Annotated in this window: 50 protein-coding genes (1 of these 50 cut by a window edge); 19 read left to right on the top strand and 31 right to left on the bottom strand. The window is 71.0% G+C overall.

Translation table 11 applies throughout. The features are described 5' to 3' along the window. Window positions 1-105: 105 nt before the first annotated feature. On the top strand, window positions 106-747 hold the full coding sequence (locus ABZ532_RS14455) for a cyclase (RefSeq protein WP_361282443.1): 642 nt from the start codon (window positions 106-108) through the stop codon (window positions 745-747). Between the two features lie 99 nt (window positions 748-846). On the opposite strand, the gene ABZ532_RS14450 is transcribed toward ABZ532_RS14455, so the two are convergent. Further along, window positions 847-1,017 carry a CsbD family protein gene (locus ABZ532_RS14450; RefSeq protein ID WP_361282441.1) on the bottom strand — a complete coding sequence of 57 codons (171 nt, stop codon included), beginning with the start codon at window positions 1,015-1,017 and terminating at the stop codon, window positions 847-849. A 281-nt stretch (window positions 1,018-1,298) separates the two neighbouring features. Between ABZ532_RS14450 and ABZ532_RS14445 the strand changes: the two genes are divergently transcribed. Both ABZ532_RS14445 and ABZ532_RS14440 read left to right on the top strand, forming a co-directional pair. Then, window positions 1,299-2,042 (top strand): VOC family protein, encoded by a 744-nt coding sequence (locus ABZ532_RS14445; protein WP_361282439.1) that lies wholly within the window; start codon window positions 1,299-1,301, stop codon window positions 2,040-2,042. A gap of 142 nt (window positions 2,043-2,184) precedes the next feature. Further along, complete coding sequence (locus tag ABZ532_RS14440) at window positions 2,185-4,251, top strand: SpoIIE family protein phosphatase (RefSeq protein WP_361282437.1); 2,067 nt, start codon at window positions 2,185-2,187, stop codon at window positions 4,249-4,251. Between the two features lie 207 nt (window positions 4,252-4,458). On the opposite strand, the gene ABZ532_RS14435 is transcribed toward ABZ532_RS14440, so the two are convergent. After that, window positions 4,459-5,571 carry a galactosyldiacylglycerol synthase gene (locus ABZ532_RS14435; protein WP_361282435.1) on the bottom strand — a complete coding sequence of 371 codons (1,113 nt, stop codon included), beginning with the start codon at window positions 5,569-5,571 and terminating at the stop codon, window positions 4,459-4,461. Between the two features lie 200 nt (window positions 5,572-5,771). Between ABZ532_RS14435 and ABZ532_RS14430 the strand changes: the two genes are divergently transcribed. From ABZ532_RS14430 to ABZ532_RS14400, 7 genes are all read left to right on the top strand, one after another. Then, complete coding sequence (locus tag ABZ532_RS14430) at window positions 5,772-6,569, top strand: SDR family NAD(P)-dependent oxidoreductase (RefSeq protein WP_361282433.1); 798 nt, start codon at window positions 5,772-5,774, stop codon at window positions 6,567-6,569. A 13-nt stretch (window positions 6,570-6,582) separates the two neighbouring features. Next, complete coding sequence (locus ABZ532_RS14425) at window positions 6,583-6,738, top strand: hypothetical protein (RefSeq protein WP_361282431.1); 156 nt, start codon at window positions 6,583-6,585, stop codon at window positions 6,736-6,738. After that, window positions 6,732-7,544, top strand: coding sequence for a polysaccharide deacetylase family protein (locus tag ABZ532_RS14420; RefSeq protein WP_361282429.1), 813 nt, complete (start codon window positions 6,732-6,734; stop codon window positions 7,542-7,544). Before ABZ532_RS14425 ends, ABZ532_RS14420 begins: the two co-directional genes overlap by 7 nt. After that, window positions 7,541-8,305 (top strand): DUF2071 domain-containing protein, encoded by a 765-nt coding sequence (locus ABZ532_RS14415; RefSeq protein ID WP_361282427.1) that lies wholly within the window; start codon window positions 7,541-7,543, stop codon window positions 8,303-8,305. The genes ABZ532_RS14420 and ABZ532_RS14415 overlap by 4 nt, the downstream gene beginning before the upstream one ends. Before the next feature lie 161 nt (window positions 8,306-8,466). Next, a complete protein-coding gene (locus ABZ532_RS14410; protein ID WP_361282425.1) occupies window positions 8,467-9,027 on the top strand; it encodes a hypothetical protein in 561 nt (186 codons plus the stop codon). 95 nt (window positions 9,028-9,122) lie between these two features. Next, entirely contained in the window at window positions 9,123-10,898 is a 1,776-nt protein-coding gene (locus tag ABZ532_RS14405; protein ID WP_361282423.1) for a serine/threonine-protein kinase, read from the top strand. Window positions 10,899-11,044: 146 nt separating this feature from the next. After that, window positions 11,045-11,344, top strand: a complete 300-nt coding sequence (locus ABZ532_RS14400) for a hypothetical protein (RefSeq protein ID WP_361282421.1) — start codon at window positions 11,045-11,047, stop codon at window positions 11,342-11,344. Here ABZ532_RS14400 and ABZ532_RS14395 read toward each other — a convergent pair. From ABZ532_RS14395 to ABZ532_RS14380, 4 genes are read right to left on the bottom strand one after another with little or no spacing between them, the layout of a single operon-like run. Then, window positions 11,334-12,584: a type III PLP-dependent enzyme gene (locus ABZ532_RS14395; RefSeq protein WP_361282419.1), complete on the bottom strand. Its 1,251-nt coding sequence runs from the start codon at window positions 12,582-12,584 to the stop codon at window positions 11,334-11,336. The genes ABZ532_RS14400 and ABZ532_RS14395 overlap by 11 nt on opposite strands. Beyond that, window positions 12,581-14,380 (bottom strand): IucA/IucC family protein, encoded by a 1,800-nt coding sequence (locus tag ABZ532_RS14390; protein ID WP_361282417.1) that lies wholly within the window; start codon window positions 14,378-14,380, stop codon window positions 12,581-12,583. Before ABZ532_RS14390 ends, ABZ532_RS14395 begins: the two co-directional genes overlap by 4 nt. 5 nt (window positions 14,381-14,385) lie before the next feature. Beyond that, window positions 14,386-16,149 (bottom strand): IucA/IucC family protein, encoded by a 1,764-nt coding sequence (locus ABZ532_RS14385; RefSeq protein ID WP_361282559.1) that lies wholly within the window; start codon window positions 16,147-16,149, stop codon window positions 14,386-14,388. A 26-nt stretch (window positions 16,150-16,175) separates the two neighbouring features. Next, window positions 16,176-17,369 (bottom strand): ATP-grasp domain-containing protein, encoded by a 1,194-nt coding sequence (locus tag ABZ532_RS14380; RefSeq protein ID WP_361282415.1) that lies wholly within the window; start codon window positions 17,367-17,369, stop codon window positions 16,176-16,178. Window positions 17,370-17,595: 226 nt separating this feature from the next. Here ABZ532_RS14380 and ABZ532_RS14375 point away from each other — a divergent pair, with 226 nt between their 5' ends. After that, entirely contained in the window at window positions 17,596-18,462 is an 867-nt protein-coding gene (locus ABZ532_RS14375; protein WP_361282413.1) for a (2Fe-2S)-binding protein, read from the top strand. Between the two features lie 22 nt (window positions 18,463-18,484). On the opposite strand, the gene ABZ532_RS14370 is transcribed toward ABZ532_RS14375, so the two are convergent. From ABZ532_RS14370 to ABZ532_RS14360, 3 genes are read right to left on the bottom strand one after another with little or no spacing between them, the layout of a single operon-like run. Next, complete coding sequence (locus ABZ532_RS14370; RefSeq protein ID WP_361282411.1) at window positions 18,485-19,885, bottom strand: MFS transporter; 1,401 nt, start codon at window positions 19,883-19,885, stop codon at window positions 18,485-18,487. Then, on the bottom strand, window positions 19,882-20,499 hold the full coding sequence (locus tag ABZ532_RS14365; protein WP_361282409.1) for a TetR/AcrR family transcriptional regulator: 618 nt from the start codon (window positions 20,497-20,499) through the stop codon (window positions 19,882-19,884). Before ABZ532_RS14365 ends, ABZ532_RS14370 begins: the two co-directional genes overlap by 4 nt. A gap of 33 nt (window positions 20,500-20,532) precedes the next feature. Beyond that, a complete protein-coding gene (locus ABZ532_RS14360; RefSeq protein ID WP_361282407.1) occupies window positions 20,533-23,037 on the bottom strand; it encodes a SpoIIE family protein phosphatase in 2,505 nt (834 codons plus the stop codon). 196 nt (window positions 23,038-23,233) lie between these two features. Here ABZ532_RS14360 and ABZ532_RS14355 point away from each other — a divergent pair, with 196 nt between their 5' ends. Then, window positions 23,234-23,518 carry a hypothetical protein gene (locus ABZ532_RS14355; RefSeq protein WP_361282405.1) on the top strand — a complete coding sequence of 95 codons (285 nt, stop codon included), beginning with the start codon at window positions 23,234-23,236 and terminating at the stop codon, window positions 23,516-23,518. A 77-nt stretch (window positions 23,519-23,595) separates the two neighbouring features. On the opposite strand, the gene ABZ532_RS14350 is transcribed toward ABZ532_RS14355, so the two are convergent. Genes ABZ532_RS14350 through ABZ532_RS14340 form a run of 3 tightly spaced genes read right to left on the bottom strand, consistent with a single transcriptional unit; the run spans window position 23,596 to window position 28,218 of the window. Further along, complete coding sequence (locus ABZ532_RS14350; RefSeq protein ID WP_361282403.1) at window positions 23,596-25,155, bottom strand: GMC family oxidoreductase N-terminal domain-containing protein; 1,560 nt, start codon at window positions 25,153-25,155, stop codon at window positions 23,596-23,598. A 31-nt stretch (window positions 25,156-25,186) separates the two neighbouring features. Further along, complete coding sequence (locus ABZ532_RS14345) at window positions 25,187-26,752, bottom strand: amino acid permease (protein WP_361282401.1); 1,566 nt, start codon at window positions 26,750-26,752, stop codon at window positions 25,187-25,189. Further along, window positions 26,749-28,218, bottom strand: coding sequence for an aldehyde dehydrogenase family protein (locus ABZ532_RS14340; protein ID WP_361282399.1), 1,470 nt, complete (start codon window positions 28,216-28,218; stop codon window positions 26,749-26,751). Before ABZ532_RS14340 ends, ABZ532_RS14345 begins: the two co-directional genes overlap by 4 nt. A gap of 355 nt (window positions 28,219-28,573) precedes the next feature. Here ABZ532_RS14340 and ABZ532_RS14335 point away from each other — a divergent pair, with 355 nt between their 5' ends. Continuing rightward, complete coding sequence (locus ABZ532_RS14335) at window positions 28,574-29,632, top strand: right-handed parallel beta-helix repeat-containing protein (RefSeq protein WP_361282397.1); 1,059 nt, start codon at window positions 28,574-28,576, stop codon at window positions 29,630-29,632. A 48-nt stretch (window positions 29,633-29,680) separates the two neighbouring features. After that, the gene (locus ABZ532_RS14330) at window positions 29,681-30,727 is read left to right on the top strand and encodes a methyltransferase (protein ID WP_361282395.1); all 1,047 of its coding nucleotides are present in this window, start codon (window positions 29,681-29,683) and stop codon (window positions 30,725-30,727) included. Window positions 30,728-30,806: 79 nt separating this feature from the next. Here ABZ532_RS14330 and ABZ532_RS14325 read toward each other — a convergent pair whose 3' ends face one another. From ABZ532_RS14325 to ABZ532_RS14295, 7 genes are all read right to left on the bottom strand, one after another. After that, window positions 30,807-31,133 carry a TcmI family type II polyketide cyclase gene (locus ABZ532_RS14325; RefSeq protein ID WP_361282393.1) on the bottom strand — a complete coding sequence of 109 codons (327 nt, stop codon included), beginning with the start codon at window positions 31,131-31,133 and terminating at the stop codon, window positions 30,807-30,809. 34 nt (window positions 31,134-31,167) lie between these two features. After that, window positions 31,168-31,647: an SRPBCC family protein gene (locus ABZ532_RS14320; RefSeq protein ID WP_361282391.1), complete on the bottom strand. Its 480-nt coding sequence runs from the start codon at window positions 31,645-31,647 to the stop codon at window positions 31,168-31,170. Between the two features lies 1 nt (window position 31,648). After that, window positions 31,649-31,915: an acyl carrier protein gene (locus tag ABZ532_RS14315; protein WP_361282389.1), complete on the bottom strand. Its 267-nt coding sequence runs from the start codon at window positions 31,913-31,915 to the stop codon at window positions 31,649-31,651. A 16-nt stretch (window positions 31,916-31,931) separates the two neighbouring features. Beyond that, window positions 31,932-33,182: a ketosynthase chain-length factor gene (locus ABZ532_RS14310; RefSeq protein ID WP_361282387.1), complete on the bottom strand. Its 1,251-nt coding sequence runs from the start codon at window positions 33,180-33,182 to the stop codon at window positions 31,932-31,934. Next, window positions 33,179-34,447, bottom strand: coding sequence for a beta-ketoacyl-[acyl-carrier-protein] synthase family protein (locus ABZ532_RS14305; RefSeq protein WP_361282385.1), 1,269 nt, complete (start codon window positions 34,445-34,447; stop codon window positions 33,179-33,181). Before ABZ532_RS14305 ends, ABZ532_RS14310 begins: the two co-directional genes overlap by 4 nt. Further along, a complete protein-coding gene (locus ABZ532_RS14300; RefSeq protein ID WP_361282383.1) occupies window positions 34,444-34,884 on the bottom strand; it encodes a cupin domain-containing protein in 441 nt (146 codons plus the stop codon). Before ABZ532_RS14300 ends, ABZ532_RS14305 begins: the two co-directional genes overlap by 4 nt. A 94-nt stretch (window positions 34,885-34,978) precedes the next feature. Further along, window positions 34,979-36,109 carry a SchA/CurD-like domain-containing protein gene (locus ABZ532_RS14295; RefSeq protein WP_361282381.1) on the bottom strand — a complete coding sequence of 377 codons (1,131 nt, stop codon included), beginning with the start codon at window positions 36,107-36,109 and terminating at the stop codon, window positions 34,979-34,981. 260 nt (window positions 36,110-36,369) lie between these two features. On the opposite strand from ABZ532_RS14295, the gene ABZ532_RS14290 reads away from it, so the two are divergent. Continuing rightward, window positions 36,370-38,163: an FAD-dependent monooxygenase gene (locus ABZ532_RS14290; protein WP_361282379.1), complete on the top strand. Its 1,794-nt coding sequence runs from the start codon at window positions 36,370-36,372 to the stop codon at window positions 38,161-38,163. 139 nt (window positions 38,164-38,302) lie between these two features. On the opposite strand, the gene ABZ532_RS14285 is transcribed toward ABZ532_RS14290, so the two are convergent. The 5 genes from ABZ532_RS14285 to ABZ532_RS14265 form a co-directional block, all read right to left on the bottom strand. Then, window positions 38,303-39,217: a carbohydrate ABC transporter permease gene (locus ABZ532_RS14285; RefSeq protein ID WP_361282377.1), complete on the bottom strand. Its 915-nt coding sequence runs from the start codon at window positions 39,215-39,217 to the stop codon at window positions 38,303-38,305. Beyond that, on the bottom strand, window positions 39,214-40,611 hold the full coding sequence (locus ABZ532_RS14280) for an ABC transporter permease subunit (protein WP_361282375.1): 1,398 nt from the start codon (window positions 40,609-40,611) through the stop codon (window positions 39,214-39,216). The genes ABZ532_RS14285 and ABZ532_RS14280 overlap by 4 nt, the downstream gene beginning before the upstream one ends. A 5-nt stretch (window positions 40,612-40,616) precedes the next feature. Next, window positions 40,617-41,939 (bottom strand): ABC transporter substrate-binding protein, encoded by a 1,323-nt coding sequence (locus ABZ532_RS14275; RefSeq protein WP_361282373.1) that lies wholly within the window; start codon window positions 41,937-41,939, stop codon window positions 40,617-40,619. Between the two features lie 89 nt (window positions 41,940-42,028). Next, on the bottom strand, window positions 42,029-43,711 hold the full coding sequence (locus tag ABZ532_RS14270; protein WP_361282371.1) for a glycoside hydrolase family 13 protein: 1,683 nt from the start codon (window positions 43,709-43,711) through the stop codon (window positions 42,029-42,031). Between the two features lie 231 nt (window positions 43,712-43,942). Then, window positions 43,943-45,226 carry an ABC transporter substrate-binding protein gene (locus tag ABZ532_RS14265; protein ID WP_361282369.1) on the bottom strand — a complete coding sequence of 428 codons (1,284 nt, stop codon included), beginning with the start codon at window positions 45,224-45,226 and terminating at the stop codon, window positions 43,943-43,945. A 161-nt stretch (window positions 45,227-45,387) separates the two neighbouring features. Between ABZ532_RS14265 and ABZ532_RS14260 the strand changes: the two genes are divergently transcribed. The 3 genes from ABZ532_RS14260 to ABZ532_RS14250 are packed head-to-tail and all read left to right on the top strand — an operon-like array spanning window position 45,388 to window position 48,973. Further along, window positions 45,388-45,903, top strand: coding sequence for a PadR family transcriptional regulator (locus ABZ532_RS14260; protein ID WP_361282367.1), 516 nt, complete (start codon window positions 45,388-45,390; stop codon window positions 45,901-45,903). Further along, complete coding sequence (locus ABZ532_RS14255) at window positions 45,900-46,664, top strand: ABC transporter ATP-binding protein (RefSeq protein ID WP_361282365.1); 765 nt, start codon at window positions 45,900-45,902, stop codon at window positions 46,662-46,664. The genes ABZ532_RS14260 and ABZ532_RS14255 overlap by 4 nt, the downstream gene beginning before the upstream one ends. A 2-nt stretch (window positions 46,665-46,666) precedes the next feature. Continuing rightward, window positions 46,667-48,973, top strand: a complete 2,307-nt coding sequence (locus ABZ532_RS14250) for an FtsX-like permease family protein (protein ID WP_361282363.1) — start codon at window positions 46,667-46,669, stop codon at window positions 48,971-48,973. Between the two features lie 52 nt (window positions 48,974-49,025). Here the strand turns inward: ABZ532_RS14250 and ABZ532_RS14245 are convergent, their stop codons facing one another. Together ABZ532_RS14245 and ABZ532_RS14240 are read right to left on the bottom strand one after the other, a co-directional pair. Beyond that, on the bottom strand, window positions 49,026-50,003 hold the full coding sequence (locus tag ABZ532_RS14245; protein WP_361282361.1) for an alpha/beta hydrolase: 978 nt from the start codon (window positions 50,001-50,003) through the stop codon (window positions 49,026-49,028). A 97-nt stretch (window positions 50,004-50,100) separates the two neighbouring features. Next, a complete protein-coding gene (locus ABZ532_RS14240; RefSeq protein WP_361282359.1) occupies window positions 50,101-50,856 on the bottom strand; it encodes a class E sortase in 756 nt (251 codons plus the stop codon). A 110-nt stretch (window positions 50,857-50,966) separates the two neighbouring features. On the opposite strand from ABZ532_RS14240, the gene polX reads away from it, so the two are divergent. Beyond that, the gene (gene polX / locus ABZ532_RS14235) at window positions 50,967-52,688 is read left to right on the top strand and encodes a DNA polymerase/3'-5' exonuclease PolX (protein WP_361282357.1); all 1,722 of its coding nucleotides are present in this window, start codon (window positions 50,967-50,969) and stop codon (window positions 52,686-52,688) included. A 22-nt stretch (window positions 52,689-52,710) separates the two neighbouring features. On the opposite strand, the gene ABZ532_RS14230 is transcribed toward polX, so the two are convergent. The 5 genes from ABZ532_RS14230 to ABZ532_RS14210 form a co-directional block, all read right to left on the bottom strand. Then, a complete protein-coding gene (locus ABZ532_RS14230) occupies window positions 52,711-53,535 on the bottom strand; it encodes an endo alpha-1,4 polygalactosaminidase (RefSeq protein WP_361282557.1) in 825 nt (274 codons plus the stop codon). After that, entirely contained in the window at window positions 53,526-54,188 is a 663-nt protein-coding gene (locus ABZ532_RS14225; RefSeq protein WP_361282355.1) for a spherulation-specific family 4 protein, read from the bottom strand. Before ABZ532_RS14225 ends, ABZ532_RS14230 begins: the two co-directional genes overlap by 10 nt. Then, a complete protein-coding gene (locus tag ABZ532_RS14220; RefSeq protein WP_361282353.1) occupies window positions 54,185-55,102 on the bottom strand; it encodes an NAD(P)-dependent oxidoreductase in 918 nt (305 codons plus the stop codon). Before ABZ532_RS14220 ends, ABZ532_RS14225 begins: the two co-directional genes overlap by 4 nt. A gap of 7 nt (window positions 55,103-55,109) precedes the next feature. Next, window positions 55,110-55,823 (bottom strand): sugar phosphate nucleotidyltransferase, encoded by a 714-nt coding sequence (locus ABZ532_RS14215; RefSeq protein ID WP_361282351.1) that lies wholly within the window; start codon window positions 55,821-55,823, stop codon window positions 55,110-55,112. A 93-nt stretch (window positions 55,824-55,916) separates the two neighbouring features. After that, window positions 55,917-56,391, bottom strand: the 3' end of a protein-coding gene (locus ABZ532_RS14210) for an SDR family NAD(P)-dependent oxidoreductase (RefSeq protein WP_361282349.1). 533 nt of this gene lie beyond the right edge of the window; the window shows 475 of its 1,008 coding nt (coding positions 534-1,008); its start codon lies beyond the right edge, outside the window; the stop codon is at window positions 55,917-55,919.

The following is a 56,391-nucleotide window of genomic DNA, read 5'->3' as shown; positions in this document are numbered from 1 at the left end:
GCAGCCCGGTACGTTCCGCCCGTTCCGCCCGAGCGTTCCCCACGCCGTGCCCCGCCGCACGGCATCCCCGCACCTCACCTCATGACTCCATCAGGAGGATGAACGATGAGACCTGCCCCCACGCTCAAGCGCTTACCGGTGGCCCTGGCCGCCGGCGCGGCGCTCGTCGGCATCGCCGTGGCTCCCGCCTCCGCCGCCACCACGCCGTTGGCCTTCGCATGCCAGGCGACCCCGCCCATCGGCGGGGCGCAGACCTTCGAGGTCGCGAGCGGCGTCGACGCCACCGCTCCGGCTTCGGTCGCGGCCGGCAGTGCCTTCCGGGTGTCACTGGCACCCACGACCATGACCGTCCCCGGCTCCGTCAGCGGGTACACCGTCAAGAACATCAACAACATCAAACTGAGCATGCCGGTGCCCGCCAACTCCACCCTGACGGGTCAGTCCCTCTCCGGCGGCTCCGGTCTCGGCTCGGGCACGCCGAGCGTCGCCGTCAGCGGTGGCGCCGTCACCATGACCGTGCCCGGACCGATCAACGGCGGTGCCACCTTCACCCTGCCCACGGTCAACCTGGACCTGCAGGCCGGGGCGGCGGGCACCAGCATCACGACCCAGCTCGCCGGTACCAGTTACGCGAGCCCGGGTCTCACCTTCACCGCGAAGGTGCCGGTCGTCTTCGTCACCATCAATGTGCCGACGTCCTGCTACCCGGCACCGAACCCGGTGCTGAGCACCACGACCGTCAGCTGACCGAACCACCGCACGAAGCCGGTGGGGTGCCGTTCACGGCACCCCACCGGTCCCGTCGCCCGTGCCGCGACCGGGTCAGCCGCTTCGGCACGGAGCCCCTCAGTGCCTGGTCCTCTTGCGGATGTGGTCGGCCGCCTTCTCCGCCATCTCCTGCGCCCTGCCGAGCAGCTGGTCGCTGCGCCCCTCCCGCTGCAGGGAACGGTGGCCCATGGTCTTGCCGAGGGTTTCCTTGACCTTGCCCTTGATCTGTTTCGTCTTCCCCTTGTGCATGGGATCGCCGTCCTCTCGGGCTCTGAAGGGTCGGTCCGGCGGGACCCAGCCCTGTTCACCGTGCGCCAGGGCGGTGGTAGCCGCAACCGGCGGCGGTTCGTGAGCCCTCCGGGTACCCGCGGGTGGTGCGGCGGAAACGCCGTGTTTCCCGCCCGCCTCTCCGGCGCGGGAGCGAGTAGCGTGATTTGGTTGCAGTCACGCAGTGTGCGGCGAAATGGGGTTGGCAAGTCGTGTCGACGTCAAGTCATGCGGTGTTCGGCGCTCCGTGCTGGGTCAGCCTCATGGCCCGCGACCTGCATGCCGCGCAGCACTTCTACGGCGCCGTGCTCGGCTGGGAGTTCCGGCCCACCCGGCTGGGAGAGGAGTTCTCCGTCGCGTTCTCCGGCGGAGCACCGGTCGCGGGAATCGGCGCCCTCGCCCGCAGTCTCGCGGTCGCTGTCGACTGGGTCCCGTACTTCGCCGTCGACGACGCGGATGCGACCGCCGCCCGCATCAGGGAGCGCAGTGCCACCGTCGCCGTGGGCCCGCTCAGCTTCGGCACCGGCCGGGCCGCCCTCGCCGCGGACCGTGACGGTGCCGTCTTCGGCTTCTGGCAGGGCAGGGTCATCCCCGACTGGAGCGTGGGACAGGGCCGCGCCCCCGCCTGGCTGGAGCTGCGTACCCGGGACGCCTTCGAGGCGGCCATCTTCTACGCCGAGGTCTTCGAGTGGGGCTGCGAACGTCCCGGCTGCGTCCAGGTGTCCTACGAGGACGAGCACGTCGTGCTGCGCCACGGGGCGGACAAGGTCGCACGGCTCACCGGCGGCGCGGTCGAGGCGGCCCCGGACCCGCGGATCCGGCCGCGCTGGCACGTGTACTTCTACGTGCCCGACATCGGCGCCGCCATCAGCGCGGCCACCCGCCTCGGGGGCGGCGCCGTCACGGAGCCCGAAACCGACGAGGCCGGTAGCCGCGTCATGCTCCGGGACCCGGACGGCGGGATCTTCACGGTCATCACGCGCGCCCGGGATAGTCACCTTCCGTAGCGAACCACCCGACCTGTCTCGTTTGCCCATGCGAGCGCCTTGGATAAGGTGATCTAGGGAGATCCCGAGACAGCACGAGAGGACCGCCGGGGACCACGCGGCACCCACACCATGCCCGCTGCCCCCGGAGTGAGGTCGTTGCGTGGCCGCAGACGAGCGCGCGAAGAACGTGCCGGACCAGCCCCTCACGGCGGTCGGGTACGCGGGTGTGCTCCGCGATCTCCTCCCGGTCGCCCTCTGGAAGACCGACACGGAGGGCGTCCTCATCGAGTGGTCGCTCGCCGCCCGGGACCTGCTCGGCTACACCCCGGAGCAGCTGCTGGGCCGGAACGGGATCCCGATCCTGGTGCCGGAGGCGAACTGGGAGCTCGCCGAGCAGCTCAACGAGAAGGTCATCGCGGGCGACACGATCATCGGAGCGCTCCCCGTACGCCACCGCGACGGGCACATCGTGCCCATGGAGATGTGGATCTGTCCCTCCTCCGCCCCCGGAGGGGGCGTGGGCATCCTGGTCGTCGCCGTGGAGACGTCGGCCGTGCTGAGGATGCGTGACGCTCTGGCGGCGATGGAGGGCCTCTTCACCCAGTCGCCCATCGGCCTGGCCATGCTGGCGCCCGATCTGCGCTACGTACGGGTCAACGACGCGCTCGCGCGGATGAACGGCGTCCCCTCCGCCGAGCACCTCGGCAAACGGCCTTCCGATGTGGCTCCGGGCGCGGTGACCCGGGCGCTCGAGCGGGTGATGCGGCAGGCACTCGCCAAGGGTGAGCCCGTGGTCGACGTGCGCGGCACGGGCCGCACCCGCGCCGATCCCGACCATGACCGCACCTGGTCCTGCTCCTGCGCACCGCTGCTCGACACCACCGGCCAGGGACTCGGGCTGATCGCCTCCCTGATCGACATCACCGAAGGGCAGCGGGCCCAGGCCGAGGCGGAACGGGCCCGCCGGCGCTTCGCGCTGCTGGCCGAGGCGGGCACACGTGTCGGGACCACACTGGACCTGCGACAGACCGCCGAGGAAGTGGTGCGGCTGCTGGTGCCGCAGGTGTGCGACTCCGCCGACGTGCAGTTGTTCGAGGAGGTCATCGACCCCGAAGAGGCCGCCTCCTCCAGCCACGGCGTGCTCCGCAGGGTCGCCGTCACCTTCCCCGATCCCGAAGCCCCCACGGCGAAACTGGTCGTCGGCATGACCTTCCAGGTCCCCGCCGGCTCGGCGTACGAACAGGCCATCGCCGGGGGACGCCCGATGAACCTCTACGAGTCGGACCTCCCGACCCTGATGTCCTGTCCGCACGGCGACCGGCTGCGCACCTACTTCGCGGGCCGGATGTGCTGCGCGCGACTGGTCCCGCTGGTCGCACGTGGCAAGGTGCTCGGGGCGGTCGTACTCACCCGGACACGCGACCGCGAGCCGTTCGACGACCAGGACCGCGTGCTCATCGACGAACTCGTCGCCCGGGCGGCGCTCAGCATCGACAACGCCCGCATGTACACCGCCCAGCGGGCCGCGTCGCTCGCCCTGCGGCGCAGCCTCGCGCACAGTTCACTGCCCCGGGTGGCCGGCCTGGAACTCACCGGCCGCTACCTGCCCGCGAGCGACCACGCCGTGGGCGGCGACTGGTTCGACGCCATCGCCCTGCCCGACGGCAGCACCGGCCTGGTCATCGGCGATGTCATGGGCCACGGCGTCCACGCGGCGGCGGTCATGGGCCAACTGCGCACGGCGGTACGCACACTGGCCCGCCATGGCGTCCCTCCGGACCGCATCCTGTGCTCGCTGGACGCGGCCGTGGCCGAACTCGGTGAGAACGAGATGGCGACCTGTGTCTACGCCGTCCACGACCCGGCCACGGAGAGCTGCGTGATCGCCAGGGCCGGACATCCGCCGCCGGCGATCGTCGATCCCCGGGGAGCGGTCACCTTCCTCAACGGCCCGCCGGGCCTTCCGCTGGGCACCTGCGGTCCGGGCTTCCAGACCGAGCGCGTCGAGCTCCCGCCCGGGAGCCTGCTGGTGCTGTACACGGACGGCCTGATCGAGACCCGCGAACGGGACATCGACCAGGGCATGCGCGAGCTCGCCGGTGCGCTGCGACAGCTCGACCGCCCGCTGGACGAGATCAGCGACCGGATCCTCGACCAGCTGCTGACCTCCGAGGTCCAGGACGACGTGGCCGTGCTCCTCGCCCGGACCCTGCCGTACACGCCCTGAGGTTTCCCGTGGCCCCGGGGGGATCGGCGTGCGGCGACAGACGCGACCGGCCCTCCGGGGCCGGGGCGTGGGGTCTCCCCACCGAAGGTTGGGGGACCTCGTACCGGGCGTCTTCGGATGACCCGGCACCGGGTGGGTACCCCCCCCGCGAAGCCGGGGGGTGCCGCAGCCGGCGTCGTGCGCCCGCCGGGGATCACGGAACACCCCTCAGTGCCGCCCGGCACCGAACAAGGAGTCCGCGATGAGCTCCGCCGCGTCCGCCCCGAACACGGCCGATCCACGGGCCACTTGCCGGTCGCGGTCGGGGCCGGACCGGGCCAGCAGGCCGGTCGCGGCCACCAGGCCGGCCGCGCCCCGGGCACGGAGCGACAGACCCGCGGCCGCCATCCGCCGGACACCTTCGGCGCCATGGCCGGGAATGGGGCGGTAGCCGACTACCGGTAGGCCCGCCGCCAGAGCCTGCACCGCCGTCTGCCCCGCCGCGTTGTCGACCAGCACCCGGGCCGACGCCATCAGCGACGCCATGTCCGGCACCCAGCCCAGGGCGAGCGCACCCGGAAGCCCGGACGCACGCCGCAGCAGTCCGCGGTCACGGCCGCAGAGCAGCACGGGCAGCAGGCCGTGGTGCGTCAGCGAGCGGACCGTACCGGTGAGCGCCGAACCCGCACCCCACGCCCCCGCGGACACCAGAACCGGCGGACGGCCCGCGCCACGCCCCGCGAAGACCGCATCCCAGACGGAGCCGGGCGGTGCGGACCCGGCAGCAGCGTGGAACTCCGGTGCCACGACGGGACCCGAGACCGCCGCCCGCCGCCCGGTCGCTTCGCGGGCCGCCGCCGCGACCTCGCCGGTGACACAGACATAGAGGTCGTTTCCCGGGTGCAGCCAGCCGCGGTGCGCTGCGAAGTCGGTGACGTACACGGCGGCCGGTACGGAAAGGACCCCGCGGCCACGCAGCCGGCCGGTGATCTGGCCGGCCAGATGGAAGGTGGCCACCACCGCGTCCGGACGCCACCGGCCGACCAGGGCCATCAGCGCCCGCTCGGCGGTCGCAGCGAGCGGTGTGCTGCTGGGCGCGGGGCCGCGCGCGGGGGACAGGAACAGCGCGTAGATCCCCGAGTACAGCCAGGGAGCATGACGGACCATCACCCGGTAGGAGCTGCGCAGGGCGCGCCCCGTACCCGGGGGCAGCAGCGTCAGCACGTCCCTGACGAGCACGTCGGCATCCTGTGTGCGCAGCCGTCGTGCCAGCTCCCCGGCCACGGCGTCGTGACCGGCGCCCATGCTCGCGCTGAGCACCAGGAACCGCCGCCTCGCCATGACCCCTCCCGGGTGTGAAGGGAAAGTCCTCCTGTCGCGGCGCCAACGGCACCAGAGGCTGGATGCCGTGCGTGACCGATGGCGAATCGGCCCGTTCGGGTGGCTCGGTGGGTGCGCCGCCCCCGGTGGGCGGGCTGTTCGCGGTCCCAGCACGGAAGCTGGCAGAGGCCGGTGAGTCGAGGAGATCCGGAGGACCGACCATGCTCGAGACAGCGCCCGGCTTGTCCCCGCGCACCACCGGACGCTGCGCGGGGCGGCCCGTGGCGCTCATCACCGGAGCGTCATCGGGCATCGGCGAGGCGATCGCGGAACTGCTCGGTGCCGAGGCCCGGTGGCTGCTGTTGCTCAACGGCCGTGACGAGGCCCGCCTGGCCCGGGTCGCGCACCGTACCGATGGCATCGCACTGCCCGGCGACCTCTCCACCGCCGCCGGTCACGAACAACTGATCCACGAGGCGCTGGAGCGCGCGGGCCGGGTCGACGCACTGGTCGCGGGGGCGGGCATCGGCTGGTCCGGCCCCCTGGCGAGCATGCCGGCCGAGGCCGTCGACCGGCTGCTCACGGTCAACCTGGCCGCTGCCGTGCACCTGGTGCGTCTGGTGCTGCCCCAGATGCTCGACCGGGGCTCGGGACGGATCGTGCTCATCGGATCCATGGCCGGCTCTGTGGGGGTCGCCAACGAGGCGGTCTACGCGGCGACCAAGGGAGCGCTCCAGAGCTTCGCGGACAGCCTGCGATACGAGCTCACGGGCACCCGCGTCAAGGTGTGCCTGGTGTCACCGGGCGCCGTGGACACTCCGTTCTTCGCGCACAGAGGAGCCCCGTACCACCGCGAGCGGCCCCGCCCCGTGTCCGCCGAGCGCGTGGCGAGGGCCGTCCGGCGTGCCCTCGTGCGGGGCCGTGAGGAGGCCTTCGTACCGGGCTGGCTCGGGCTGCCGGCCCGGCTGCACGGGGCCGCACCCGGCGTCTTCAGGTCACTCGCCAGACGAGTCGGCTGAGCCGGGGCCGCCGATGACCGCGCTCTCGGCCGCACCGGCGCCGCTGGCCGTGCCGGGGAACACCGTGCCGGGGAACACCGAGCCGGGGAACCCGGCCGCAGCCGTGCTCCGGCGCCGGGCCGCGCTCCGGGAGCGCGACAGATCCCATGAGACGGAGGCGTCATGGTGAGACCGGTACACCTGCCGCGGCCCCCGGTCCGCTCCGCGGCCGCCCTCGCCGCGCTGGCCGTGGCGGGATGGCATATCGGTCCGGCCGCGACCTGGCTCCCACAGGTCCGCGCCGCGCTCGGAACACGACCCGGCTTCGCACCCGGGGCCCGGCCCGGAGTCGGGCTCGACGGCCGCGGACACGCCGGCCGGGTGGCCCTGACCTTCGACGACGGACCTGACCCCGCGACCACCCCGCACTTCCTGCTCGCCCTCGAGCAGCTCTCGGTGCGCGCCACCTTCTTCGTCCTGGGCGAGCGGCTGGCGCGGTATCCCGGCCTCGGGCTGCGGATCGTCGCCGAAGGACATGAACTCGCGGTCCACGGCTGGCGGCACGACAAACCCTGGACGCCCCGCCCCGGTCGCGACGCCCGGGATGTGCTGCGCGCCGCCACACTGGTCCACCGCGTCTCGGGCACCTACCCCCGGTGGTACCGGCCGCCCTACGGGATCCTCACCGGTGGGCGGCTCGCCGCCGCCCGGCGGGCCGGTCTCTCGACGGTTCTCTGGTCCGGCTGGGGGCGCGACTGGACGGCGCGGGCCACCCCCGGCAGTGTGTTCGCCGAAGCCACCCGGGGGTTGCGGGGCGGAGCGACCCTGCTGCTGCACGACACCGACGCCTGCGGCGCCCCGGGCTGCTGGCGAGCGGCGCTGGGCGCACTCCCCGCCCTCGTCGCGGTGTGCCGGGCGCGCGGTCTGGCGGTCGGCCGGCTCGCGGACCACGGGCGGCCAGCGCCGGGCGGGGACGCTGGCACACTGGCCCGGTGACGCTCACCCCCCGCGCCCCGGAGGCCATCACCCCGGACCCGCCCGGCGACACCGCCCGGCCGCTGCTCACCCAGTCATGGCTCGACCTCGCCTTCCTCCACTGGGCGGCCGAACCGGACGAGGTGGCGAGGCTGCTGCCCGCGGGGACCGTGCCCGACACCCTGAACGGCATCACCTACGTCGGGCTCGTCGCCTTCCGCATGCATCGCGTGGGGTGGTTCCGGCTCCCCGGCATCCCCTATCTCGGGACCTTCCCGGAGACCAACGTCCGCCTCTACTCGGTCGACGAACACGGCCGCAGGGGCGTGGTCTTCCGTTCACTCGACGCCTCCCGGCTGATCCCGGTGGCGGTGGCCCGCGCAGCGTTCCGGCTGCCGTACCTGTGGTCCCGGATGTCCATCGAGCGCGACGGCGACACCCTCACATACACCAGTGCGCGGCGTTGGCCCGGCCCACGCGGGGCGCGTAGCCGGATCGAGATACGGGTCGGGGAACGCGTCGACGAGCCGAACGAGCTGGAGCACTTCCTCACCGCACGCTGGGGCATGCACAACGCCTTCTTCGACCGTCCGGTGTACCTGCCGAACACCCACCCCCGCTGGCCACTGCACCGCGCCGAACTGCTCGCCTGTGACGAGGAGCTGATACGGGCGGCGGGCCTGACGGCGCCGACCGGCGCACCGGCGAGCGTGCTGTACTCCCCGGGAGTGCCGGTCCGCTTCGGCCGCCCGGCACGGCCCGCTGGAATCCCCACTCCTTGAGGCCCGCCCGCGGTGGGGCGTCCGCCCCTGCCGCATCCGCTCGGCTACGGTGAGTCACCGAAGGTGTGCGTCGGCACGGCGGTGCCCGCCGCGGAAGGGTGCACGAGTATGACCCCGATCCTTGCCGGTGCCCGAGCCGGTCTGTCCGATCTCGCGCCGTCATGACGGAGCCCGAGCCGACGTCCGGGCCCGATCCCGCATCCGCCCCGACGGGCAGTACCGCGGCCACGGCCGCCCGGGCCGGTGACACCGCCGCCGCACGGCTCAAGGAGCGGATCTACGCCACCCTCACCCTGACCGCCGTCGTGGTGGCGCTCGCCGAGACGGCGGTGCCCGACCACCTCGAGGCCGCGCTCACCGTGGCCGTGACGGCGCTCGGGGTCTGGCTGGCCACCGTGGTCGCCGACGAACAGTCGCACCGCGCGGTGACAAAGCGCGGCGCGAGCCGGCTCGAACTGCGCACCACGCTCTACGTGTCCGCACCTCTGCTGCTCACCGCGGTCGGCCCGCTGGTGCTGATCGGGGCCTCCGCGCTCGGTGTACTGGGCCTGGTGCCCGCCCTGCTGATCAGTGCCTGTGTGGAGGTAGGCACCCTGTTCTTCTGGGGCTGGCGCACCGGTCTGAGGATGGGCAACGGGCCGTTGAACGCGATGGTCTCCGGACTCATCGACATGGGGATCGGTGTGGCGGTCATCGCCGTGAAGCTCCTCGCGGGCCACTGAACCGTTCCGGTCGCGGTGACGACCACGGGCGCGACTCCCGCCCGGGCCGGGTCCGCTGTGCGAGTGCCGGCGACTTCCTCGTAAGCTGACCTGCCATGGACAACAGGGGGAGTGGCAGACGGCTCGTCGACGGCCGGTTCGAGCTGCTCGGCAGGCTGGGCAGCGGCGGCATGGGCAATGTGTGGCGGGCCCGCGACGTCGTGCTGCACCGCGAAGTCGCACTGAAGGAAGTACGCCCTCCGGACGCCGCGCTCCATGACACGGATCCCGCGCGGGCGCGCATGCTCAGCGAGCGTGTGCTGCGTGAGGCCCAGGCGCTCGCCCGGCTCACCCATCCGCATGTGGTCACGATCTACCACATCGTCGACAACCCGGAGGGTGGCACGGCCGGTTCCGACCACGCCTACCCGTGGATCGTGATGGAGCTGGTCCGCGGCGAGTCGCTGCACGAACGCCTTGCCCGGGGCCCGTTGACCTTCCCCGAGGCGCTGCGGGTCGGGCAGGGTGTGCTGTCCGCCCTGCGGGCCGCCCATGCCGAAGGCATCCAGCACCGGGACGTGAAACCCGCGAACGTGCTGCTGCGTCCCGACGGCAGTCCCGTGCTGACGGACTTCGGCATCGCCGCCCTGCACGCGTCGACCAGCCTGACGGCCACCGGAGACCTCATCGGATCCCCCGAGTACATCGCCCCCGAGCGCATCCGCGGCGAGGAGGGCAATCCCGCGTCCGACCTGTGGTCGCTCGGCATGCTGCTCTACGTCGCGCTCGAGGGCGGCCACCCGCTGCGCCGCGAAAGCAGCCTCTCCACGCTTGCCGCCGTCCTTGACGAGCCGATTCCCGCGCCGGTGCGCTCCGGGCCCTTCGCTCCCGTGCTGAACGCCCTTCTGGTACGGGACACCACGGCCCGTCCGGACGCGGAGGCGCTGGAACGGATGCTCGCCGAGGCCGGACGTGACTCCCAGAACGCCACGGCCGCGCCGCACCCGATGGCGACGACGTCGTATCCGCTGCCGGCGCCCTCGGCCACTCCGTCCCCGGTGGCGCCTGCCGTGGCGCCGCCCTACGGCCCCCCGCCCGCGAATCCCTACGCGACGTCGCCCGCCCACACCCCGGCAGCCGGGAACCCGTACCTGACGCCGTCCCTTGGCACCACAGCGATGGATCCGTTCGGCCCTCCGCCCGCCGTCGGACGCCCGGGCAGGCGCTGGAAGGCACCGGTGGCGGCACTCGGCGCCGCCGCGGCCGTGACCGTCGTGTCGATGATCGCGCTCAAGATCGCGCCGTTCGACGACGACGGCAGGGCCCAGGGCCGCTCCCAGCAGCCCGGTGCCTCCTCGTCCGCGGCCACGGACACCGGCGACAGCACCGCGGGCAGCAGCGGCGACAAGGCATCCGAGGTGGCGCTGCCGCCGTCCAAGGAGACCAAGAACCTGCTCACCCCGGACGCGGTGCGCACCGTGATCAAGGCGCTGAAGGCCAAGACCCACACCACCAGGTTCATCGAGCTCACCGTGTACGAGGAGTACGCGATCGCCGAGATCCCCGTCGCCGGCAGCAAGAAGAAGTACGACAGATACGAATACCGCAACGGCTATGCGACGAAGCAGGGCCCGGGCGGCACGATCGGCTTCGGGGACACCGGGCCCGTCGACGTCAGCAAGGTCAAGTGGGACCGGCTCCCGGCGCTGCTCCAGAAGGCCGACAAGGAACTTGGCATCGAGAAGCCGACGATGCGCTACGTCATCGTCCGCGGTCCCGTCTTCGAAAGCGTGTCGACGGTCAACATCTATCTGTCGGACGAGTACTACGCGTCCGGCTACCTCGCTGCCGACTTCGACGGAGCCGTGGTGCGGACCGTCAAGGCCGACTGAGCCGTCCGGGACACGGCCCGGCGGGCGGGGCCGTCGCGCGGTACAGCCGCGCGACGGCGTGAATTGCGGCCTGCGGTCCGCCGGGGCACCCTGGTCCAGGGACCGTCGGCTGCCCGGTCGCCGGTCGTCGAGGAAAGGGTGCCGCGATGTTCGCGAGACTGAGCACCTATCAAGGATCACCCGTTCCCGAGGACGGAGACCTGTCGGCGACATCGGAAGCCGTCGTCAAGCAGGTCCAGGACGCGCACGGGTTCGTGGGCGTCTACTACCTCGTCGACCGGTCGTCGGGGAAGGCGGTGTCGCTGACCCTGTGGGAGGACGAACAGGCGATGCACGACAGCGAGCAGAGGGCCGCCCGGATCCGCGAGGAGACCGCGCGCAGGGAAGGCCAGCGCGTCCTCTCCGTCGAACGCTACGAGGTGGGGTTCAGCCACTTCAACCGCTGACCGAGCCCCCGGCGTCCTCGGCACCGTCAGCCCGCGCGCCGTCCAGGAAGTGGAATCCGGGCCGGGGATGCATCAGGAAGTCGTGGTGGGAGATGTTCCAGGCGTACGCACCCGCGAGCGCGAACACCACGCGGTCCCCGGCGCGCAGACCGGAATCCGGTACCAGTACACGCCGTGCCAGCACGTCCTTGGGCGTGCAGAGCTGACCGGCCACGGTGATCCGGTCCAGCCGCGCGGCGGCCCGTGGCCAGGGATGGGGCCAGTCGCTCACCGGCAGCACCGCGCAGGGCTGGTCGTGGCCCTTCGTCGCCGGGGTGCGCAGATGGTGGGTGCCCCCGCGCACCACCGCGAACTCCTCACCATGGCTGCTCTTCACGTCCAGCACCTCGGTGGCGTACCAGCCGCAGTAGGCGGTCAGGGCACGGCCGGGCTCGACCCGCAACCGCAGACCGGGGTGCGCGGCGCTGAGCCGGGCCAGCCCCGCACCATACGCCGGCCAGTCGAACCGTGCCTGTGGATGGTCGTAGTCCACCGCCATCCCACCGCCGACATTCACCTCGCGCAGGACGATGTCATGACGTCCGGCGAGGCCTACCGCCCAGGTGACGACGGACTCGGCGACGGCGAGCTGCGCCGTTGCGCCGAGACCGCTGGCGAGATGGGCGTGTATCCCCCACAGCTCCAGGTGCGGATACTCGCCTCCGGAGAGCGCACGGACCAGCTCGTCCGCCTCGGACGGGTCGATGCCGAAGGGGGTCGGCCGACCGCCCATGGAGAGCGCGCTTCCCCGCAACGACTCCTCGGCCAGGGGCAGGTTGAAGCGCAGCAGTACGCCCACCCGCCGCCCGGGTACCGCCGTCCTCTCGGCGAGGTGGGCCAGCATCCGCAGTTCCCGGGCGCTTTCGACATGGAAGCGCGCCACGCCGGCCGCCAGTGCCTCCGTGAGTTCCTCAGGGGTCTTCCCGGGCCCGCCGAAGGCGAGCGGCAGGTCGGGAACGGCCATGGCGACATGGGCCAGTTCACCGCCCGAGGCGACCTCGATACCGTCCAGGTACGGGGTGAGCGCGCTGAGTATCTCCGGTTCGGGGTTGGCCTTGGCGGCGTAGTACAGCTCGACGCGGTCCGGCAGCGCGGCCCTGACGGCAGCCGCGTGCTCCCGCAGTGCCGCCAGGTCGTAGAGATAGGAGGGGAGTTCGCCGGACGTCAGCGACAGTGCCCGCTCGTACACCGCAGGGGTCAACGGGTGCTCCAGATGTCGTCGGCGGCGATCGCTCCGGACAGCACGTCCTCAGCGAATGGGGAGGGCAGGCGGACGTAGCCTGCCTCACGGTCCGCTCTGCGGGCCCAGCGGGTCAGCAGGTTTGCCTTGGCGGGCAGCGGTCCGCCCGCGAGGAGCGCGGCCAGCCGGGGCGGGCAGCCATGGCGGTCGGCGTAGCCGCGCAGGGTCCGCTGCACCTGGAGCCACAGCGCGACCTCCGCACCGGGGTGCAGATCGGCGATGGCGGCAAGCAGCTCCGCGATGTGGTTCACCATCAGGCAGTAGACCACCCGGTCCCAGCCGCGGTCGGCGTCATAGGTCAGCGGACCCGCGACCGCCGGATCCAGGGAGGCGAGCGACCGCGCGTGATGCTCGGGCAGCAGCTTGGTGCCCTCCAGATCACGGAACAGCATCTGTGCGGGTCTGCCGTCCCGGTCGACACCGACGACGACGTTCTGCAGATGGGGTTCGAGCACCACACCGTGGTCGAAGTACGCGGCCAGCACGGGTGGGACGAGCAGTCCCAGATAGGCGCGCCACCAGGACAGGGCCGCAGTGGGACCCGCGTCGGCGAGCAGCCGGGAGACATGCCCGGGTCCGGTCGGGTACTCGTCGGCGACCGCGGCCGCCAGCAGCGGGATGACCCCGGGGCGCAGCCGGCGGTCGAGCCCTTCCCGCACGATCACGCCGAAGCCCTCCAGCAGGGCGAGCACGGGTCTGCCGCCCGCGCCGGGGAGGGCGAGACTGCGGTAGCCGGGCTCGCGCAGCAGCCCGCTGTCCGGGAAACGCGCGGCCAGGTCGTCGAGGGCGGGACCGAGCAGCCGGGTGAGGGCGACCGCCCCCGCGAGCTCGTAGCGGGCGTTCTTGCGCAGGCAGTTGGTGATTCGGATGTTCAGGCTGAACTTCAGGAACGCCTGTCCGTCATAGACGGTTCGGACGGAGGCCGTGGCTGTGAACGGGGTGCGCCCCGGCCCGAGGTCGAGGACATCGCCGCGCTCCAGGGCCGCGCGCAGGGCCGGATGGTCCCGCAGCAGGGCGTACTGCCAGGGGTGTGCGGGGAGCAGCCGGTAGCCGTCGGGCGCCGTCCCGAGCCGGTCCAGCCCGCCCAGCGTGTCGCCGGCGACGGCGTCCTCGACGAGCAGCTCCTCACGCACGGCGAGCAGGCGCAGCGGGAAGGATGCGGCCGCCTCCGGAGCGTACGCCGCCCACACGGTGGGATCGCCTCCCCGGGCCTTGGGCGTCGGGTGGAAGCGGTGGCCCAGCGCCAGTGACTGCTCGGAGGCGAGATAGGCGGCGAGCGGCTGAGCGCTCGTGAGCGGACGCCTGGCCGCGACGGCGGCCAGGGCTGCGGACACCCCCTGGTGGCTCGACACGACCTGGGCGAGGAACTCGTCGTTGTCGCTGCCCGTGCGCAGCGACAGCTCCGCGTGGATGTGTTCGGCGAGCCGGGGCCAGTCGGTTCGGGTCCAGCCATCGTCGCCGCGTCCCTCGTCCCGCTCGGTGACCGGTCCGGTGAAGCGGTGAGCCCCCAGCAACGACGTGCGACGCAGTGCGACCCGCAGCAGCACTCCGCGGCGCGGCAGCCGTACCAGCAGCCTGCCGTCGATGACGGCGGTCTGGTGCTCGGGCCCGGACACTTCGCGCAGCAGGCAGTTGAGCAGAGTGTGGGCCACGGCCTCATCGGCGGTGGGCAGCCCGGCCGGTCCGCGGCGGTGCCCAGGGTGGTGCGGGGCATGGCCGGACGCAGGGATGTGGGCGGAGGAGCGCGCGGGCGTCATCGGGGTCACACTCCCCGTAGCAGGTAGTTGGGGCCTGTCGTGTAGTGCTTGTTGATGTCGGAAGCTCCCGATCGTTGCTTGGTGAGCAGAGTGCCCGCGGTGACCATCGCCTTGACGGGCAACATCGCGGCGTCCAGGACATGTTCGCGCAGTACGGCGCCGGCCTCACCCGGCCGGGTGCCGAGCCGTTCCGCCGCCTCGGCGAGCCGGGTGCGTATGAGCCCCAGCAGTGTGTCAAGCGGGGCACGGCCGAGCCGGGCGAGCTCGAAGGCGTAGGCAGCCGCGCACAGATGGACGGTGATGGTGGTGAACAGCTCGACCACCGGAAGGTCGCTGTCGCAGACGATCCTGGCATCGTCGAACGCCGACGGGTCCGGAGCCTGTTCCCCGAGCACCCTGCTGAGGCGCACAAGATTGATGCGCGGTCCGTCGTTGTCCTTGAACAGCAGCCTGATCCGTGGGCGTCCGGCCCGCTCGTCCAGGGCCAGCGACACGTTCTGCTGATGGGACTCCAGGGCGATCCCGTAGCCGAGGAGCGTGGTCGCCCAGTCGATGACCAGTGACAGCGCGGCGTCCAGCAGCGCGAGCGGGGCACCGCCGTAGAAGCGCCCGGCGAGATGGTCGAGCACCGGTCGGCCGCCGGGCGCCGGGCTCAGCAGCGCGGCCAGCGGTACGACGACCGCGCCGTCGAGACCGGTCGGCCAGCGGCGGACCAGCACGGCGAGGAGCTCATGGCCCGCATGGGCGAAGCTGCCCTCGTCGGCATGCAGCACGCTGCCCTGGAAGCGCGGCTCACGGGCGATGACCGACTGGAGCAGACGCTGGACCGCGGCGCCGTCGGTGAGGGTGCCCGGCTTGATGGTCCGCCGGTTGAGCCTGCCCAGGGACGAGGTCGCCAGCGGGAGCTTGAGATGCACCCCGGGCTCGCCGGCGAGTGCCACGGTGCGCATGGACAGGGTGGGCACCACGTCCAGGTGCGGCTGCCGGGCGAGTACGGCGCGCCCGTCGAGGCCGGCCGCGCGCAGCACGTCCCTGAGGGGGCCCTCGGCCGTCAGCGGATGGACCGGGATCGCGAGATGCCCGGTGTCCGCGAGCCCGGTCAGGCCGAGCGACGAGGGTGTGGGGAAGGGCAGCCGCCCCCGGACGGTGACCAGATCACGGGGCAGGGCGAGCCAGCGCAGGGCGAACCTGGGGTGGAACTCGGGGGCGTACGACATGAGCGCCCCGGTACGCAGCCCGGACCTGCCGCGGCCGGTCGGGTAGACGGGGTGGTCACGCCGGGCGGCGAGGGTGTCATGGGCGAGAGTGCCGTCGAGCCCCGTCCAGCGCGCCGGGTCGGCGCCATGGCGCGCCACCAGCGTCTCGAACACCTGATCCTGCGAACGGGATTGCAGACGTACCGTGATGAGTGTCTGGCGGCACTCGTCGGCGAAGAGGTCGAAACCGGGGCGGTCCTCATCGGCCGCGAGAGCCCGCAACGCGGCCAGGATGTCATCGCAGGTCGACAGGACCGTCCCGGTGGACTCCCGGCTCAGCGCCGGTTGCCGTGCCGCCCAGTCGCACTGGAACCCGTCGCCCTCCACCGGCAGCAGCAGCGCGTCAGGACCGGGGGTCTCAAGACGCAGCCAGGTGCCGTCCGGTCGGTCGACCACCGTGCTGCGACTGCGCAGGCCCAGCACGTCCTCGCGCAGCAGGGCGCTCAGGACGCGCAGGACCAGTTCGTCCTCGATGTGCTGCTCTGCGCGCTGTTCCGTGTGCCGCTGCGTCAGGGCCGGGTCGCCGGACGCCCGGATGGTCACGGCGTGATCTCCCAGTGCTGTGCGGACAGGAACGCGGTCACGGCACGGTCCACCCGCTCCCGGTCGGCTCCGGTGGCCCGGACGACTCCCAGGAAGTCGCGGTTGGTGCCATGGAGTTCATGCCGCTCCCCGACCTCCCGGAGCGGCCGGTACGTCAGCCTGACGCCGCCGTCGCGCACGTCCGCGGCGGCGGGAGCCGCCACCAGCGTGCCCGCACGGTCCGCACACGGGTAGTCGAGCCGGGCGGCGCCGTCCGTCCGCACCCCCAGGTCATCGGGCAGCGGCTCACCGAGATGCGTCCGCAGGATGTGCTCGAAGAGCGGGATGTCCAGCAGCTCGGCGAGGAGCAGATCGCACTGGTCGCCGACGGCGCGGTAGTTGACCTCCACGATGCGCGCCCGACCCTCGTGCACCACGAACTCCGTGTGGCAGGCACCGAAGCCGACACCGAGCGCGTCGAGCTGGGCGAGCACCTGGTCGCGTATCGGCCGCGGGTGCTCGGGGACGTACGTCATCCGCTCCTCGATGAAGTACGGCGGCTTGGACACCTGGGTGTGGAACCCGCCCAGCACATGACGGACCCGACCGTCGCCCAGCGTCTCCAGGGTGTACAGCTCGCCCGGCAGGAATTCCTCGACGACCAGCGCGGCACCCGGACGCCGGGCCTGGATCTCCCGGCAGCGCCGCACCAGCTCAGCCCGGTCCCCGACGAGTACGACGTCTTCACTGGCGACACCCTCGCGGGGCTTCATCACACACGGGTACGGCAGTCCGGGCGCGGCGAACGCCACCTCCGGGTCCTGCCCCGCGGACAGCTCGGCCGAGCGGACGGTGTCCACAGCCCGGGCGTCGAGATGGCGCCGCATCTCGGCCTTGTCCTTGGTGCGCAGTGCGGCCCGCCAGTCCTTGCCGGGCAGGCCGAAGTAGTCCGCTGCCAGGGCCGCCTGCGTCTGGAGATGGTCGCTGTTGGTGAAGACCGCGCCCGGTGGCCCCTGTGCGGAGATCCGGCTGATCACCGCACGGAAGTCCCGTACCTCGCAGTCCAGCACCTCGAGGTCCGGGTGGCGTGCGCGGTGCGCCGCGGGCTGGTCGGTGAGCACGGTGGCATCGATGCCGAGCCGGTCGACGGCCGGGAGGAAACCCTCGGTGACCGAGTCGGTCGGGTTCAGCGCCAGCAGGTACACGCGCATGAGGGACCACTTCCGTGCGAGAAGATGCGTGGTCCCGGTCAGGACCGGGACATGAGCCGAGAGCCTAAGTTAGGTACACCTAACTCTGTCAATTCGCCGCGACACGGGTCCCGTTGGCGCGAAGGGATCTTCGTATGGTTAAGGTGAGCCTTGCCTTATCTCGCGGTGTGTCCGTGCGCGCAGCTGCGCCGTCTGTCCTATGTGTCCGTCCTCCTGAGGAGCCTCCGTGACCCTGGCCCCGGCACACCCGTCGCCCGGATCCGCCGTGAGCTGCTCCGCGCTGCTGGCATCCCGCTACCGGGAACTCGGCGCGCTCTGCCCCGCATGGCAGGCAGAGGTCCTGCCGCCCGGCCCGCCGGCCCGTCAGGGATGGGCCGACGGCATGGAGCTGGCCACGCGTCAGGGGTGTCTCGACACCTACCTCGAATCCGAGGCCCTGGGCATCCGGCGGCAGCACGACCACACCGCGCGCGGCGATGTGGTCGCGTCCCGCGCGCTGCACGGCTACCTGTGGTCCGTCTCGCTGCTCATGAGCGGTCCGTGGTACCTCGACCGCCGGGTGCCCCGGCTCCGACCGGCCGATGTGCGGATCAGCCTGACCACCGGGGACCTCGCCGTCGTACCCGGGGCATTCGCCTGTCTGCCCGAGGATCCCGCTGCGGGGCTGCCCGGAGTGCGCGTGCTGCCGCACGAGGAGGCCCTGCGGGGAGAACTGCGCGCGTCGGTCGTCGACCTCGTGCGGCCCCTGCTGGCGGCGATGGGTCCCCTGCTGCGCAGGGGACCGCGTGCGTTGTGGGGGATGGTCGGCGATGATCTCGTCTCCGGGATCTGGTACCTCGGCAGGGTGCTCGGGCAGGAGGGGCACGCGGTGCGCGCCGCGGGCGAACTGCTGCCCGGACCCCTGCCGCCGTTCCCCGGCGGCGCGGACTTCCGCCGCCTCGCCGGGCGCGACGGCATGTCGTATCCGACCCGCACCCGGCTGGGCTGCTGCCTGTACTACACGATCCGCCCGGCCGAGGCGTGCGGCACCTGTCCGCGCGTCTGCGACGCCGAACGGCTCCGCAGACTCGAGCCGTCGCCCGCCACGGACTGACGCCGCGCGGTGGGAACGGGCCTCATGCTGCGTCAGTGGGGACGGGGGAGGGTTCGGGCTTCGCGCTCTTCGCCATGGAGTCGTGTGGGAGCCCTGTGGCGATCAGTGCTCCTGCCACCGCCACCGCAGACAGCGCGACAAGCGCGAACACCATCGTCGACGGGCCATGCCCCAGCAGTGCGGTGGCAGCGGCGATGCCCAGTGCCGGGCCGACGTTCATCACCGTCTGCTGGAGCCCGCCCGCCACTCCGGCGTGCCGGGCGGGCGCCCGGCGCACGATGACGGCCGTCGCGGTGACCATCACCGTGCCGAAGCCCGCGCCCAGCAGCAGGAACGCGCCGCCGACCGCCAGGGACCCGGATGCCGCGCCGAGCCGCGAGAGGGCGAGGACACCGAGTGCGAGCAGCGCCATCGCCGTGGCGGCGGTCCGCCGCGGGCCCCAACGGCGTTGCAGCCAGACGGCCAGCGGGGCGCTCAGCACCATGGCGGCGGGACCCGGCAGCCCGGCCAGGCTGCACTGGAGCGCATCCATGCCGAGGACGTCCTGAAGCAGATAGGTGCCCACGAAGACGGCTCCGAACATCGCCGCCGAAGCGGCCAGCAGGACGGCGAGTGACGAGGCGACCGCCGCCGTGCCGATCACCTCCCCGGGTATCAGCGGGCTCACCGTGCGCCGCTCATGCCGGAGGAACACGCCCGCGCTCACCGCCGCCACGGCGGCCGCCGCCGTGGTCGCCGGAGTCCAGCCGGTCCGGGGGAGGTCCGAGAGCGTGTGGACCAGGCACACCAGTGCCAGTGCGAGCAGACCGGCGCCGGGCAGATCGAGCCCCGTGGTCCGTTCCCGCCGCGCGGCGGCCCGCGGCAGGGAGAGGCGGGCGCCGAGTGCGAGCGCGCCGATCAGCAGCGCGGGTACGACATTGACGAAGAACACGGCCCGCCAGCCCAGTTGGGTGGTGAGGGCTCCGCCGATGACCGGACCGGCCGCGGCTGCCGCGGCGATGGCGCCGGTGCGCAGGGCGATCGGCGAGGCCAGCTCGTCCGGCGGATACGCGGACCGCAGCATCCCGAGGGTCGCGGGCTGGAGCAGGGCGCCGCAGATCCCCTGGGCGACCCGCAGCCCGATCACCCAGCGGATGTCGGGGGCGATGCAGATCCCCGCCGAAGTCGCGCCGAAACCGATGGTCCCCAGGGCGAACACCAGCCGGTGGCCGTAGCGGTCGCCGAGCCGCCCCGCGAAGACGAGCAGGCTCGCCACGGCGATGAGGTAGCCGGTGCTGGTCCACTGCACCTGCTGGAGCGAGGCATCCAGGTCCCGTTGCATGGAGGGCTGGGCGACGGTCAGCGCAGTGCCGTCCAGGGCGACGATCGCGGCTCCGGCGATGCTGCACGCCAGCGTGGCCGTTCGCCGGGGGCTGCGGCTCATCGGCGCACCGGCCCGAGGTGGGCGTCGAGCGCGGCCTGGAGCAGGGGTTCGATGTCGTCGAGGCCCGCCGCGAGGGGAAGGCTGCCCCACAGCCACAGCTGGGCGATTCCGTGCAGATTCGCCCAGAGTGCCGCGGCCACCACCGCCGGCGGCGCCTGGTCCGTGCCTGGGGCGGAATCGGCGGACGGGTGCCGGCGTGCCCGGGTGACGAGGTCGGCGAGCAGGGCGAAGAGCGGCAGCGAGGTCTCCCGCAGGCCGAGTTGATTGCTCTCCAGCAGATCGTGACGGAACATCAGCTCGAACATGCCGCGACGGGTGCGCGCGAAGTCCAGATAGGCGCGGGACAGCGCGGCCAGCTGCTCCCGGGGGTCCCCGGGCGCCGTCGTCGTCGCCATCGTCTGCCCGGCCCTGTCCGCGAGCTCGGCGAAGCCGCGCCGGGCGATCGCGGACAGCAGCTCGAGGTGGGTGGGGAAATAGCGCCGCGGGGCACCGTGCGACACCCCTGCCTGACGGGCGATCTCGCGCAGGGACAGGGCTTGCGCCCCTTCCGTGTTGACCAGTTCGACGCCGGCATCGATCAGACGGGCCCGCAGTCCCGTGTCCTGTTCGCTCATAGACAGTGTCTACCAAAGAGGCGTAGACACTGTCTACTCAGGTGGTCCGGGCAACTGCTCCCGAGGCGCCAGCGGGATCTCGGCCCACACCTGCTTTCCACCGCTGAGCGGCACCGAGCCCCAGGACGCCGAGCTCGCCTCCACGATCAGCAGCCCGCGGCCGCCGGTGGCCTCCCAGTCCACCGCGGCCGGCTTGACGGGGCTGCGGGGCGAGGCGTCGTTCACGGCGATCCGCAGCCGGTCGGCGGCGAGCGTCAGCTCCAGCCGTACCTCGCCCTGGGTGTGGGCGATCGCGTTGGTCACCAGCTCCGAGACGACCAGCAGAACCGCGTCGAGCTCCTCCACCACGCCCCACTGGCGCATGGTGCGCGCCGTGTAGCGCCGGGCGTGCAGGACCGCGTTGGGCAGGCGCCAGACCGTCCAGTGCGTCCGCATGGGACGCAAGCGGGTGCCGTCGTAGCGCAGCAGCAGCACCGCCACGTCGTCATCGCGCCGGTTGGCGCTGACCAGCAGCTCGTCGGCCACCCGTCCCGGCTCCGACGGATCGGCCGCCTCGAGCACGTCGCACACCCGCCGCATGCCGTCCTCGACATGGAGTGTCGAGGATTCGACCAGGCCGTCGGTCAGCAGGATCAGCAGGGTGCCCGGAGCCAGACCGGCTTCGTTCAGGGGAAACTCCTCGTCCGCCAGTACGCCCAGCGGGGGGCCGCCGTCGATGGTCATCACCTCGGCGCCACCGTCGGGATAGCGGATGACCGGTGGCAGATGGCCGGCCCGGACCAGCCGGGCGATGCCCTCCTCCATGTCCAGGTCGACATAGAGACACGTGGCGAACAGATCGGTCTCCATGCCCACGAGCAGCCGGTTGGCACGCGCCACGACGACATCGGGCGGATGGCCCTCGACCGCGTAGGCCCGGACGGCGGTGCGCATCTGGCCCATGATGGTGGCGGCCCCGGCACTGTGGCCCTGGACGTCCCCGATCACCAGAGCCACGTGGCCGTCGCGCAGCGGGATCACGTCGTACCAGTCGCCGCCCACCTCCAGACCGGCGGTGGCGGGCAGATAGCGGGCTACGGCCTCCCCGCCCGGCAGCTCGGGCAGCTTCCGGGGCAGCAGGCTGCGCTGGAGCATCGTGGCGAGCTCGTGCCCGGCGTCCAGCGCATGCGCCCGCATCAGGGCCTGCCCGGCCAGACCTGCGGTGGCGGTCAGCAGCGAGCGCTCCTCCGGCCCGAAGCGGTGCGGTTCGTTCCACCCGACCAGGCACACCCCGACCATGCGTCCGTCGGACGGCAGCGGTAGCACCGCCAGACCGCCCGGCCCGATGCCGCCGAGCCCTGGTTCGAGGTCCGCGCCGGGCGGCCACAGACTCACATGGCCCTCGCGCAGTGCGCTCTGGAGCGTGGGAAGCGCGTGGACCGGGGCGTCGGGCCACTCGGAGCGCCACTCGGACCGCCAGAGGTCGGGCCAGGCGTCGGGCTCCGGAGGGTCGAGCAGGGTGACCACGAGCCGGTCGGACTCCAGCTCGGCCAGCGCCACCCGGCTGGCTCGCAGCGGGTCCCGCAGCGAGTCCACCACGAGCTGGCTGACGTCCTTGATGGTCCGGGCCCGGGCCAGGGTGGCCGAGAGACGCTGCACGATGGACACGTCATCGGCGCTGGGGCGCAGATAGGCCGCGTCGGCGACCACGCCGAGCACCCGCACCGGGGTGCCTTCGGCGTCCACGTCGACCCGGCAGCGCAGCCCCAGCCAGCGCAGCTCGCCGCCCGGGCGGCGGATACGGAACGCCAGCTGCTGGGCCGTGGCGGACAGCCGGTCCGGCTCCACGACGGCCATCAGGGCGGGGATGTCGTCCGGGACCGCGCAGGCCAGGAGGGTCTCCACCCGTCCGTCGAAATGGTCGGGTGCGATCCCGAGCAGGTCCAGGACGTGCTCGTGTGCCTCCATGCGTCCGGTGGCCAGTTCCAGGATGAACGCCCCGCCCCGCAGCGGCACCAGGCTCTGACCCAGCTGGGGCCGGGGTGCCATGCGTCCGGGGGCATGGGCGGCGACCGACTCGAGTGACGCGGCGACCTGGTCCGCGTAGAGCTCCAGCAGCGCGCGGCGGTCGGGGCTGAAGCCCTCGAGCACCTCTCCCGCCACCACCAGGCAGCCGAGCTCCTTGGTGCCGCGTCCGAGCGGCACGGCCCCGAGGGAGACCCTGGCGGCGGAGGTGCCCACGGTGTTCCGCATGATCCGCCCGGGGAAGTGGTGGGGATCGCTCTCGATGTAGGCGGCGAGTTCCTTGGGGCTGAGCCAGAGTGAGCTGCCGGCGCGGAAAGCGTCCGCCGCGGGGGAGTGGCCCTCCACCGCGAGGATCGCCGGGAGCCCGTACAGCACGCTGCGGTCACCGGTCATCTCGGCCAGATGGAGCTCCCGGCCGCCTTCGGCGAGCACGTAGACAGCGGCCAGCTCAGCCCCACAGAACGCAAAGCTTTGCCTGGTCACTGTCTGTAGCTCCTGCCTGGGCGGGCAGCCACCGCCGACGGCCTCACCCATCCATGCTGTCCCGCATGCGACTCAATGGGCGACTCGAGCGGATGACCGGTCCCGGACAGGGCCCTCCGGCCCCTTGCGACCTTCGTACAAAAGGGCCGAACGGGTGGTCGTCGGCCCCGTACGCAACCACTCTCACCGGCCGGAGCCTCCTGGCAGTCAGTGACCCCACCGAAGAGAAACCACTGAGGAGGCTCCCATGGCTGTTGATCTCTACCGGTTCCCCGGAGCGGATTTCTTCGGCACGCTGGGCGACACCAGCGCCACGTACGCCGGTGACTTCCTGCTGCCGACCCCCGATCCGGGACAGCGGCTGCCGATGCCGCTGAACCCCGAGGACTCGCGCCGCCTCGACCTGCACGCCGCGCTGACCTCGGCCGGGATCGCACCGCTTCCCGGTGATCTCGAGGCCATCGAGGCGCTGTGCCTGCTCGACGAGGCGACGAACGCCACGCTCCGGCGCTGGATCACCGGGGCCGCGTAGGAGCCCGTGCACGCGGAGGCACGCCGATGGCAGCGACTCCACGACCCGGGGGACCCGGGCCGTGGAGCCGGCCGTCGTCAGCCTTCCCTGACCAGGTCGGCGCACTTCTCGCCGATCATCATCGTGGTGATGCAGGGATTCACCGCGGGGAGGAACGGCATCGCCGAACCATCCGCCACCCGCAACCCACGGACGCCCTTCACCCGGAGCCGGGCGTCGAGCGGTGCGCCGGGATCGTCGTCGGCGCCCATCCGCACCGTGCAGGCCGGGTGGTAGACCGTGTTGTGTGTCTCGCGGATGTACGCGAACAGCTCCTCGTCGCTCCTGGCCCCCGGCCCCGGGGCCAGCTCCGCACCCGCCCAGTCGGACATCGGGGCCTGCGCCACGATCTCGCGTGCCAGCCGCAGCCCGTAGGTCATCACCCGGATGTCGTGCTCGTCGGTGAAGTAGCGGGGGTCCACCATCGGCTTGTCGCGGAAGTCGCGGGTACGCAGCCGCACCGTGCCCAGCGAGCGGGACCGTGTGACGTTGGGCGTGAGACAGAACGCGTTGTCCGTCGTGGGATAGCCGCGCCGGAAGGTGTTCATGTCGAAGGGCACGGACCCGTAGTGGAACATCAGATCCGGCCGGTCCAGGCCCGGTTCGGTGTCGGCGAAGATCCCGATCTCCCACCACTGCGTGGAGGTGGTGACCATGGGCTGCTTCGCCTCCCACATGATCACTCCCTCGGGGTGGTCCTGGAGGTTCGAACCGACGCCGGGGGAGTCGACCCGCACGTCGACCCCCACCTCCCGCAGATGGTCCGCGGGTCCGATGCCCGAGAGCATCAGCAGCTTGGGCGAATCGATCGCACCGCAGCACACGATCACCTCGCGCCGTGCGGAGACGGACCCGGTGTGGACCGTGTCCGGCTCCAGGTACTCGACCCCGGTGCAGCGCCCGTCCTCGCTGAAGAGCAGCCGTCGGGCCTGACGGCCGGTGCGTACCTCCAGATTGGGGCGTCTGCCGAGCACCGGGTGCAGATACGACACCGAGGCGGACGCCCGGGTGCCGTCCGGGAAGCAGTTGATCTGGAACCAGTTGGCCCCACGCACCACGGTGGTGCCGGTGTTGAACGGAGTGCGCGGGATACCGGCCGCCGCACACGCCTCCAGCAGAGCCCGCCCGCAGGGGTCGAGCGGAGGTACCGTGCGCAGATGGACGGGTCCCGAGTGGCCGTGGTCCCCAGGCCCGTCATTGGTCTCCAGCCGCCGGTAGAGCGGGAAGCAGTCCTCGGCGCTCCAGCCGGTGCAGCCCATCGCGGCCCACTCGTCCAGGTCCTCGGCGGGCGCCCAGAAGGCGATACAGGAATTGTGCGACGAGCAACCGCCGAGCACCTTGGCACGGGCGTGGCGCAGAAAGCTGTTGCCGTTCTCCTGCGGTTCCACCGGGTAGTCCCAGTCGAAGCCCGACTCCAGCAGGGCCATCCAGCGGTCCAGCCTGAGGACGCCGTCCTCGCCCACGTCGGACGGCCCGGCCTCCATGAGGCAGACGGTGACATCAGGGTCTTCGCTCAGCCGCGCGGCGATCACGGCTCCGGCCGTGCCGCCGCCGACCACGACATGGTCGAACTCCGCCAGGGGTCTGTCTGAGGTCATGCGAACTCCTGGGTTGGGGGTCGGCTGGTCTTCAGGGCGTGGTGGGGTCCATGGCCTGCGCCGCGTGTTCGGCGAGCACACCCGTACGGTGCCGCTGCACGAACCAGTAGTAGGCGAAGCCGCCGAGGGCCACGATGCCGATGAACAGGAACGCGCCCCAGCGCAGGTACCAGTGCTGCGGCCCGGTCGCGTTGTAGACCTCGGCGCGCGGCCAGGCCAGGTTGAGGGACATGGCGGCGCCCCACAGCACCGCGAGGATGTTCATCGGCAGCCCGAACCTGCCGAGCGAGAACCGGCCCTCGGCGGGCTTCCACCGCCCGCGCAGCCGCTGGATCAGCATGGGCGTGGTGACCAGCAGATAGGCGACGTAGATCATGATGATCGCGATGCTGGTGATCACCGAGAAGATCTGCGGCTGGTTGATGTTGATGACCAGGACCACCACCCCGACCACACCCATGACGATGGCGGGTACGACCGGTGTCTTGAAGCGGGGGCTGACCCTGGCCAGCTTCGAGCCCGCGGGCAGGTTGTTGTCGCGGGCCATGGCGAACATCAGCCGGATGCCCGCGGCCTGCACCGCCAGTACGCATACGGTGATCGCGATCACCACGCACCACAGGAACACTTCGCCGACCGTTGGGCCGAGGGTCGCGAGCACGACGTACTGCAGGCCCTCGGTGGACAGCTGTTTGGCGAACAGGTCCGGTACGGCCATCAGGGCGAAGAGAAGGATGAGTCCGCCGAGGGCGAAGGACGCGATCAGGGCCCGCAGGATGGCGCGCGGGCAGTTGCGCGCCGGGTTGTGCGACTCCTCGCCGAGCGACGAGGCCGTGTCGAAGCCGTACATCACATAGGCGGAGGCGAGCGACGCGGTCAGGAAGGCACCGAAGTAGCCCCAGGTGTAGTCCGCGCCCAGCCCGTAGGTCTGGGTGAGCACCTCGCCGGGGCCGCGTGTGATGTTCACGGCCAGGCAGATGATCAGGGCGATGGCGGCCAGCAGTTCGATGAAGACGCCCCCGGAGTTGATCTGCGCCATCAGTTTGACGCCGAAGGCGTTGACCAGCGTGGAGAAGAGGATGAGCACCGAGCCGAGCAGGACGGCGTTGGCGGCGGCGCTGGAGCCGCTGCCGTCGCCGATGAACTGGAAGACGGGGTCGATGCGGGGCAGTGTGATCTGGTAGGCGAGCGCCACGGCGGCCAGCGTCACCATGGTGGCGGTGAGCATCATCCAGCCGCCGAGCCAGCCCACGTGCGGGCCGCCCATCTTCTTCGCCCAGTTGTAGACCGAACCGGCCACCGGGTAGCGGGCGGCCAGTTCACAGAAGCAGAGGGCGACCATCAGCTGTCCCACGAAGACCATGGGCCAGGACCACCAGTAGGCGGGGCCGCCGAAGGCGACACCGAAGTAGAACAGCTGGAAGGTGCCGGTGAGGATCGAGATGTAGCTGATCCCGGCGGCGAAGGTGTGGAAGTTGCCGAGGGTGCGCTTGAGTTCGGGCTTGTAGCCGAGTTCGGCGATGGCCTCGTCGTCGTTGTGGCCCGGGCCCGGGGTGGGTCCCGGCGGCTGGGACGCGGGGCCGGTATCCGTCGTCATGCGAACCACCTCTGCGGGCTGGGCGACAGGTTGCGCCAGACGTGTTTGGCCTCCTGGTACTCGGCCAGCCCGGTCGGGCCGAGTTCGCGGCCGAAGCCGGACTGCTTCATCCCGCCCCATTCCGCCTGGGGCACATAGGGATGGAAGTCGTTGATCCACATGGTTCCGGCACGCACCCGCGAGGCGACCCGGTGACCGCGGGCGATGTCCGAGGTCCACACGGCCCCGGCGAGCCCGTAGACGGTGTCATTGGCCAGGGCCACGGCCTCGTCCTCGTCACGGAACCGCTCCACGGTGAGCACCGGGCCGAACGACTCATCGGTGACCACGGACATCCCGGGGGTGCACTCGTCGAGCACGGTCGGTGGATAGTAGAAGCCGTTCCGGAGCGCGGGGTCGTCCGGACGCGCACCGCCGCAGCGCAGCACGGCGCCCTCGGCGATCCCCGCCGCCACATAGGCCTCCACCTTCTCGCGGTGCGCGGCGGAGATCAGCGGCCCGGCCCGGGCGTTCTCGTCGAACGGCCCGCCGAGCGGGATGGCCTCGGCCTGTCTGACCAGCTCGGCGACGAAGGCGTCGTGCAGCTCGTCCTGGACGAGCAGTCGTGCCCCGGCCGAGCAGACCTGCCCCGAGTGCAGGAAGACCGCCGTGAGCGCGTAGTCGACGGCGGCATCGAACGCGGCGTCGGCGAACACGATGTTGGGGTTCTTGCCGCCGAGCTCCAGCGCCACCTTCTTCACGGTCGGGGCCGCGGCCGCCATGATGCGGCGCCCCGTGACCAGGCCGCCCGTGAACGACACCATGTCCACCCGGGGATCCTCGGTCAACGGTGCGCCCGCGGTGGCTCCCGCGCCGAGCACCAGGTTGGCCGCCCCTGCGGGCAGCCCGGCCTCGGTCAGCAGTCGCATCAGGATGACGGCCGTGTGCGGGGTCAGCTCACTCGGCTTGAGGACGAAGGTGTTCCCGGCGCCCAGGGCGGGAGCCACCTTCCACGCGGTCTGGAGCAGGGGGTAGTTCCACGGGGTGATCAGCGCGCAGACGCCCACCGGCTCATGGACCACCCTGCTGTCGACCCCCGGGTCGCCGGTGTCGACGACACGGTCGTGCCCGCCCGAGGCCACCAGGCTGCCGAAGTAGCGGAAGCAGCGGGCGATGTCGTCCATGTCGTACGCGCTTTCGACCAGCCGCTTGCCCGTGTCGAGGGACTCGGCCCGTGCGAGTGCGTCCTTGTCCCGTTCGAGCAGGGCGGCGACCCGCAGCAGCAGTGCTCCGCGCTCGGCCGCCGGGGTGCGGGGCCAGGGACCCCGGTCATAGGCGTCCCGCGCTGCGGCGACCGCCGCCGCCGCGTCCTTCGGCCCGGCCTCGTCGACGGTCGCCACCAGCGTGCCATCGGCCGGGCAGCGGATCTCCCGCACCCCGCCGTCGGCAGCCGCGGTCCATTCGCCACCGATGAACAGCTCCGCCATGGGACCTCCGGGTTCAGATGAGCGCCCCAAAGTGACTTTCGTCAGGTTTGAGTCCTTTGGATCCGACATTAGAGAGGTCGGGCCGGTTTCGCAGATGAGGAGGCGCGTGAGGGGCGGGTCTTCCCGGAAGCCGGACGCGGTCCGTGGCTGTGCACAAAGAGTGACAGCTCATGGTCGCCGCACGCCTCTGGCCGTCGGAGGCGTCCCGGCGGCCGGCCCTCATCCGGCGTTCGCTTCCGGCGGGAAACGGCCGATGGCACGCGACACGCCGGGCCGCTGCCCGTTTGGATCACGAAACGCGACCCTAACGGCATGGTATGTGGCGAATTGTCATAAGCCCCCATAATTTCGACTCATGACGAAACGACAGATCACTTACCTCGGATGCGCCGCCCTCCTGGCCGCTTCCGGCATGGGCGCCGCCGTGCCCGCCCATGCCGCCGGCACCCATGATGTCCAGCCCGGAGAGTCGATCCAGGCCGCGGTGAACGCCGCGAAGCCCGGCGACGTCATCACCATCGGCGCCGGGACCTTCCATGAGAGCGTCACGATCACGACCTCGGACCTGACCCTGCGCGGTGCGGGCAAGCGGACCGTCATCGCACCCCCGGCGACGGCCGGCAAGGACGCCTGTGCCCAGAAGGGCAACGGGATCTGTGTCATCGGCACCGACGCCAGACCGGTCGAAGGCGTGCAGATCGGCTCGCTCACGGTCCGCGCCTTCAAGAAGAACGGTGTCTGGGCCTCCCGCACCGACGATCTGACCGTGCGCAAGGTGACCGTCGAGAAGAACGGGAACTGGGGAATCGCCCAGGAACGCTCGGTCGGCGGCGAATTCCGCGGCAACATCGCCCGGGACAACGCCGAGTCCGGCATCTTCCTTTCCAACACGACCGACACGGAGGCCGGAGCCCTGGACACCAAGGGCGCCGTGGTCAGTGGCAACTACCTCGCGGGCAATCGCATCGGGGTGACGATCCGCCGCCTGAGGAACCTCGTCGTCGAGGGCAACGCCATCACCGGCAACTGCGCCGGAGTGTTCGTCGTCGGCGACGAGGGCGTACCGCGCACCGGCGACCTCGCCGTACGCGGCAACAGCATCTTCCAGAACAACAAGCAGTGCCCGAAGACCGCACGGCTGCCCGAGATCCAGGGTGCCGGAATCGTGCTCACGGGCGCCGAGCACACCACCGTCTCGGGCAACGTGGTCTGGGGTCACACCGGGAAGTCGCCGTTCGCCGGCGGCATCGTGCTGTTCAAGAGCATCGTCGGCTCGCCCAACAGCCGCAACGACATCAGCAACAACGTGCTCGTCGGCAACACCGTCCCCGACCTCGCCAACCGCGACACCGGCGAGGGCAACACCTTCGGCGGCAACTTCTGCAAGGCATCCGAACCCGCGGGCATGTGCTGACACGGCCGCTCGGTCCGGGGGAGCACACACCACGAGAAACGAGGCGGCATGACGACCGTAAGCACCACCCCCTCGCACGAGGCCACCACTCCACCGTCCATGCGCCTGCGGGAGCTCGTCTTCGGAGCGGCATGCGCCGCCGCCGTGCGCGCCGCCGCCAGGCTGGGTGTCCCCGACGCGCTCGGGGACACCCCCTCGACCGCCGAAGAGCTGGCTGCGGCCGTGCGCAGCGACCCCCGGGCTCTGCGGCGGATGATGCGGGCCCTGTCCTGCTACGGGATCTTCGAGGAGCAGTCGGACGGGCGGTTCGCCCACACCGAGATGTCCCGCATGCTGCGCGAGGACGACCCGCACAGCCTGAAGAACATCGCGCTCTGGTGCACCGAGCCCTGGACCTGGAACGCCTGGCCGCTCCTGGACGAGGCGGTACGAACCGGCTCGGGTGTGTTCGAGCAGGTGTACGGGAAGGGCTTCTTCGACTACCTGCACGCGGACGCGCCGGAGTCGGCCCAGGTGTTCAACCGGGCCATGACCACGTCCAGCATGCAGTCGGCCCGTGAGGTCGCCGAACTCCTCGATCTCACGGGGGTGTCGACCGTCGCGGACATCGGCGGTGGCCAGGGCCACGTGCTGGCCAGCCTGCTGGAGAAGTACCCCCATATGCGGGGTTCCCTGCTCGACCTTCCCCGTGTGGTGGCGAACGCGGATCCCCGGCTGCGCGACGGCGGTGCGCTCGCCGACCGGGTCCGCATCATCCCCGGCGACTGCCGGGAGGCCATCCCGGTCGAGGCCGATGTCTACATCATCAAGAACATCCTGGAGTGGGACGACGAGAGCACCCGCAGAACCCTGCGGAACGTCATCGAGTCGGCCCGCCCGGGATCCAGGGTGGTGGTCATCGAGAACCTCGTGGACGACACCCCGTCCATGCGCTTCACCACCTCGATGGACCTCATGCTGCTGCTGAACGTGGGCGGAGCCAAGCACACCAAGGACAGCATGGTCACGCGCATGGCGGACGCCGGTCTCATCGTCGGCGACATCCGCCCCGTGAACCCCTATCTGGACGCCATCGAGAGCATCACCCCCGCCTGACCCGCCCCCCGGCAGACCGGGTAACAGCGCAGAGCCCCCGTCCGGAGACGGGGGCTCTGCGCTGTTACCCGGCAGTCCGTCAGGTCCGGCGCTCCCAACGGTAGAACTCGTGGGCCATCGCGTCCTTCGGGCTCCGCCAGGTCTCCGGGTCGTAGGCGCTGACGTACGCGGAGAGCTTGTGGCTCACGTCGCGGAAGTCAGGGTGATCCACGACCTTGGCGACCGCGGGTCCGGGCGGGCGGTCCGACTCGATCAGATGCAGGTAGACATCGCCGAACTGGAACAACGTCCGCCGGGTGACCCCGACGAGGCCCGGCAGTTCACCCCGGTCGGATTCCTCGAACACCTTGGCGATGTCAGGGGCCGTGCCGGGTGCCATGCGGGCGACGATCAGAGCTTGGTGCATCGGGGAGAGTCCCTTCGGTGGGTACGGGCCTGGCTCAGTCGGTGGTGACCGCGACGACGTCGCGCTCGCGCGCGCGCTGCTCGATCTTGTCCCGGATGAGCTGCATCTGGACCTTGGAGTTGCGGTTGATGTTGTCGGTCATCCAGTCGTCGTCGACCGGGGCGTCCGGCTTCATCGCGAAGTCCTGGGTCCAGTGCATCAGGACGCCCTGCGGGGTCTCCTTGTACGTCCAGCGGATGTCCATGTGCTGGAACGGGCCGGTCTCGACGCGCCGGGCGCGCACTGTCAGCGCCTTGCGGTCAGTGGTGCGCTCCGACACCCAGCTCCACACCTTGCCGTTCTCGTCGGGGTGCATGGTCAGCCGGAACGTCGTGGTGCTCCGGTCGCGCTCGACGATGTCCACGGACGCGTACTCGCTGAAGAGCTGGGGCCAGTTCTCGATGTCGTTGGTCATGTTCCAGACGAGATCGAGCGGTGCCTCGATGGTGATCTGGTTCTCGGTGTGCCCGGACACTTCACGCTCCTGCCATGAGGGAGTTGTTGACGAGGTCGAGGAACTCACGCGGCGTCTTGCAGCGGTCCGCGTCGGTGGGCAGTGGGCGTCCGTAGCGGTTCTCCAGCTCGCCGACGATGCCCAGCAGGCCGAGCGAGTCGAGCCCGTACTCGTCGAACCGGGCCTCGGGACGGCCGCCCATCTCCGCCGGATCGACCGTGATGCCGGCACCCTTCTTCATCAGGGCGGCCAGTTCTTCGATGGTCAGCTTGGTGATTTGCGTGGTCATGTGAGAGTCCTCCGTCTCACGAGGGGTTGTCGGCGCCGCGCCTGAGCACCAGCGCCGCATTCGAGCCCATGAGTCCCCGGCTGAGGATCAGGGCCGTACGCAGTTCGGCGGGCCGCGCCCGGCCGGTCACCACTTCCAGGTCGTGGCATACGTCGAACACATTGGGTGTGGGCGGGACGAGGCCGTCCTGGAGAGCGAGCACCGCGGCGGCGGTGTCCAGCACCGGAGCCCCGCAGTAGGCCCTGCCCGTACCGGTCTTGGGGGCCGTGACCGGGACACGTGCGCAGTGCGGGCCCAGGGCGTCGGCGATCGCCATGGCCTCGGCCCGGTCCGCCTCGGGGATGCCGAGCGCGTCCGCGAACACGACATCGATCTCCTCGGGGGCACACTCCGCGTCCGCGAGGGCGCCACGGATCGCGTGGGCCAGACCTTCGCGGGACTGCTGCCAGCGTGAGGCGCCGGTGAAGGTCGCGGCATGTCCCGCCACGACCGCGCGCACCGGGACGCCGCGCTCACGAGCCGCGGCCTCCGCCTCGACCACGAGCATCGCGCCGCCCTCGGCGGGCACGAAGCCGCAGGCACTGGGGGTGAAGGGGCGGTACGCCCGCTCCGCCTCTTCGCACAGGCTGAGCTCCCGGTAGCCGAGCTGGCAGACGAGCGAATACGGGGCGAGGGGTGCCTCGGCCGCGCCGATGACCACGGTGTCGGTGCCCCGGGCGATCGCCCGCCCGGCGTGCGCGAGGGCGTCAAGACCGCCCGCCTCGTCGCTGGCCACGACCCCGCAGGGGCCCTTGAAGCCGCCGCGGATCGAGATCTGGCCCGTACTCGCCGCGTAGAACCAGGCGATGGACTGGTAGGGGCCCACATAGCGCGAGCCCTGCCCCCACAGGCGTTGCAGCTCGCGCTGGCCGAACTCACCGCCACCGGATCCGGCGGCGGTGACCACTCCTACGCCGAACGGGTTGTTGGCGCTGTCGCCCGGGGCGATTCGCGCATCCGCCAGCGCCATGTCAGCGGCTGCCATGGCGAAGTGCGTGAACCGGTCGGTCTGTACAAGGAAACGTTCCTCCACCACGGACTCGGGTGCGAAGCCGCGGACCTCGCCGGCGATACGGACCGGCAGATGCTCGCAACCTTCCCGAGTGATGTGGTCGAGGACGCTCAGGCCTTCCCGTGTGGCCTTCCAGAAGGCGTCGGTGCCAACCCCGTTGGGGGCGACGACACCCATTCCGGTGATGACCGGACGCCGGTCCTGCCGAGGACTCATCTTGTCCTCCCTCCTGGCCGGGTCAGCACCACGGCGGACTGGAATCCGCCGAAGCCGCTGCCGACCGAGAGCACATTGCGCAGCTTGAGGGCGCGCGCCGTGCGCGGCACATAGTCGAGATCGCACTCGGGGTCGGGCGTCTCGTAGTTCGCCGTCGGAGGCACCACCTGATTGGCCAGTGCCAGCACGCAGGCGACGATCTCTATCGCCCCGATGGCCCCGAGAGAGTGGCCCACCATGGACTTGATGGAACTCATCGGCACCTTGTAGGCGTGTGCTCCGAGCGACTCCTTGACGGCGGCCGTCTCGTGCCGGTCGTTCTGCTGGGTGCCCGAACCGTGGGCGTTGACGTAGTCGATGTCCGAGCCGTCGAGCCGGGCGTGATCGAGCGCGGTGTCGATCGCGCGGGCCATCTCCAGGCCCTCCCGGGTCAGACCCGTCATGTGGTACGCGTTACCGAAGGTGGCGTAGCCGCCTACCTCGCAGTACACGGTGGCACCCCGGGCACGGGCGTGCTCGAGCTCCTCCAGGACGAGGACGGCTCCGCCCTCGCCCATCACGAACCCGTCCCGGTTCGCGTCGAACGGGCGCGACGCATGCGCCGGGTCGTCGTTGTTCGCGGAGGTCGCCTTGATCGCGTCGAAGCAGGCCACGGTGATCGGGGAGATCGGCGAGTCGGACGCGCCCGCTATGCAGACGTCGACCCTCCCCTCCTCTATCGCGTGGAAGGCGTAACCGATCGCGTCCAGGCCGGAGGTGCAGCCGGTGGACACGGTCTGCACCGGGCCCCGGGCCCCGGTCTGCTCGGCCACCTCGGAGGCCAGGGCGCTGGGCGCGAACGCCCGGTGAAGATGCGGCTCGGCCTCGCTGTGGTCGACGTCCCAGCGCCGCCCGGAGCTGCTGACCTTGACGTAGTCGTGCTCCAGGCGGGTGGTGCCGCCCACCGCGGTGCCCAGGGACACACCGATGCGCCAGGGATCCTCCCGATCCGGGTCGAGCCCCGCGTCGCGCAGCGCTTCCCTGGCCGCGACCAGTGCGAACTGGACGTACCGGTCCGCGCGCTGGATCGTCGCCGGGTCAAGGCCGTGGGTGGCCGGGTCGAAGTCGCACTCCGCGGCGATGCGCGAGCGGAAGCCCTTCGGGTCGAAGAGCGTGATACCCCGCGTCGCCGTCCGTCCGTTGGCCAGAAGGTCCCAGAACGCCGGTATGCCCACACCTCCCGGCGCCACTATGCCGACGCCGGTGACCGCTACCCGCCGTGTCATGAAGCCGTCCTTGTCCGTTCGGGCGGCCGGTTCCCTCCGGTACCGGCCTTGGCCGGGGTCTCCTCGGTGTCGACGTGTCCGAGCTCCGGCCGCGGCGCCAGCGGGCCCAGATGGAACACCATCCGGGCGTCCGTGCTGCCCACGTTGCGGAACCGGTGCCGTACATACGCGGGGATCAGCAGACCCTGGTCCGGGCGCAGCGCGTACGTCTCGTCGTCCAGGTCCACTTCGAGTGCTCCGCTGACGACGTACACGAACTCCTCGGAGTACGGGTGGTAGTGCTCACCGATACGGTCGCCGGGCTCCACGATCGCCAGGCCCATGAACCCGCTCGTCGCGCCCACCGTGGTGGGCGTGAGCATGGCGCGCAGATCGCCTCCGCGCTTGGTGTTGGGCTGGGTCTCGCTGAGATCGACGATGCGATGAGGTGTGGTCATGAGATTCCTCCACGTGGCCGGATGGCGTTGGGCCGGCGGTGCGGTGGGCCGGATGGCTCCGGCGCGCCGCACCGCGCGGCGCATGACGGACGGTTCAGGGACCGACGGGGGACCGGCGATCGGTGATCAGGCGCATGTCGGCGCGAGCGAGGAAGCGGAGCATGTCCGCGTCCGTCGCCGGAGAACCGCCGCCGAACGCGTCCTCGTCGAGCAGACGGGCCACCATGGCCGCCTTGCGGGGACCGTGCGCTCCTCCCGCGAGCATCGGAGCGGCTTCAAGGCCGCCCCGCACGTCGACGAGCCGGATGACGACGTCGTCGCGCAGGAAGATGGTGCTGCTCTCGATGACCCCGGAGGGGTCGTGGGCGGCTACCTCGTCCTGACGGGCGAGTAGCTTGGCCAGAGCCATCCCGCAGCCCTGCTTGGCCGGGTAGTACAGCGCGTGTCGCTTCGAGTCCGAGTGCTCGCCCTCGACGGCCGCCAGATGGTGGACCGCCGGAAGCGAGGCCCGGGTGAAGAACATCCGTGCCGACTCCTGGTCGTTGAGGTCGCGGTACTGCTCCAGATAGGGGTTGATGGCTTCCTCGAGCGCCTGCACCTCGGGCTGCCTGGCCACATGACGCAGCGCGGCGAGCAGATCGCCCTGCACCTCCACCGCGCGGATGACCCGGTTGCGGTGCATGAACAGGGAGGTACGGCGCAACCGGGTGTTGTCGTCCACCCGTGGCTCGGGTGACTTGTAACCGGCCAGGAGCTCGGCGACGATCTCCTCGCTGCCCGGCTTGACGGTAAAGGTGAGGGCGTGTCGGACGATGCCGTCACCCATCCGCGCGTATGGCTGAAGTGCACCGCCGAGCTCCGAGGCACGGGCCTCCGTGTGGATCTTGCCCGTCTCACGCAGCACGCTGAAGCGCAGCGAACGGGTGTCCCGCACACAGCTGTGCAGCGGCTTCACCACGTCGACGTGCTCCTCGCTGTTCACCCACTCGATGAACGGCGGCGCGCTCTCCCACTCACTGGTGATCAGCCACTGTGAAGGGTTCTCGATCGACTGGCACAGCTGGTCACTCAGGTGACCGGGTACCGACGCCACCTGGTTGCGCATGTGCTCGTACGCGGCGAGGAAGCTCTGCTGCGCACCGTCATGAAGATCCACCAGCAGTACGACCCGCAGCCTGGAGCCGTCGAAGGCCGACTGAGATATACGTTCCGACAGAGTTGTCATGTTCCACGCATCTCCTTCGAGACAGTGAAGCCGCCACCGAAGTGACGGAGCCGGCTCTCCGGGGTTCGGAGTAAGGGGTCCGACGCATTGGAACCGCCGATCAGCGCCCAGGCGATGCGGCTGTCCGGCTTCGATCCTGTGCCGATACCACGGGTGGCGCGAGATGTGTGAACCATGCGGGTGAAGGGGCGATCGAGGCGCTCCCGCAAGGGCATGGAAACTCCAATCCCCCCAACCGGCGGCTGGAGCTGGAGCAACTGATGGAAGAAAACTTCGACGACCGCGTACCGGTCCTGATCGTGGGCGGCTCGCTGGTGGGCCTGTCCACATCGCTGTTCCTGGGCCGGCTCGGCGTCGGGCACATGCTCGTCGAGCGGCACGCGAGCACCTCGAGGCATCCGCGCGGTCGCGGCAACAACCTACGCACCATGGAGCTGTTCAGGGTGGCGGGGGCCGAACCGCTCATCCACGAGGCCGCATCCGCACTCTCCGGCAACCACGGCATCCTCCAGACCCCGTCACTGGTCGGCGACGAGGGCGAATGGCTGCTCAAGGAGATCGCCCCGGGCGACGGACTGACCCGTATCAGCCCCTCCGGCTGGTGCGTGTGCAGCCAGAACGACCTGGAGCCGGTGCTGCTGGAGTGCGCCCGCAAGAACGGCGGCGACCTGCGCTACTCCACCGAGATGAAGTCGTTCGAGCAGGACGCCGACGGGGTGACCGCGGTCATCGAGGACCGCGAGAGCGGCCGGACCCGCGTCGTCCGGGCGGACTACCTCGTGGCGGCCGACGGCCCCCGCAGTCCCGTACGCGAGCAGCTCGGCATCGGCCAGACGGGGCTCGGTGACCTGTTCCACAACGTCAGCGTCACCTTCCGGTCCCGCGCGCTCGCGGATGTCGTGGGCGACCGCCGCTTCATCGTCTGCTACCTCACCAACCCCGAGGCGGACGGTGCCCTGCTGCCCGTGGACAACGTGGAGAACTGGGTCTTCCACGCGCCCTGGCAGCCCGACAAGGGCGAGAAGCTGGAGGACTTCACCGAGGAGCGCTGCATCGCCCACATCCGCAAGGCGACCGGCGCCCCGGACATCGACGTCGAGATCACCGGAAAGGCCCCCTGGCACGCCGCCGAACGGGTGTCCGAGCGGTACGCCTCGGGCCGGGTGTTCCTCGCGGGCGACTCCTGCCACGAGATGTCGCCCACCGGGGCGTTCGGCTCCAACACCGGCATCCAGGACGCGCACAACCTCGCCTGGAAGCTCGCCATGGTGCTGGGCGGCGCCGCGGGGCCCGGTCTCCTCGACAGCTACGAGGCGGAGCGACTGCCGGTGGCCAGGGCCACGGGTATGCGGGCGTCGAGCAGGTCGGAGGAGCACAGCCACCCCGGCTACGACCCGTCGTCGGTGGCGGGCCGCGGCGGTGGTCCTGGCGGCCCGGGTATGGGTGGTCCCGGTGGTCCTGGCGGACCGGGTATGGGTGGACCCGGCGGACCCGGCGGACCCGGCGGACCCGGCGGACCCGGCGGACCCGGCGGACCCGGCGGACCGAGCATCGCCGGTGGGCCCAACGGCAGCCCCGGCGGGATGCTCGCCGTGGCGATGGGCTACCGCTACCCGCACGGTGCCGTCATCGGAGCCGACGCCGACATGCCCGTCATCCCCAAGGGGATCCAGCTCGTCGGGGAGCCCGGCGCCCGTTCGCCGCACATGTGGCTGCACAAGCCCGGCACCCAGCGCCGGATCTCCACGCTGGACCTGTTCGAGCGGTCGTACGTACTGCTGACCGGTTCGGGCGGTGCGGCGTGGCGTGCGGCTGCGCGTACGGTGGCAGACCGCCTCTCGTGCCCGCTCGACGCCTACCTCGTGGGTGAGGAGCCCGACGCCGACCTCATCCCCGAAACCGGCTTCGACTGGGCCGAGTCGCACGGCGCGTCCCCCGAGGGCGCGGTCGTGGTCCGCCCCGACGGGTTCATGGCGTGGCGCTCGACCGGGATGGAGTCCGACCCCGAAGCGGCACTCATGACGGCCATGAAGTCGCTGCTGCACCGCTCGTGAACCACCCCTGAGCCGCTGCGCGAGCAGTCCGCCCCGTCGATGCCCACCCCCGTGAGGCATCGACGGGGCGGACTGCCGTCACCGCGGGCAGCGCTCACCACGCTGTCGCAGCCGGACACGCCGCCGCAGCACAGCCCGCTCACTTGACCGAGCCCGCCATCACCCCCTGCACGAAGTGCCGCTGGAAGGCGAAGAAGACCACCACGGGCACGATCAGGGACAGGAACGCACCGGGAGCGAGCACATCGATGTTGCTGCCGAACTGGCGTACCTGCGACTGGAGTTCCACGGTGAGGGGCTGCGATGAGCTGTCCGCGAAGAGCAGTGCCACCAGCATGTCGTTCCACACCCACAGGAACTGGAAGATCGCCAGACTCGCGATCGCCGGACGGCCCACCGGCAGCACCAGCCGGGTGAAGATCCGCCACTCGCTGCCGCCGTCCATCCGTGCGGCCTCCAGCATCTCGCGCGGGATGTCGGCGAAGTAGTTGCGCAGCAGGAAGACGGCGAACGGCAGCCCGTAGGCGACATGGAAGAGCACCACTCCCGGGATCGTGCCGAACAGACCCAACTGGCCGAACAGCTTGGCCACCGGCAGCAGCCCCACCTGGACGGGCACCACCAGCATCGCCACCACCAGCAGGAACAGCCAGTCCCGGCCCGGGAACTCCAGCCAGGCGAAGGCATAGCCCGCCAGCGCCGCGATCACGATGACCAGGGTCGTCGCGGGCACCGAGATCATGACGGTGTTCCAGAACGCCTGGGTCATCCCCGCGTTGCCGAGCAGCGCCGAGTAGTTGTCGAACGACAGCTGCCCGGGGGAGGCCAGCACGGTCCACCAGCCGCTGCCCGCACTGTCCTGTGCCGAGCGCAGTGAGGACAGCAGCAGACCCGCCAGCGGAGTGATCCATACGAGCCCGATTACCACCAGGAGCGCCTGGACAAGGCCGTTGCCGAGCCACTTCCCCAGCCTGCTCCCGGAGCGCCTCCGTGCGCGGCGGCGACCGGTCGGCGCTTGCTTCGTGACAGCCGGTTCGGTGACGGTGGCGCTCATGACTGGCTCCTGCGGAAGCGGCGGACGTTGAAGACCATGGCAGGGATGACCAGCAGCAGGAGCAGCACACCCAGCGCACTGCCGAGCCCCTGGTTGTTGCCGCCGCCGAAGGAGACCAGCCACATCTGGGTGGCCAGCACGGTGGCGTCCTCCTGCACCGGCCCGGGCGCGATGATGTAGACGAGGTCGAAGACCTTCATCACATTGATGACCAGGGTCACGAAGACCACGGTCAGGATGGGGGCGAGCAGCGGCACGGTGATCCTGCGGAACACCTGCCACTCGCCGGCACCGTCCATCCGGGCGGCTTCGAGCACGTCGCGCGGCAGGGACGACAGGCCCGCGCCGATGAGCACCATCGCGAAGCCGGTCCAGATCCACAGGTACGCGCCGATGATCGCCGGGGTGACCAGCGCGGGGCCGAGCCAGGACACGCCCTCGTAGGGCGGGGCGAAGTTCTGCGCGGGCAGCCGCACGGTGTAGGCGCCGGCTGCCAGCGCGGGGAAGCGGAAGGAGCCGTCCGACGCGGTGGTCGCGGTGGCGACCGGGCGCCCGTCGCGTACCGCCTCTACCGTCAGCTCCGGCAGTCCGCTCTCCTCCGGGTCCACCCGGCCCTGCTCGCCGCCGCCGCCCGGTGTGAAGTCGAGATAGGCCACGCCCAGCAGTTCACCCGGCCCTGCCTCGCGGCTCGCCGCCGGCCGCGCGGGCCGTGCGTCCGCGGGCAGTTCCTTCGGCGGCACGCCGACAAGCCCGAGGGCGATGCTCTGTCCGCCGGGGGACACCGTGCCCGATGTGCTGTACGAGCCGTCGGGTCCCTTCGTCAGCCCCTGGCCGTCCCGGGCGCGGGCGGTCGGATACGAGGACGAGCCCTTGACGGCGTCGTGCGCCCCGACGACGGCGGCGTTCAGCACCCCCTTGTCGGGGTCCTCCTCGTAGGCGAGCCGGAAGATGATGCCCGCGGCGAGGAAGGACACCGCCATCGGCATGAAGAGCAGCAGTTTGAACGCCGTGGCCCAGCGGACCTTCTCGACCAGCACGGCCAGGATCAGTCCCAGACCGGTGAGCAGGGTGGGGGCGATGACCACCCAGATGGCGCTGTTGCGGACCGCCTTGAGAGTGGCCGGGTCGCGGAACATCTCGGCGTAGTTCTCGCCGCCGACGAAGCGTGTTCCACCGGCGTCGAAGAAGCTCCGGCCGACGGAGAACAGCACGGGATAGACGACCAGCGCGCCGAGCAGCAGCAGCGCGGGAAGCACGAAGGCCACGGCGACGGTCCGGCGACGGCGCTGGGCGCGGCGGCGGGGGTCGTGCCCGGGGGTGCGCCCGGGACCGGTGGCCCCGGCGGGCCCCGGGAGGGGGCCCGCCTTCGGCGATGAGGAGGTGGCAGCGGTCATGATCGTCAGCCCTTGTACGCCTTGGTCGCCGCGTCCTCGAGCCTGGCCGCCGTGCCCTTCGGATCCGACGGGTCGCGAAGGAAGTCCTGGAGCAGCTTCCACTCGCCCGCGCCCTTCGTGCCGCCGAACGCCGCGGGCGCCTGGTCGGACATGTCGAAGCGGACGGAGTCTCCGGCATCGATCAGTGACTTGGCCGTCTGCCGGGTGGTGTCATCGCCGTAGGACTTGAGGTCCAGCTTCTTGTTGGGGGACAGGAAGCCACCCGCCTCGGCCCACACGGCAGCGGCCTCGGGTGTCGCCAGGAACTCCACGAAGGCCATGGCCGCCTTCTTGTTCTTCCCGTCCTCCAGGGCGACCGCGGCGTCACCGCCGCTGACCACGGGTGCGTCACCGTCGTCGACCGCCGGGAAGGGGAAGAAGGCGGCGTCCTCGCCGATCTTCCGGCCGAACTGGTCCTTGGCCACACCGGCGACGAAGTCGCCCTCGTAGACCATCCCGGCTTCCGGCTCGGGGCCGAAGACCTTCTCCACGGATCCGGGGAAGTCCGTGCTCAGCGCGCCCTTCTGGCCGCCCGCGATCAGCTGTTTGTCGGCGAACAGCTTGCCGAGGGTGGTGAGGGCCCTGACCACGCTCGGATCGGTCCACGGGATGCTGTGCCCGGCGAGCTGGTCATACGTCTGGGGGCCCGCCTGGGACAGATAGATGTTCTCGAACCAGTCGGTGAGGGTCCAGCCGTCCTCACCCGCGACCGCGAACGCGGAGACACCCGAGTCCGACACCGCCTGCCCGGCCTTGAGCATCTCCGCGTAGGTCTTCGGTGCCTTGACCCCGGCCTGGTCCAGGGTGTCCGGGCTGTACCAGACGGTGGACTTGTGCGCGGCCTTGAAGTACACCCCGTACAGCGTGTTCTCGACGCTTCCGTAGTGCTTCCACACACTGGCGAAGTCGGTGTCGACGGACTTCTCGGCCGTCTTGGAGAGCGGGGTGAGCCAGCCGTTCTTCGCGAACTGCTGGAGCACACCGACCTGCGGCACCATCACCACGTCGGGTGCGTTGCCGCCCTCGATCTTGCTGCCCACCACGGTGGAGACGTTGTCGCCGGTGGAGACGAACTGGGCCTTGGCTCCGGTCTTGGCGGTGAAGGCGTCGAGCACCTTCTGGAAGTTCTTCTGCTCGGCGCCGGACCAGACCCCCGCGACGGTGATGGTCTGGCCGTTCAGCGACTTGTCGCCGCCGTTCGGGGTGGTGACGGGGCCGCCGCCACAGGCGGTGGCCCCGAGGGCCAGGGTCAGCGCGGTGCAGCCCGCGAGTATGAGGCGTCGCGTCATGACGGGGATCTCCTTGGTGGGCGAGGGACGGGCGGGTTCGGACCAGGACCGATGGAACGGACGAGGACCGACGGGAACGGGGGGCTGGTTCAGGGGCCGGTGCCGTCGCCGGTCCACCAGGCGGCGGTGGATCCGGGCAGTACGCCGTTCGGGCAGGGACCACTGGAGAGCAGCGGAGCTCCGGAGACGGGCGCGGGCACGGGTGCGGTGCCGAAGTTGACGGCGCAGACGAGACCGTCACCGCGGACGAAGGCGAGCACCCCGGGCGCCGACTCGAGCCAGCGCAGGGTTCCCTCGCCGAGCTGCGGCAGCCCCCGGCGGAGCTGCAGGCCGTCGCGGTAGAGGTGCCAGAACGAGCGGGTGTCGGCGACCGCCCGGTCGGTGGCGTGCTCGGCGAACCAACCGGGCTGCGGCAGCCAGGGCTTGGCCCCTTCGGCACCCGAGGTGAAGCCGAACGGGGAGGCGTGCCCGGACCACGGCAGCGGCACCCGGCAGCCGTCGCGGATCCGGGCCCGGCTGCCTGTGCGCCGGAAGATCGGGTCGGTGAGGACCTCGTCCGGCAGGTCGACGACCTCGGGCAGCCCCAGCTCCTCCCCCTGGTAGACGTACGCGGCCCCGGGCAGTGCCAGCATCAGCAGTGCGGCGGCCCTGGCCCGGGCGGCGCCGAGTCCACTGCCCTCGGTGCCGGACTCCCCGTAACGGGTCACGGTCCGGACCTGGTCGTGGTTGTTGAGCACCCAGGTGACCGTGGAGCCGGTGCCCGCGATGTCCTGCATGGCCTCGGTGATCACCTTGCGGAAGGCGCCGGCGTCCCAGGGGGCCGAGAGCAGATCGAAGAAGAAGGCCTGGTGCAGCTCGTCCGTGCGGACGTACCGCGCGTGTTCCCGCGCGGTGGGCACCGAGACCTCGCCCACCAGCAGCCGCTCGCGGCCGTCCCGCAGGGTGTACTCCTCGCACACCGAACGCCATTGGCGCCACACCTCGTGCACCTCGGGCTGGTTCCACGCCAGCGGATTGACCGCGTCGCGGGTGCGGGCGTCGGCCTCGGGGTCGGGGGAGTCCGGCAGCTCGGGGTGCTTGAAGAGTCCTGCCGCCACATCGATACGGAAGCCGTCGACACCGCGGTCCAGCCAGAACCGCAGGACGTGCTCGAAGTACGCGGTCGTCTCCGGATTGCGCCAGTTCAGGTCGGGCTGCGCGGGCGTGAACATGTGGAGGTACCACTGGCCGGGGCTGCCGTCGGCTTCGGTGGCCCTGCTCCAGGCGGGCCCGCCGAACATCGCATGCCAGTTGTTCGGCGGCACGTCGCCGCCGGGGCCGCGGCCCTCGGCGAAGTGGAAGCGAGCCCGAGCCTCGCTGCCCGGTCCTGACGCGAGGGCCGCGCGGAACCACTCGTGCTCGCTGGAGCAGTGGTTGGGGACGATGTCGAGCAGCACCTTCATGCCGAGCCGGTGCGCGTCCGCGACCAGCAGGCCGAACTCGGCCAGGTCGCCGAACACCGGATCCACGTCGCAGTAGTCCGCGACGTCGTAGCCGTGGTCGTGCTGCGGCGAGGGGTAGAACGGGCTCAGCCATATCCCGTCGACGCCGAGCTTCTTGAGGTACGGCAGTCCGGCGCGGACCCCGGCCAGATCGCCGATTCCGTCGCCGGTGCTGTCGAGGAAACTGCGGACGTAGACCTGGTAGATCACCGCGTCACGCCACCAGTGGTGCCGTGTAGGGCGCTGTGAGCCGCGCTGTGGAAGACCGTCGCCGGCCGTGGATGTGAGCATCACCCGTGAACCTGTTTCTGCACGTGTGTCTTCTGCATGAAGGGAGCGTCCGCAGCCAAGAACGACCAGCGGTTATGCATTCATGTTAAGTAGTGGTGTCGCGCAGGTGTCAACGGTTATGCAGGGCCGTACCAGCAAGTTGGGTGGATTGCCCGCTTTTATCCGCCATAATTGACGGCATGAGGCACCGCATGGATGCCTAACGGTTAAGTAATGGTGTCCCGTGTGAGCTCAGCCGCGCCGGGCGATGGCGGCCAGTTCGTCGCTCAGCCTGCGCACAGCGGCATCCGGCCCCTGGTGCTGCGCCATGGCGTCGTGAACGACCGCCTGCACGGCCAGACTCACCTGCTCGTAGCGCGCGCTCTTCGGCCGGGGAGCAGCCGCCAGCACGCTCTTGCGCAGCGCGGGCAGATAGGGGAACTCCCGGATGAGTGCCGGGTCCTGGTAGAGCGCCGCCCGCACGGGGGGAAGCGCCCCCTCGGTGAGCACCTTGCGCTGCACCGGGGCGCTGGTGAGATACGCGATCAGATCGCCCGCGGTCTCCGGGTGCCGGGCGCCGGTGCTGACGGCGAGATTGGACCCGCCCAGCACGCTCGTCCCCGCTCCGCGGGGCCCCGGGAGGGGCACGGCGCCGAACTTGCCCGCGACCCGCGAGCCGGGCCCCGACGCCCCGGCGTAGGCGTAGGGCCAGTTGCGCAGGAAGAGCAGCCGGCCGTCCTGGAAGGCCTGCCGGGACTCCTCCTCCTTGTAGCCGAGCGCTTCCTCGGGGATCCAGCCGTCGCGCACCCCGCGGGCGAGGAAGCCGATGCCGGTACGTGCCGCGGGGGAGTCCAGCGTCACCCGGCCGTCGCCACCGAGCACCGTGCCGCCCGCCGAATAGACCGCCTCGGTCGCGTTGACCGTGAGCCCTTCGTACGGGAGGAACTGGCCCGCGTAGCCGCCGATGCCGTATCGCGGGGCGATGGTCCTGGCCTGGCGCTCCAGCTCCGCCCAGCTGCCCGGTGGGCGCTCGCCCTCGCGGTCGAGGATGTCCTTGCGGTAGTAGAGCATCCCGGCATCCGTGACGTAGGGGACCGCGTACAGCCTGCCCTCGTACGTGGCCGTGTCCACGACCGGCGGCAGGAAACTGTCCAGCGGGAAGCGCCCGCGCTCCAGCGGGGCTATCCATCCCGCCGCGGCGAACTCCGAGGTCCAGGCCACGTCGATGTTGAGGATGTCGAACCGGCCCGCACCCGAGCGCAGCTCGGTGGTCATCTGGGAGCGGGTCTCGTCGGCCGAGTCCGGCAGCTCCACGAGCGTGACCCTCTCGCCGGGGTGTCCCCGGTTCCAGCCCTCCAGCAGGGGCTCGAGATACCCGGTGAGAACACCGGCCGTAGCCAGCGTCACCGGCCCTCGGCCGCCGTCGCGCGCGCCCTCCGCCGACGGGCCTCCGGCCCCGGTACCGGACGACACACAGCCGGCTATCACGACCGCCGCGACCAGGAGACCCCTACCGGCGGCACGTATCCACCGCATAGGTTCCTCCCTGTACCTCGGTCCCGGGCTCCTTCGCCCTCGTCACTCCGGACAACGGCATGTATACCCGTTAGGCATGGGCGATACTAGGGCCGGTATCGCATGCCGACCGGTATGGCGAATCGGGAAGAGCGGGACAACGACAAGGGAGGAGAGCACGCGTGCGCCTGCCCCTCCTGGCACTTCTCTCCCGGGGCCCGGCTCATGGCTACGAGCTCAAGCAGGACCTTGAGCAACTGCTGGGCTCCGCGTACCCTCAGCCGAACGTCGGCCAGATCTACGTCACACTCGGCCGGCTGGAGAAGTCGGGGCTCATCGAGGGTGAGGACGTCGCCCAGTCGAACAGGCCCAACAAGAGGATCTACCGCCTCACCGATGCCGGGACGGAGGCGCTGCGCGCCTGGTTCGAGGAGACGGCGGACGAGCCACGGGTACGGGACGAGTTCTTCATGAAGCTCGCCCTCGCGCCCCGGACCGGACTCGTCGACCAGATCGCCCTCATCAACAGGCAGCGCCGTGAATACCTCAACACCATGCGCAATCTTTCCAAGCTGTCCGCGACCGAGACCCGGGACAACCGCATAGCGCACCTGCTGATCGAGGGAGCCATGCTGCACCTCCAGGCCGACCTCGACTGGCTCGAGCGCTGCCAGGAGGAACTGGAAGGGCTGGAATGAGCGACACCGCAGACCCCGGTCCGGCCGCACCCCTGCTGCGGGCCGCGGGCCTCGTCAAGACCCACCAGGGTGAGGGCGCGCCCGCGCACGCCGTACGGGGAGTGGACCTCTCCGTACGCCACGGCGAGTTCGTGGCCGTCACCGGCCCGTCCGGCGCGGGCAAGTCGACCCTGCTGCACCTGCTCGGCGGGCTCCAGCGCCCGGACAGCGGCAGCATCTGGCTCGACGGGGAGTGCACGGACTCCTACAGCGAGGCCCGCTGGGCACTGGAGCGCCGGCGGCGGATCGGCATCGTCTTCCAGTTCTTCAACCTGGTGTCCAACCTGACCGTGGCCGACAACGTCGAGCTGCCCGCACTGCTCGCGGGGACCAGCCCGAAGCAGGCCCGCGCCGAGCGGGAGAAGCTGCTCGCCGAGCTCGGCCTGGAGGGCAAGGCACGCAGCATGCCCGGTGAGCTCTCCGGTGGTGAGCAGCAGCGGGTGGCCCTCGCACGCGCCCTGGTGAACCACCCGCGCCTGCTGCTCGCCGACGAACCCGCGGGCAGCCTGGACAGCAAGGCCACCCGGGAGGTGATGCGCCTGCTTTCCCGCTTCCACCAGCGCGGCCAGACGATCCTGCTGGTCACCCACGACGCCCGGCTTGCCAGCGCCGCCGACCGGGTCATCAGCTTCTTCGACGGACGCATAGCCGACGACGCCGAACTCGGCGGCACACCGGCCAGGGGCGGCGGACTGTCCGGCGTCCTGGAACTGAAGGACTGACCGTGCGGGCCACACTGCGCTGGGCGCACGCCGATCTGCGCACACACCGGGGCGAGGCGCTGTTCATCGTCTCGGCCACCGCGGGGATCGTCGCCGCACTGCTGCTGGCCGCCGCGCTCTTCGGTTACGCCACCAACCCCTGGCAGCGGGTGTTCGCCCAGTCCCACGGGGCCCATGTGTGGATCCACACCGGACCGGACGCCGACGCGAGCGCCCTCGCCGCCCTCGACGGCGTCGACGCCGTGTCAGGGCCCTACCGAACCGCGCACGTCACTGTGGAGTCCCGGGGCGCACGTGCTGCCGTCGAACTGCGTGGAGTGGGCACGGAACCGCCCGTCACCGGCCGTCCCCTGCTCACCTCCGGACGCTGGCTGACTGCCGGAACCCCGGACGGGGCCGTCCTGGAGAGCAGCCTGGCCCGCGCCCTGGTCGTCGGGCCGGGCGACGCCCTCACCCTGCCCGGGACCGGGCAGACCCTCACCGTCGTCGGCGTCGCCGACAGCGCCGAGCCCCGCTACCGCCCCGGCGAGCGCGCCGGCACCGTCTGGGCACCCCCCGGTGCCGTACGCGCCGCCGCCGCTGGTGGCGGGGACCGTCCGGGCCAGGTCACCGGACTGCTCCTGGCAGATCCGGAAGACACCGACTACGCCGTCCAGCGTGCCGTCACCCGCCTCGGCGCCGGAGCCGTCACGGATGTGTCGAACTGGCGGCAGGCACGGGCCGAGGCCCAGGGTGACACCCGGCTGCTCGGCCAGGTGCTGGGACTCTTCGGACTCGGAGCCCTGCTCGCCGCTGCCCTCGCCGTCTACGGCGCGATCAGCACCCGGGTACGCGGCCATCTGCGGGACATCTCCATCCTCAAGGCCATCGGATTCACCCCCGGCCAGGTGGTCCGGGTCTTCCTGGTCCAGCACCTGGCGTTCGCCGCGCTCGGCGCGGTCGTCGCCATCGCCCTCACCGGCACACTCGGCAGGCGCATCCCGGGCAGGCTGGGCGAAGCCGTCGGCGTCTGGCAGGGACTGCCGGGTCACACCGCCGCGCTGCTCGCCGTGCCCGTCGGTGCCGTGCTGTTCATCGGCGCCACCACCGCTCTCGCCGCCTGGCGTGCGGGACGGGTTCCCCCGGTGCCGGGACTCGTCGGCGCTCCGGGCGCACGCGGCGGGCTCGCCGGCCCGGCACGCAGCGCTCTGGGCCTTCGGGTACCCCCGGCGCTGGTGCTCGGCTTCCACCGGGCCTTCGTACGCGGACGGCACACACCCGCCACGGTGGCCCGGCTGGCGCTGCCGCTGATGCTGATCACGGTGGCACTCAGCGCATGGACCACCATCGCCCGTTTCGACAGCCGGCCCCAGGAACTCGGACTCGCCGCCGCGCTCACCGCACGCGCCGACAAGGACCTCGCCGACGCCGAGGCAAAGGCCCTCATCGAGCGTGACGACCGGGTCGCCGCGGCACACCCCGGGGTCGAGGTCGCCGCCCTGGCCCCGGGCCAGACCGGCACCATCGCCCTGCGCGGCTTCGGTACCCGGCAGCAGCCCTACCCTTACTCGGTCGCCGAGGGCCGCGCCGCCGCCGGACCCGACGAGGCCGTAGCGGGACAGGGACTGCTCGATCTCCTCGGTGTGCACGTCGGTGACTGGGTCAGGATGACCGTCGGCGGCCACCCCCAGGTCCTGCACATCGTCGGCCGCAGCATCGAACCGGAGAACGCCGGCCGTACCGTCTCCACCTCGCTCGACACCCTCCGCGAGAATGATCCCGCCCTGCGGGCGACCCTCTACCAGGTGCAACTGCGGCCGGGCACGGACCCAGGCGAGGTGCGCACCGCTCTGTCCGAAGCCTCTGGCGGCCGGCTGGACATCCACGAGGTCACCAGCCCCGCCGACCGGCTGTCGGCCATGCGCGGAGTCGTGGCGGGCCTGATCGCCGTGCTGGCCCTGATCGGGCTCACCGAGGTGTCCACGGTGATCGGCGGCACCGTACGGGACGGCGAACGCGACCTTCTCGCCCTGAAGGCGATCGGGCTGTCACCGCGCCAGATCACCGCGGTCACGGTGACCGCCGTCGGCTTCACCGCGCTCGCCGCGGTGACGGTGGGTGCGGGACTCGGTGTGCCGCTGGCCGGCTGGCTGATCGACGCGGAGGGCCGCTCCAGCGGCATCGGCGCCGGCATCGCACATGCGCCGTCCCCCGTGCTGCTGGTGCTGCTGACGGCTGCGGCCGTACTGGGCGCGGTCACGCTCGCCCTGCTGCCCGCGATGCGCGCGGCCCGCCGCAGGCTGGTCGACACCCTGGCGTCGGTCGCCTAGGTCCTGTCCGGCCGCCGGTCAGGACCTGGGTTCTGACCGGTAGCCCGATGACCTACGCGGGAGGACCGTGCAGCGCCTCCCTGAGCGTCGCCGTGGCCTGGCCGATCGCCGCTCCCGCGGCATGCGTGGAGCGCAGCGCGTTCAGCATCACGAAGTCATGGATGATGCCCTGGTACCGCGTGGACGTCACCGGCACACCGGCCTGGCGCAGCTTGTTGGCATACGCCTCGCCCTCGTCGCGCAGCACATCCGCCTCACCGGTGATCACCAGCGCGGGAGGAAGCCCCGCCAGCTCCTCCAGCGACGCACGCAGCGGCGATGCGGTGATCTGTGCGCGTTCGCGCTCGTCGGTCGTGTACTGGTCCCAGAACCACTGCATGCCGTCGCGCCGCAGGAAGTACCCCTCAGCGAACTGGTGGTACGAGGGGGTGTCGAAGTTCGCGTCGGTCACCGGGTAGAAGAGCACCTGCTGCACCAGGGTGACATCGCCGCGCTCCTTCGCCATCAGGGTCAGCGCGATGGCCATGTTCCCGCCCACGGAGTCACCCGCGACGGCCATCCGCGAGGCGTCCAGGTTCTTGCTCATGCCGTCGGAGACCACCCAGCGCGCGACCGCGTAGTTCTGCTCGATCGCGATCGGGTAGTGGGCCTCCGGCGAGCGGTCGTACTCGGGGAAGACCACGGCCGCGCCCACCCCGGAGGCGAGTTCACGCACCAGCCGGTCGTGGGTGTGCGCGTCACCGAACACCCAGCCGGCGCCGTGGATGTACACGATCACAGGGAGGGTCCCGGTGGCACCGGCGGGTTTGACGATACGGGCGCGGACCGAACCCGTGGGGCCGCTGTGGACCGTGATCCACTCCTCGTCGACCGCGGGCATGGTGACATCGCCGGACTGCACGTCGTCCACGGCTCTGCGGCCTTCGGCCGGAGGCATTTCAAAAAGGAACGGGTGGTTGCTCGTGGCTGTCGCGAACTCCGACGCCTCGGGCTCGAGCACCGGAGAGCTGGGCATGTAGGCGGTTGACATCGGCTCTTCTCTCTCGATTTCCCCCGAACGGACCACTCATTCGAGGCTAGGCCGGGCAGTCCGGCCACGCATCACGGCTCCCTCGGGCCGTCATGCGTCACCCCTCCCTCACCGTCGTCAGCAACCCGATCCGGTCGATGCGGTGCTCGGGATTCCCGTGCGCGTCACGCCAGTAGTTGCCTGCCGCGTGGTCCTCCGGCGTGGCACAGGTCGATAGCGTGATCATCGCTTCCACCGGCTGTCTCCCGGGCATCCCGGGGACGGCGGCCCGCTGCTCGGCGAGTGAGCGTCCGGAGCGGAACGAGGTCGTGCGGAGCTCGTTGATCCGGTACTCGTAGACCGTCCCGTCCCAGGTGACCGACACCGTGTCGCCGATACCGAGAGACGGCAGCTCGTGCAGCGGCCCGCCCGCGGCCAGGCGGTGCGCCGTGACGAGATAGTTGCCGACCTGGCCCGGCCCGACTCCGCCCCGCTCCCCGTAGGGGCTGGCGGCGATCCCGCGGTCCTGTATGCGTGTGCCGGGCCCGTCGTCGGTGGTGCCCTGGTAGGGGACGACCTTCAGGTCTCTGACGCCTATCGCGGGGATGGCCAGCCGGGCCGGCTCGGTACGCAGCCGGGCCGGGTCGGATGTCCTGTTCACCGTTGCCGTTGCCGTTGCCGTTGCCGTTGCCGTCGCCGTGGGCGACGGAGCGGTGGACCGGGCCGTGACCGGGGCGGCGGGGGAAGGGGAAGCGGCCGGTCGATCTTTGGTGGGCCGGTCCAGGGCCGTGCAGCCGAGGCTCAGGGCAGCCAGTGCGCCACAGAACGCGAGGCGCACCGCTCGGGATGCAGGGGAAGCAGGGGAAGGGGACATGGATCTCCAGACGGTGCCCGGGTACCTGGCCACACAACGCGCGCACTCGCTCACGTGTTCCCGCGCCGTGATCCAGCGCGCTCCGCCGTGCCCCGTGTGACGCTGGAGCCATGCCCAGGGCCAACGAAGAGATCGAAGTGCTGCTCCAGGAGTACGCCGACCTCATCGCGATCACCGGCGGGGACGCCTTCCGGGCCCGCTCCTACGAGAAGGCCGCCCGGGCCATCGGCGGCTACCACACCGATGTCGCCACACTCGATGCCAAGGGCCTGAAGGAGATCCCCAATGTCGGCAAGTCGATCGCCGACAAGGTCAGCGAGTATCTGACGACCGGGCAGATCGCCGCCGTCGAGGAGCGCAGGCAGTCCATCCCGGCCGGGGTACGCGAGCTCATGACCATCCCCATGCTCGGGCCCAAGAAGGCTCTGCTGCTCTACCAGGAGCTCGAGGTCGCCTCCGTCGACCAGCTCCTCGACGCCATCCATCAGGAGCGCCTGCGGGACCTCAAGGGCTTCGGCCCGAAGACCGAGGAGAACCTGCTCCACGGCATCGCCCTGATGCAGAAGGCCGGGAGCCGGATCCTCCTGAACGCCGCGACGGAATCCGCCGAGCAGATCGTCGCCGCCCTGTCGGAGATCAAGGGCTGCGAGGGCTGTGCCTACGCCGGGTCACTGCGCCGGATGCGGGAGACCATCGGGGACATCGACATCCTCGTCGCCGCGAAGAAGTCGGCGCCCTTCATGGAGGCCCTCGGCAGCCTCCCGTACACCGCCGAGATCATCGCGCACGGCGAGAAGAAGACCTCCATCCGCACCACCAGGGGCCTGCAGATCGATCTGCGGGTCCTTCCACCCGACTCCTGGGGCGGCGGCCTCCAGTACTTCACCGGGTCCAAGGCGCACAACATCCGCACCCGCGGGATCGCCGTCCACCTCGGCCTCAAACTCTCCGAGTACGGACTCTTCGACGCCGAGAGCGGGAAGAAGGTCGCCTCCAGGACCGAGGAGGAGATCTACGAACGCCTCGGCCTGCCCTGGATCGCGCCCACCCTGCGCGAGGACCGGGGCGAGATCGCGGCGGGGCTGCGCGGCGAACTCCCCGATCTGGTCATGGAAAAGGACATCCGAGGGGATCTGCACACCCATACCGATCTCACCGACGGGCTCGCCTCACTCGAGGACATGATCGCCACGGCCGCCGAGCGCGGCTACTCCTACTACGCCGTCACCGACCACGCCCCCGACCTCGCCATGCAGCGGATGACCAGGGAGAAGATGCTTGCCCAGCGCAAGGAGGTGCGTGCACTCGACCGCAGGCACAAGGGGATGCGGCTGCTGCACGGCACCGAGCTCAACATCGGACCGGACGGTGACGTCGACTGGCCCGACGACTTCCTCGCCGGCTTCGACATCTGCGTCGCCTCGATCCACTCGCACTTCAACCAGAGCCGGAAGGCGCTCACCCGCCGCCTGATCCGCGCCTGCGAGAACCCGTACGTCGCGATCATCGGGCATCCCACCACCCGCCGCATCGGCAAACGCCCCGGCATCGACGCCGACTTCGACGCGGTCTTCGAAGCCTGCGCCAGAACCGGCACCGCCCTGGAGATCAACGCGCACCCCGAGCGCCTCGACCTCTGCGACGAGGACATCCTGCGCGCCAAGAGGTACGGGGTGAAGTTCGCGGTGAACTCGGACTCCCACTCCACCACGCATCTGCCGTACATGCGCTACGGAGTGGCCACGGCGCAGCGGGGCTGGCTGACCAAGGACGACATCATCAACACCTGGACGCTCACCAGGCTCCGCCGCTTCCTGCGCCCCGGAACCTGACGGACGAGCACCCCGGCCCGCTTCAGCAGGGCTCCCGCCATGGGTCCAGGTTCAGCCGCTTGCGCATCGACGACAGCCCGAGACGGCGTGCCTCCGCACAGAACTCGCCCGTGGGCAGGGCGTACTCGACATGGAAGACCGCCTTCCCCGCCTTGATGAAGGGGGTGAGCAGCGCACACTCCTCGTACTGGGCGCACTCCTCGTTGACGGCGAAGTCGAAGTCCCGTACCAGCTGGGGGATCTGTGGCAGATCGTTCTTCAGCCCGACGGACAGCCCGCGCTGATGGGCGAGGCGGGCGAGCATCCGGTTGAACGCGAGCTGGTGCTCCGCCGTCAGAGGGAAGCCGGTGTCGTTCAGATACGCGTCCATGAGGTCGGGCTCGATCGCGTCGAAGCCCTTGTCGCGGCACATGTCGAAGCGCCGCTCCAGCAGTGGCCGCAGCACATCGAGGCGGCGGATGTCCAGCCAGCGCTCGCCCCGCCAGCCGTTCGGCTTGCCCCGCACGGCGACGGGGTAGTCGGCCTGGTCGGGCCGGAAGTCCTCCCAGGAGCCGGCGTTGACGTAGCAGATGACCTTGCGGCCGTCCCGGTGCAGCCGGGCCACATCGTCCGCGGTGTTTTCGAAGCCGTCGATGTCGTACACGGGCACGTCGGCCGTGGGGTCCAGCCGGCCGCTCAGCTGCCACTGCCAGGGCGTTCCGGGCGTGGGCAGCCAGCGCGGGTGGTCCGGACCGGGGTTCGGCGCCGGATCCGCTGCGCACCCCGCCAGCAGGAGCAGGCAGAGGACGGTGAGCAGCGCGGAGCACCGAGACCCGCGATGTGCCGGTGTACGAGCGGTCACGCGGATTCCTCGAACAGTACGGGCGGCGGGGCGAGCCATGGGTTGGGCAGCGTATCCGCGACCGCGCACGACACCGCCGCGCCACGCTCGGTGGCCGCCTTCTCGGCCACCCGTGCAAGTGCGGGCGGCACCCCGTACACCAGATGGCAGAACCGTTCCGGCGGGTGACGGGCCGTCCAGCGGGGGAGTGTGAACGATGACAGGTACACCGTCCATGGGCCCTCGAAGGTCACCAGCAGATCCGCGATCCGCGCATAGCCCGGAGCGGGATGGACCCCGTGGTTGAGCACGACGGTCTCCGCTCCGCGCTGCCGCGCAGCCCGCACCAGGCGGCGGCAGCCGGGCAGCGCGGAGCGGTCGGCCGGCACCTGGTCGAAGAAGCAGCCATCGGTGCCGTACCACTCCCGGTGGCGGTCGATGTCGCGGAGCACCGCGTCGTCGGGACGCACCCCGTAGTCCAGGTCGACATAGCCGAGGACGCGCGTCCCCGCCGCCCGCAGTGCGCGGGCGGCGGAGACGAACGCCGGGTCGGGCGAAGTGCCCGGCCCGTCGGCGGTGTTGAGCACCACTCCGTAGATCCGGTCGGCGGCCGAGGCGAGCAGCCGCCAGGCGTCCGGATCTTCGGCGGGATGCACATAGAGCGGCACCAGGAGGCTCATGGCACCGCGTCCAGTCTCGCCTGCGCGGACACCGACTCCCAGAGCACGGCGAGCGAGTCCCCGAGCCCGTACCCGGGTTCCCAGCCCAGTGCCCCGTGCGCCGCGGTGATGTCGGAGCACTGCCAGCCCACACCCGCCGAACGGGCCGATCCGGCCGTCGCCGCCTCCTCGATACGGCCCCGGAAGCCGGCCTCGCTCACAAGCCCGTCCACGAGGTCCCGGATCGGCACGGCCCGTCCGCCGCTGATGTTGAGCACCCGGGGGAGGGGCCCCGTGGTGGTGGTCGCCAGCACGACCGCCCTTGCCAGGTCCCGTACGTCGACGAAGTCGCGGTACGCCGAGAGATCGCCGAACCGGACCACGGCGCCGGGGGCGTCGCCCGCCCGCAGCAGGCGCTCGGCGGTGCCACCGGGCAGGCTGTTCGACGGGGCTCCGGGGCCCACCGGGTTGCCCACCCGCAGCACCACCGCGTCGAGTCCCGACGAGGTCACGGCCAGGGTTCCGGCGAGTTTGGTCGCCCCGTAGGGGGCCACGGGCCCGGGCGGTGCCGTCTCGGCCACCCGGACCCCGTGCTCGGCCGGACCGTACTCCGCCGCCGACCCCAGGTGCACCAGCCGGGCCGAGGGCGCCGCCTCCCGCAGGGCCGCGCACAGCACGGCCGGGCCGCGGGCGTTGACTTCCGCGAGTCTCACCGAGTCGCCGCCGACCGCTCCCGCGCAGTTGACGACCACGTCGGGTGCGAAGTCGGCGAGCGCCTCGGCCAGCCGCCCCGCGTCGGCCGTGGCGAGGTCGACGCGGAGATCGGCGGCCGGCGAGCGGCCACCACTGAACAGCCGCACGCCTCCAAGCGCACGCAACTGTCCGGCGATGTGTCCGCCCAGATACCCGGTGAAACCCAGGACGATGATGCGCATAGGACGTTCAGGCTCCCTTGAGCAACAGGGACTGGTGCGTGGTGAACTCGGCGTTGGCCCGGTCGTAGTCGTCGGGGCGGCCGATGTCCAGCCAGTAGCCGTCGAACTCGTAGGCGTGCGGCGGGTTGCCGTGCTTCAGCAGGTCGAGGACCAGCTCGTCGAAGCCCAGCGGCAGCCCCGGGGTGTACCCGTCGAGGGTGCCGAGGGAGAGCCCGTACACACCCATGGAGACCCGGTAGTCCATGCTGGGCTTCTCCCTGAAGCCCACCACCCGGTTCTCGTCCGTGGTCAGCACACCGAAGTCGATATGGACCTTGCGGGCGTAGGTGGCGATGGTCAGCGCGGCCTCGGACGCGACATGCCGGCGCAGTACGTCGGCGTAGTCGAGGTCGGTGAGGACGTCGCCGTTCATCACCAGGAACGACTCGGGCAGCCGGTCCCGCATGGTCAGCAGGGGGCCCATGGTGCCCAGGGGACTCTCCTCGATCGCGTAGTCGATCGTCAGCCCCCAGCGTGAACCGCTGCCGACGTAGGCGCGGATGATCTGCCCGAGATGGCCGACGGCGATGGTGCAGCTGGTGAATCCGCAGGCGGCGAGCTGCCTGAGGACGATCTCCAGAATCGCGTGCTGGTCTCCGATCGGCACGAGTGGCTTGGGGAGGGCGGTGGTGTACGGACGCAGCCGGATGCCCTTGCCTCCGGCGAGAATCACTGCGTGCATGAGGAGCCCCCTGCGGGTACGGCGGTTTGATGGAACATGGGTGGTGAGGGTCCAGTCCGGTCGTTCTTCGGTGGGTTTCTTGATCGGTAGTCGTCAGATGTTGTAGATGTCGGTCTTGTAGCGAGCGAGGTTGGCGGGGTCGCGGAAGAACTCGACGGTCTTCAGGAGCCCCTGCTCCAGGTCGGATTCCGGTGCCCAGCCCGTCGCCTCGCGCAGTCGGGAGGCGTCGGCGACCAGGCGCATCACCTCGGAAGCGGGGGGGCGGATACGCTGCTCGTCCTCCTGCACGTCGAGGTCGGTGTCCATCACCTTGCCGATCAGCCGGACCAGGTCACCCACCGAGATCTCGCCGCCCGTACCGGCGTTGAAGGTCCGCCCCACCACCGCCTCCGCGGGAGCGGTGCCAACGGCGAGGAAGGCCCGCGCGGTGTCCTTGACGAAGGTGAAGTCCCGGGTGGGCCGCAGGTCCCCGAGGGTGATGGTCTTCGCTCCCGCCGCCACCTGGCCGATGACCGTCGGGATCACGGCGCGCATGGACTGCCGGGGACCGAAGGTGTTGAAGGGGCGC

This window comes from Streptomyces sp. NPDC019396 (assembly GCF_040632375.1).
In the GTDB taxonomy this organism is placed as follows: domain Bacteria; phylum Actinomycetota; class Actinomycetes; order Streptomycetales; family Streptomycetaceae; genus Streptomyces.
Note: the sequence above shows the minus strand (reverse complement) of the source record. Positions and strands in the feature narration are given on the sequence as shown.

Bases quoted from the DNA above. Each gene is read 5' to 3' on its own strand.
- ABZ532_RS14455 (WP_361282443.1), top strand. From the start codon at position 106: ATGAGACCTGCCCCCACGCTCAAGCGCTTACCGGTGGCCCTGGCCGCC.
- ABZ532_RS14450 (WP_361282441.1), bottom strand. From the start codon at position 1,017: ATGCACAAGGGGAAGACGAAACAGATCAAGGGCAAGGTCAAGGAAACC.
- ABZ532_RS14445 (WP_361282439.1), top strand. From the start codon at position 1,299: ATGGCCCGCGACCTGCATGCCGCGCAGCACTTCTACGGCGCCGTGCTC.
- ABZ532_RS14435 (WP_361282435.1), bottom strand. From the start codon at position 5,571: ATGGCGAGGCGGCGGTTCCTGGTGCTCAGCGCGAGCATGGGCGCCGGT.
- ABZ532_RS14430 (WP_361282433.1), top strand. From the start codon at position 5,772: ATGCTCGAGACAGCGCCCGGCTTGTCCCCGCGCACCACCGGACGCTGC.
- ABZ532_RS14425 (WP_361282431.1), top strand. From the start codon at position 6,583: ATGACCGCGCTCTCGGCCGCACCGGCGCCGCTGGCCGTGCCGGGGAAC.
- ABZ532_RS14420 (WP_361282429.1), top strand. From the start codon at position 6,732: ATGGTGAGACCGGTACACCTGCCGCGGCCCCCGGTCCGCTCCGCGGCC.
- ABZ532_RS14410 (WP_361282425.1), top strand. From the start codon at position 8,467: ATGACGGAGCCCGAGCCGACGTCCGGGCCCGATCCCGCATCCGCCCCG.
- ABZ532_RS14405 (WP_361282423.1), top strand. From the start codon at position 9,123: ATGGACAACAGGGGGAGTGGCAGACGGCTCGTCGACGGCCGGTTCGAG.
- ABZ532_RS14400 (WP_361282421.1), top strand. From the start codon at position 11,045: ATGTTCGCGAGACTGAGCACCTATCAAGGATCACCCGTTCCCGAGGAC.
- ABZ532_RS14390 (WP_361282417.1), bottom strand. From the start codon at position 14,380: ATGACGCCCGCGCGCTCCTCCGCCCACATCCCTGCGTCCGGCCATGCC.
- ABZ532_RS14380 (WP_361282415.1), bottom strand. From the start codon at position 17,369: ATGCGCGTGTACCTGCTGGCGCTGAACCCGACCGACTCGGTCACCGAG.
- ABZ532_RS14370 (WP_361282411.1), bottom strand. From the start codon at position 19,885: ATGAGCCGCAGCCCCCGGCGAACGGCCACGCTGGCGTGCAGCATCGCC.
- ABZ532_RS14365 (WP_361282409.1), bottom strand. From the start codon at position 20,499: ATGAGCGAACAGGACACGGGACTGCGGGCCCGTCTGATCGATGCCGGC.
- ABZ532_RS14360 (WP_361282407.1), bottom strand. From the start codon at position 23,037: ATGGGTGAGGCCGTCGGCGGTGGCTGCCCGCCCAGGCAGGAGCTACAG.
- ABZ532_RS14355 (WP_361282405.1), top strand. From the start codon at position 23,234: ATGGCTGTTGATCTCTACCGGTTCCCCGGAGCGGATTTCTTCGGCACG.
- ABZ532_RS14350 (WP_361282403.1), bottom strand. From the start codon at position 25,155: ATGACCTCAGACAGACCCCTGGCGGAGTTCGACCATGTCGTGGTCGGC.
- ABZ532_RS14345 (WP_361282401.1), bottom strand. From the start codon at position 26,752: ATGACGACGGATACCGGCCCCGCGTCCCAGCCGCCGGGACCCACCCCG.
- ABZ532_RS14340 (WP_361282399.1), bottom strand. From the start codon at position 28,218: ATGGCGGAGCTGTTCATCGGTGGCGAATGGACCGCGGCTGCCGACGGC.
- ABZ532_RS14335 (WP_361282397.1), top strand. From the start codon at position 28,574: ATGACGAAACGACAGATCACTTACCTCGGATGCGCCGCCCTCCTGGCC.
- ABZ532_RS14330 (WP_361282395.1), top strand. From the start codon at position 29,681: ATGACGACCGTAAGCACCACCCCCTCGCACGAGGCCACCACTCCACCG.
- ABZ532_RS14325 (WP_361282393.1), bottom strand. From the start codon at position 31,133: ATGCACCAAGCTCTGATCGTCGCCCGCATGGCACCCGGCACGGCCCCT.
- ABZ532_RS14315 (WP_361282389.1), bottom strand. From the start codon at position 31,915: ATGACCACGCAAATCACCAAGCTGACCATCGAAGAACTGGCCGCCCTG.
- ABZ532_RS14310 (WP_361282387.1), bottom strand. From the start codon at position 33,182: ATGAGTCCTCGGCAGGACCGGCGTCCGGTCATCACCGGAATGGGTGTC.
- ABZ532_RS14305 (WP_361282385.1), bottom strand. From the start codon at position 34,447: ATGACACGGCGGGTAGCGGTCACCGGCGTCGGCATAGTGGCGCCGGGA.
- ABZ532_RS14300 (WP_361282383.1), bottom strand. From the start codon at position 34,884: ATGACCACACCTCATCGCATCGTCGATCTCAGCGAGACCCAGCCCAAC.
- ABZ532_RS14295 (WP_361282381.1), bottom strand. From the start codon at position 36,109: ATGACAACTCTGTCGGAACGTATATCTCAGTCGGCCTTCGACGGCTCC.
- ABZ532_RS14290 (WP_361282379.1), top strand. From the start codon at position 36,370: ATGGAAGAAAACTTCGACGACCGCGTACCGGTCCTGATCGTGGGCGGC.
- ABZ532_RS14285 (WP_361282377.1), bottom strand. From the start codon at position 39,217: ATGAGCGCCACCGTCACCGAACCGGCTGTCACGAAGCAAGCGCCGACC.
- ABZ532_RS14280 (WP_361282375.1), bottom strand. From the start codon at position 40,611: ATGACCGCTGCCACCTCCTCATCGCCGAAGGCGGGCCCCCTCCCGGGG.
- ABZ532_RS14275 (WP_361282373.1), bottom strand. From the start codon at position 41,939: ATGACGCGACGCCTCATACTCGCGGGCTGCACCGCGCTGACCCTGGCC.
- ABZ532_RS14270 (WP_361282371.1), bottom strand. From the start codon at position 43,711: ATGCTCACATCCACGGCCGGCGACGGTCTTCCACAGCGCGGCTCACAG.
- ABZ532_RS14265 (WP_361282369.1), bottom strand. From the start codon at position 45,226: ATGCGGTGGATACGTGCCGCCGGTAGGGGTCTCCTGGTCGCGGCGGTC.
- ABZ532_RS14255 (WP_361282365.1), top strand. From the start codon at position 45,900: ATGAGCGACACCGCAGACCCCGGTCCGGCCGCACCCCTGCTGCGGGCC.
- ABZ532_RS14245 (WP_361282361.1), bottom strand. From the start codon at position 50,003: ATGTCAACCGCCTACATGCCCAGCTCTCCGGTGCTCGAGCCCGAGGCG.
- ABZ532_RS14240 (WP_361282359.1), bottom strand. From the start codon at position 50,856: ATGTCCCCTTCCCCTGCTTCCCCTGCATCCCGAGCGGTGCGCCTCGCG.
- polX (WP_361282357.1), top strand. From the start codon at position 50,967: ATGCCCAGGGCCAACGAAGAGATCGAAGTGCTGCTCCAGGAGTACGCC.
- ABZ532_RS14225 (WP_361282355.1), bottom strand. From the start codon at position 54,188: ATGAGCCTCCTGGTGCCGCTCTATGTGCATCCCGCCGAAGATCCGGAC.
- ABZ532_RS14220 (WP_361282353.1), bottom strand. From the start codon at position 55,102: ATGCGCATCATCGTCCTGGGTTTCACCGGGTATCTGGGCGGACACATC.
- ABZ532_RS14215 (WP_361282351.1), bottom strand. From the start codon at position 55,823: ATGCACGCAGTGATTCTCGCCGGAGGCAAGGGCATCCGGCTGCGTCCG.